Origin of the sequence: Sulfuricurvum sp. (genome assembly GCF_028688295.1) — a bacterium.
Classification (GTDB): Bacteria; Campylobacterota; Campylobacteria; order Campylobacterales; family Sulfurimonadaceae; genus Sulfuricurvum.
Genome location: NZ_JAQTYM010000007.1, coordinates 1 through 50,499, shown reverse-complemented (window position 1 = coordinate 50,499; position 50,499 = coordinate 1). Strand labels below are relative to the sequence as shown.

The window sequence follows — 50,499 nt, the reverse complement described above, 5'->3', positions numbered from 1 at the left end:
CTTCCTCGTATCAGTATCTTTAGAAACTCTATCGATACCGATTATTTCCCCTACATGAACGCATTGGCAATCGATGAGAGCATCGACACTGCCCATTATGCTATTCCCGAGGGGATAGAAATACTCGATCTCAACAACCCCGATCATGTGATCGAGTGGATTTTAGCTCACGCAAAGGTTATGGAATGAATGTTATTTTAGAAGCGATCCAAAAAAGTGCTATTCGTATTAAAAATGCGATTGATGTCAAAGATATCGGCTACTCCCAAGAGCAAAATAGCTCAGGCGAAACTCAACTCCAACTCGATATCCAAAGCGATTTGATTATCGAGGAAGAACTTAGCCAAGTTCCTGGTGTTCACACTATCGCCAGTGAAGAGAAAGAAGAGCCGATGGTGCTCAATGAAAGCGGTCATTATTTCATCGCATTTGATCCACTGGATGGTTCATCGCTTGTGGATGTCAACCTCAGTGTCGGTTCGATCTTCGGTATCTATGAGGGGGCTTTTACCCCGAGTAAAATGGTAGCTTCATGTTACGTCGTATATGGTCCACGTGTTGAGCTCGTATTTGCTGATGAGAAACAGGTATCCCTCTATCTCCTCCAAAACGGTGAGTTTGAGTTTGTAAAACACATTACCCTCAACGAACAAGGAAAAATCATGGCTCCGGGCGGTACGCAACAGTACTGGGCGCCGTACCATAAAGCGATGATCGATAGCTTCTTTACCCGTGGCTATCGCCTCCGTTACTCAGGCGGTATGGTTCCAGACCTACACCAAATCCTCCTCAAAGGGGGCGGATTGTTCAGCTATCCGGGTGCCACCGATAAACCTGAGGGAAAACTACGTATGTTGTTTGAAGTATTCCCATTTGCCTTTATCTTTGAGCGAGCGGGCGGTAAAGCGGTTGACGGTACAGCACGCGTTCTCGAAAAAGAGCCGCGTCACGTCCATGATACCAGCCCATGTTTCTTTGGCTCAACAAATGAAATCAACGAGGTTATGAGTGTCTATGCAGGACAACAGTGAGTACGAATCACGATTGGATGAAACCATAAAAATTCTCCAAGAGTGTCAAGAAGAAAAAACCGTAACGAGCTGTTATGTGTGTGAAAAATGTATCGGATGTGAAATTCGTACCAAATACATCCGCGCCGTCTATGAGAGTATGTCCAAAGGTGAAACCGGCGGGTTTGATTTTTAATAAAACGATTGAATTTCTAAAGGATAAAAATGAAAAACTACATTACTACCCCTATTTATTACGTAAACGGTGAAGCCCATATCGGTCATGCCTATACGACCTTTATCGCCGATACCCTCGCACGTCATTCACGCTTGATCGGTAATGAGACCTATTTTCTCACCGGAACGGATGAACACGGTCAAAAGATCGAAGAAGCGGCTAAAAATCTCTCTAAACCGACACAACAATTTGCGGATGAGATCAGTGCGACGTTTCGTAATTTGTGGGATGATTTTGATGTTAGTTACGATCAATTTATTCGTACTACGGATGAAACCCATAAAAAAGGGGTTCAAGCCGCATTTGCCAAAATGTATGATAACGGCGATATCTACAAAGATTTTTATGAGGGTAACTACTGCGTAAGCTGTGAGACCTTTTTCCCTGAGTCTCAGCTCATGGACGGAGGATGTTGTCCTGATTGTGGCAGAGCGACCACTATCCTCAAAGAAGAGAGCTATTTTTTCCGTCTTTCCAAATATGAAAAACCATTATTAGAATATTATGAAGCACACCCTGAGTTTATCCTGCCGAAATCACGCCGTAACGAAGTCATCAGTTTTGTAAAGGGTGGATTGAATGATCTCTCTGTCACCCGTACCAGTTTTAGCTGGGGTGTACATTTACCGCAAGTCTTGAACGAACCAAAACACGTTATGTACGTATGGCTCGATGCTCTGATGAACTATGTCACGGCTCTCGGATACGGTTCCGACGAAGCAAAAATGGGATTTTGGCCGGCAACGACGCAATTGGTCGGTAAAGATATCCTCCGTTTCCATGCCATCTACTGGCCGGCATTTTTGATGAGTCTCGGATTGCCGTTACCAAAGCATATCGGTGCTCACGGTTGGTGGACACGCGATGGTGAGAAAATGTCAAAATCAAAAGGAAATGTCGTTGATCCTAGAGAAGTATCTAAACACTACGGTGTAGAAAATTTTCGCTATTTCATGATGCGTGAAGTTCCATTCGGACAAGATGGCGATTTCTCTCAGCGTGCATTGATCGACCGTATGAATTCTGATCTCTCCAACGATTTAGGCAACCTCCTCAACCGTATCATCGGAATGAGCGAGAAGTACTCTGATTTTGTTATCGACAGTGTTGATGTTGAAAAATATCACACTAAAGAGCTTCACGATGCACATGCCATCTTGGATTCACTCGAAACCTATTTGGGTGAGTTACAGCTTCACCGTTACCTCGAAGAGCTTTGGAAAGTGTTCAGTATCGGTAATAAAGCGATTGAAGAGCATGCGCCGTGGGTTAAAATCAAAGAGGGTCGTAATGATGAGGCACTCGCTACGGTTGCATTAATAGCTAATCTCTTGGCTAAAGCATCAGTGATGCTCAACTCTATCATGCCGAGTACCACTGCGAAAATCGCCGATGCACTCGGATTTGAGATCATCACCGAGAGTTATAATCATTTAGTCCTCAATAAAGGGCTGCTTAAGACCTTTACGATCAAAAAAATCCCCCCTCTTTTCCCTCGTGTTGATGAGCCGTTGATGCAAGAAGCTCCCAAAGCGATGATCGATGAAGCACCAAAAGCAGAACCAAAAGCAAAAATGGAAGATAAAAAAGAGACGACTGTATCTGAAGATGGATTAATCACCATCGATCAGTTTTTCCAAACGTCAATCAAAATCGGAACGGTTCTCGATGCCGAAGAGGTTCCGAAAAGCTCAAAACTCCTCAAACTCAAAGTTGACCTCGGGGAAGAGACTCCGCGCCAAATCGTCGCCGGAATTCGCGAATACTACAGCGCAGAATCGTTGATTAATACCCAAGTATGTGTTGTTGCAAATCTCAAGCCGGCAAAACTGATGGGACTTTTGTCTGAGGGGATGATACTGGCTGCTAAAGATGCAGACGGATTGTGCCTCGTTCGTCCTGAAAAACCGCGTCTTAGTGGAAGTTCGGTTGGATGAGACTTGAAAATATCCTCGCACTGAGCAAAGGTTCTCTTTTAGGAGATCCTTCGGTCAGTATCTTTGAAAGTGTCGTCTTTGATCCTTCCAAAGTGAAGCGAGGCTCTTTCTTTGTCGCTTATTCTCCTGAAGATATCGCCGAAGCACTTCAGAATGGTGCTTATGGTGTAATGTTCGACAAACCGACGCAGATCAGTGATAGTGAAGTGGCATGGATTAAAGTTGAAAATATCGATAGTGCCCTCAAAAAATTGCTCCGCTTTTATCTCCTAGAGAAAGAGCTTCAGGTTTTTGCTTGTGATCCTATCACACTTAGTCTCTCTCGTATGATTTCTACCCCTGCTAATTTTTGTAATGTTGAGGGAACAATGCAAGAGATCTGGGAAAAACTTTGGCCGTTAGAGAAAAAATCGATTGTTTTGTTTTCCCCTACCCTCACCGATTCGGATATTTTTATTGAACATTCTCAGCTGATTCGTGCTCAGGAAAAAACAATTACCATTATCGAACAAACCCTTTTTGAGACCTCATTTATCCATAATGATACGTTTTATGAACGACAAATGCTCTCGCCGTTTTTCATCCCGTATTTAGAACATCTTCTTTTCTTTTTTACTTTTTTGCGGATCCCTTTTCAGATTCGTGGTTTTGGTAAAATGGCCCATTTTATCCCCGTATTTACAAACTCACGTTTAGAGAGCAAAGAGTTCGGCAGCAGTGATCGGGTTGTCATCTTCGAACCGCTTCTTGAGCTTATTGATGAGCAGATTGATTTTTTAGATGCTCAGGCTTCTTGGGCAAAGATCATCTATCTGGTTCCCGAATCGATGCGTTCCTCACTCACTATCGGTGTCGAAAATATCTTTTTTTATCGCTATAGCGAAGAAGTGTTGAGTATTTTGCAATCTAAAGTATTCCATTTCGCACTTGTAGGGGGTGTGGACAAAGGGATTCTCAACCCCTCACGCTCTTCCATGAAACAACTTGAACTCGATTTTTAGGAGATTTAATGAACCGACGTACTTTTATCACCACAGGTGCTACGGCTTCCGCTGCATTACTGTTGAATGGTTGTAACGAAAATAATCGTCAAGCGATCGACTATTCCAAACACCCCTCACAACTCACAGAAACAGCAGATACTACCTCTGGCAAAAAACAAAAAAAAGTGACTCTTCGGTTGGCAACTAGCTGGCCTGCATCATTTCCGATAATGGGAACCGGGGTAGAACATTTTGCCGAGCGGGTTAAAGCGGCAAGCGGTGGGAGCCTCATCATTAAAATCTATCCCAAAGAGACCCTTGTCCCTGCTCTAGCGGTTTTCGATGCGGCAAGTACCGGCGAAATCGATATATTTCACTCAGGTCCTTATTACTGGAAAGGGAAAAATAGTGCATTTGCTCTCTTTAGCGGCACACCGTTTGGTCTTACGTCTGAGGAGATAAACTCATGGATGCTTTTTGGAGGGGGGATGGAGTTTTGGCGTGAAATGTATGCTAAACACAATCTCTATCCCCTCTTAGGGGGTAATACCAATGTTCAAATGGGGGGATGGTTCCGAAAACCTATCCGTAGTCTCGCAGACCTCAAAGGTCTCAAGATGCGTGTTCCTGGTATCGGGGGCGAAGTCTTTTCCCGTTTGGGGGTCAATCCTGTCCTTCTTGCTGCTGGTGAGATTTATCCTGCATTGGAGCGTGGGATGATTGATGCGACCGAATGGGTCGGGCCCGCATTGGATTTAAAAATGGGATTTTACAAAGTCGCTAAATATTACTATTCAGGCTGGCACGAACCGGGATCGGTATTGGAACTGACCTTTAATAAAAAAGTGTGGGAATCACTCTCAAGCGAACACCAGGCAATTGTACAAATAGCCTCAGAAGAGATGAATTCAAGAATGTCATTAGAGTTTCATTCTAAAAATCTAGATGCGCTTCAAGAGATTCAAAAACTTGGAATTACGATTCAAAAATTTCCTGATGATGTAAATCGTGCGGCAAAAAAAGCATTGGAAGAGTATCTAAAAATCGAAAGTGTATCAAATCCTGATTTTAAAAAAATATATGAAAGTATGGAAAATTATTTGCAAAAATCACGTGCATGGAGCAATATCGGATTAGGGGCATTTCTTAACACCCGAGAGGTCTAATCTTTTTAAGCTCATTTCTAAGACTTTTTTCGTGAGGTAAATACATTCTCACCAAATCGTGAAATACTTTTGAGTGATTCATGTGACACAGATGGGCGAGTTCGTGTACAATAATATAATCAATTTGCTCATACGTGAGCTGCATCATCATCGTATTGAGAGTTACGATGCCTTCACTGCTACAGCTCCCCCATCGTCGTCTCATTTTTTTAAAACGTATCTCTTTAGGATGTAAATTCATCTTTCTTGCATAGTGTGCTACACGTGATGGAAGGGTTAAATGTGCCTCTTTTTTATAAAAAAGTGAGTAATATTTTTCAATATCAACACTGTTTTTAGCTTTTTCGAGTGTTTTGATAAGATGAGGAAATTGTGCCAGTGAAACACATTCTCCTCGAAAGCAGATTGTTTCTCCAAGCGTATGCTCCAGTTGTGTTCGAGACGCTATTACCGTAAGTTTAGATCGAATCCAGCTTTCTCTCTCTCGCAAAATTAAGCGTATACGCTTTTCATCTTTGATGGGAGTACGGACACACACCTCGCTGTTGTGGGTAATGGTAATATAGGTATTACGATTTCGAGGACGATAATGGATCGTTATCGGTGAATTTGATGCGTCAAACATAATCGATAGGGTCAACCGCTCCCGCACGCTCAAACCCACGCAGACGTAAGCGACAGCTGTCACATACACCACACGCCATCTCTTCACTTTGGTAACAGCTCCATGTAAGATGAAGCGGTGCACCCAGTCGAAGTGACTCATCAACAATTTGAGATTTTTGCAGGTGAACGAGCGGCATCTCTATCGTAATAGTGGTTGTCTCTTTTGTTCCCAAATTTGCCGCGTTTTGAAACGTCTCGATAAAGGCTTCCCGACAATCAGGATAACCGCTGCTGTCCTCTTCGACCACACCGATAGCGATAACCGAGCACCCCTCTTTTTCAGCTATAGCGGTAGCAATAGAGAGAAAGATTCCATTTCGAAATGGTACATAGGTGATGGGGACACCCGCTTCGATCCCACCTGTAGGGATATCGATACTATGATCAGTGAGCGCTGAGGCTCCGATGGTTTTAAAAAAATCGAGATCGATCTCGTATTTCTCACTTGCACCTAAATCCTCGCATATAGCACGAAAACAAGAGAGCTCTTTTGTCACGGTGCGCTGTCCGTAGTTAAAGTGCAATGCGACGATCTCATAGCCTCGTGAGCGCATGATATAGGCGACAAGGGTCGAATCCATCCCGCCGCTCATAATACAAAGTGCTTTTTTCGTTTTCATATTTACTACTTTTTCTTTTTTTAGTGTATAATTATGCTACAAATGTCTGAATAAGACCCCGGAGGAGTTTACTCCTCTGAACTCATTAATCCTATCACCTTCGTTTTTAATTCTTTGTAAGCTTCTTTATTTATTTTTCCGATTTTTCGATCCAAACGTTTTGCATCAAACATTTTTAATTGCGAAAGTATAGCAACACTTGTTACATCTTTGATAAAAGAGAAATGATAATAAAATTTTCCTTCTCGTAACGTGCTAGTGAGAGGTATTCCCCAAAATACACTGTTGTTAAACTTTTGGAAAATTAATACGGGGCGGACAAAATCTTCCCCTTTTCCATCTTGTTCATATCCGACATTTTCGCCTATATGAGCGTAAAAAATCTCACGGGTTTTAAAAAAAATCGCTTTTTTATCGTTAATCGTTATTTTTTTATTATTCCACTCACTAAAACGTTTCAAAAGTATCCTCTTATATAGAAAAAAAATGTAACACATATAGCGTTGTTACTCATGTGTGATCTCCTTTAAGATTGTAATTTCTTTGCTATAAATGTCATTCTCACTTGTTAGGTCCTGAAACCATCCTTTCATGCCATCACTATACGGATGTGATTCAGGGGATACCCCCTCTACTTTCACTGCGCAAAACTCTCCAAGCATCTGTCGAGTAAATTCTGCGCTAATATTATTCTGATATGTATCGATCATAGCATTAACCCTTTTACCCATACCGCGCGAGCGCATGTCGAGAAAAACAGGATTTTTACCGGAGAAATACCGATTACGGAGTGCGGCATAACGCTTGATCAGATCGCTTTCACATGAAAATCTCCGTGCTAATATTTTCATCCTCATTTGTTTTTCAAAAACCAATAAGAGAGCAGATTGGCGTATCGCCTCGATCTGAGGGGCTTTTTGGATCAATGGTTTCATATTGCTTTGCTGATAACGTTGTTCGAGACGTGTGAGCCACTGATCCATTTGATAATTACGTTTTACATATTTAGGAGTTGATACCAATGCAAGTGATACATCCTGCCATTGCTCATACGGCAGACTGTATTTTGCATGTAAATGTGAATATTCAATCATCGCCGGCATATCCATCCACGCCTCCCGTTCCCGGTTTTTATCGGCGAAGGGTTTAGTGTTGATTGTTTCGATAATGTTCCACAAATCATCCAATGCCGCTTTTTGAACAGGAGCGCTTTCACGTGACTCACGTTTGTTGCCTAGTCCAAGCTGTTCATGGAATTTGATGACATAGGGGTAATGAAACCATTCGTATCGCCATAGTGCGATTTCGGCATCGTCTAATGGGATATGGGGGGTTCCTACCGCATAAAGGATCTTTTTCATCCATTCGAACGATTGGTAAAAGGGATAGATCCAGTATTCATCGGGAGAACCCGCTAATGCGATCATTTTAGAATAGCCGTTTGCGACGGAGCCTACGGCATAACACGCTTTAGCTTGCGGGTATCGTCCCTCGTCGTTCATATAATCACCGCCGTATTCATACAATTTGGCAAACTGAAACAAGATAACCAAAACCAAGATTACTTTGTGTCGTTTACGAGCGAGAGAACTTTTGAAGAGTTCTATTTGTTTTTCACGATTCCACAACCGAGAAAACCGTATCTGAAAATCGCTCATTCCCGTTATCGTGCTTGTCTCATCGGTATGAGGGGTTTTTGAATAGAGATAGTGAATTATCTCAATAATCTGAAGCACAAAGAATGTGTACAACAGTACTATCATCATCAAGATGATGAACATAATCAAAGCTATTATATAAGTCATATCAGATTCTTATTTTAATTTAACACCATAAAACATATATTAAGATTGTACCAACTTCATCCTTGTGCTACAATGTCATTATGATAGAACTTGATAACCGAACCGACAAATCCTATAATTTTTCCCTTTTAGAGCAAATTGCTGATGCTTTAACCCAACAAGAGATTGAGTTAATCCTAACCGATAATACTGAAATAGCCGAAATAAACCAAGAATTTCGCAACATCGATAAAGCGACAGATGTCCTGAGCTTTCCTAATGATCCGTTTCCCGGTGCTCCACTTGGGAGTATTATTATTAGTGTCGATAAGGTAACAAGTGTAGCACGAGAGTTGGGGCACAGTGAAGATGATGAGATTGCCCTCCTCTTTATTCACGGCATCCTTCATCTACTCGGATTTGACCATGAAATCGATAACGGTGAAATGCGTCATAAAGAGGTTGAGCTGATTGAAAAATTCAATCTCCCTAAAAGTCTCATTGTTCGTACCTTAGAAGAATAAATTATTTTTTAATGTAGCCCAAATCATCTAGTTTATTATAGATGGATGAGATGATTCCTCCTGTAGCTTCACCTCCGTGTCCTCCATGTTCTACCAATACCGTCACGATAAACTGAGGATTATCCGCTGGTCCGTACGTGGTAAACCATGCATGAGAACGGCTAAAATAGTCCATAGAGTGTTCACTTTGACGCTGTTTAACATTTTGGGCAATCCCTGTTGTTTGTGCGGTTCCTGTTTTTCCCGCGATAGGAAAACGAGTAGATACAAACCCTTTTGCCGTTCCGCCAGGATCATTACAGACGCCACGCATAGCTTTTTGAATGATGGGGAGTTTTTCTTTTTCCGTTTGCGTCAAAATATCTATGGAATTGGGAGTATAAGGAGTGTCACCGATTTTTTTGGCAACATGAGGTATCGGTAATTTCCCCGTAGCCATAAGGGCTGTAAATTGTGCCATTTGCATCGGTGTAACCAAAAAATCTCCCTGACCGATAGAGGTATTGAGCGTTTCTCCCTGATACCACGGTTTGTTAAATTTTTCTCTCTTCCATGCGCGGCTTGGAACGGTACCGATGAATTCATTCGGAAGATCAATCCCCGTTTTTTTTCCTAATCCCATACGCATAAGATTGGTGCTCATTCGCTCAATCCCGACTTCTAATGAGCCTTTATAAAAATAGTCATCACAACTTTGGGTAATCGCTTTTGAAATTTCAGTTTGACCATGTCCTCTCCCCTTCCAACATCGAAAAGCACGATTGCCTAATTTCATCGAACCGCTGCATTGCACCGTAGAGTTTTCATTTAACATCCCTGATGTTACGTAGATAAGCCCCATTCCTGTTTTAATCGTAGATCCTGGGGGATAGAGTCCATTGATCATTTTGTTAGTAAAGGGAGCATCAACACTGCTCATCAATGTATTCCAATCTTTTGAACTGATCCCTGAGACGAAAGAGTTTAGATCATATTCAGGATAGCTTCCTGCGGCATAAATCGCACCGTGGATGTCCATGACAATAATGCTGCCTACCCGTTTTTGAAAAGATTGTGTAATAAAGTTTTGGAGTTGCATATCGATATTAAGAACCAAATTTCGATTTTCTTTGGTTGTAGTACGTCCTATCTCTTCGATTTCGACATTATGAGCATTGACTTTGATACGTCGTTCTCCTGCTACACCTTGCAAATAGTTGTTATAATATTTTTCAATACCGTTTTTTCCTACATGACCTAAAAGCTGTAATGCCGGATCTTTATCAATCTCTTTTTGATTTGCCTTGGCCACATAACCAATCAAATGCGATGCAATCGCTCCATAGGGATACAACCGTTTCGGCGAAGGAGATATCTTAATCGTATCACGTAAGTTCATCAAAGAATAGAGAGGAATAATAGTTTCGTGAGGGATAAAATCAACAACATCAATATAATTATGGTTGTAATATGAGTCGCTTTGTTTATAGATTTTTTTTATTTTTTTACTGTCCAAGGTTGGAATCATAGAAAGAAGATACGCTATCTCTTTGTCCAGCAAGGAGGTATCTTTTCCTTTTGTAAGATGGGGAGCCAAAGCGATTTTGAAGCCTAATTCATTAATTGCGATCGGTTCATTGGTACGATCAAGTATTTCTCCGCGCACCGGTGCTGAAAACTCTGTCTTAATACTGTTATTTTCTGAAAGCCCTTCGTAATATTCATTGGATTGAACAGCAAGATTAAAAACACGTACTAGTAATCCGATCCATACAATAATAAAAAGAGTCAATAAGATTTTAGTTTTCATACTATCGCCGCAATCACTAAAAATTCAATAATCATATAAAGTCCCATATGCCAATCTATTGAAGGCGATGGAAGTAAAAATATACCATTTGCGACCCAAATATAGATAAAGTACCCTGGATAAGCAAGAGCGACAAATATACCAACCATACAAATACGACATTGTATTAGCTGCTCTAATTTAGGGATTAGATAAAGAGAGAGGGTCGTAAAATACAAGATGCTACTGCCAAACCAAAACCCTTTTTCTGCTTCAAAAATCAAAAGCATAACCGAGACTAAGAGTAAACCAAAAAGATCATGTTTACTCAATGCATCGTAATAAGCATAAAAAAGGAGCGCTAAGAGTGGCGGCAGTAAAAGATACAAACTGCTTAAGCTGATGTAAACGATAAACAAACCAACTAAAAGAAGTCGGTTTATAATGTTTTGATAAGAGAAACTTCGTTGCATATCGGAAAGTGTTTACATTTAATACAATCAGCCCAAATTTTATGTTCAGGGATTGATTCTTTAGGAATTTCAATAAATCCTAAACGTTCAAAAAAGCGTTGTTGATAGGTAAGTGCCAGCACCTCTTTTAAACCTAATCGGCGTCCCTCTTCACACGCATTTTCAACTAAAGTAGTGCCGATATTTTGACCGCGATACGCCGTATCGATAATCATAGATCGAAGCTCAGCCAATGATGGAGAATGAATATGTAGTGCGACAAACCCAACAAGTTTGTCTTCATTCATTGCTAAAAAATACGATCGTATATTGGTGGCTATTTCATCATTACTCCGTGCTAATATAACTCCCGTTTCAACTTCAGGCTCAACAAGCATCTGCATAGCAGAAATATCGTTGAGGGTTGGCTTTTTGTAAGTGATGTTCATTCAATATCACTTTTTAGTATTCGGTATAGGTGCTCTACGATTTTATCAACCCCTCGACGTTTTGAGTTTGAAACCATAAGCGCCCCTGGGAAGCGATTTTTAAGCTCATTGAGCTCCTTTTGGTTCAACTTGTCGATTTTTGTAAATATAGTGACAATAGATTGATCGGGGGTACAAATTTCATTTAAGTAGTGATCAACCGAACGGTCAATCTCCAAATCTGGATGACGGCAATCGATGAGGTGAACGTAAATGCGGATTTGTTTTCGTTCAGAGATAAAATTTGTTAAATTACTTTCCCAATCCGTTTTAAGTGATTTAGCAACTTTTGCGTATCCGAACCCCGGTAAATCCACGAATTTTGCACTTAGACGTTCATTCGTTTCTCGATCGGCAAAAACAACATCAAAATAGTTGATCAGGCGTGTTTTCCCTGGAGTGGCAGAGACTTTTGCAAGCGATTTTCGTTGAGTCAAGGTATTTAGTAATGAACTTTTACCGGTATTTGAACGTGCCATAAAGGCAACTTCATTTTGGTACTCATTTTCCGGAGTAAGCCTAATATTTGGCGCTGAGGTCATAAAGGATGAATCAATAATTTCTATCATTTAGGGGTACTTTTGGATTTTTTATCTTGGATGGTAAAGGTCATAATAACAGGCTCATTGTTTGCACTCTCAGCCGAAGCATGCCCATGAATCGTATTAACTACAACTTTATCCCCTTTTACTCGACGATAATCATCCATACGAATCAAATCAACTTTTGTAAAAAATTGGTATTCGTTTTCATTGGGAAGAAAAATTGCCGTTTGAGATTTACCTTTGTATTTTTCATTCATTTCGGTAACAATGTAAAAAGAAACGTCACCCTCTGCCAAATATTTTGTCGGTTTGTTCTCTTTATCGGTATAGATGGTAACCTTGGTGGCATTAAGTTCATCTTTGCCTTTAGTCACTTTGACATTCCCGTTAAAAACTGAGACCCCTTGACGCTGATCCCCTTTGAAATTATCGGAGATCACTTTAAGTTCCTCAGACGAAGCCAAACAAACCATGACTGAAGATAAAATAAGTAAAAATCGTATCATAAAATTGTCCTATTTAAGTTGATAACGAACCTGTGCATTTTCAGCAGATACGGTATCGCGTTGGTTGTTATAGATGAGATTTGCCCCATCGATACGGTTTGATTTTTGGGTGATTACAAAATGATCGTTAACAGAAATTAAAGATTTTTTTGTCTCATACTTTGCATTATTGGATCGAAATTCTAATCCATCTTCACGGATATAATGGACATTCTCTTTGAGATCAATCACATCATTCCGGTATTCAACGTTACGTGAATGGATCGTTTGGAATAACTCTTTCGTATTATCGCTAAATTTCGCTGATGTTACCGTATAATATTCATCAAACTTTTTACCCTCTTTTCCTTCTAAAATATGATCAATCCCTTTTTTCGAAACTTCATAAAGGGTAAAGTCCATCAATTCGATTTTGGCAATCTCACCAGCGCTCTGTGAAGGAGGATAACTTGGGGTAAAATACCCATACATTCCTAATAATAACGCTAAAAGGGCAACAAAAAAGAGATTGATTGTCATTTAAAACCATTGATTTAAAAATTTTTCTTCTTCACCGTTACGACGAATCACTTTTTCAATCATTTCACGTACACACGCATCTCCACCGTTTCGCTCTAACACATCCGTAAAACTTTTCAAATATTCTGATCCATCTTGTGGGGTATAGGCTTGAGCTACCCATTGAAGCAGTTTATAGTCGTTCAAATCATCTCCGATAGCCGCCACTTCATGTGATTTTATACCGAGTTGCGCACATAATTCTTCAGCTACAGCACGTTTGTCTTTAACTCCTTGGTACAAATGGGCGATATCAAGCTCTTTAGCGCGATGTTCGACAATCGAAGAGTTACGTCCGGTAATAATAGCGGCAATATGTCCCATCTTTACCCATGCTTTAATAGCAAAGCCATCTTTTACGTTAAAATTTTTGAGTTCCAACCCATCGGCAGTGTAGGTAATCTTTCCGTCACTCATACACCCATCAACATCCAGAATAAGGAGTTTAATCATAAAACACCTTTGGTACTCGGCACGCCGGCACGTTCGTTTTTAGCCAACGCACGTCGAAGTGCAACAGCCAGAGACTTAAATGCTGCTTCTATGATGTGGTGCTTGTTTTTTCCGCGTACCATGATAATATGTGCCGTAATTCCAGCATTAAACGTAAGGGCACGAAAAAACTCTTCGGACAATTCCGATTCAAACGTCCCTATTTTCCCAGATACCGGAACATCATACACTAAAAACGGTCGGTTACTCAAATCCAAATCGCACGTCACTGCCGCTTCATCCATCACAATGGTGGCACTTCCGAATCGTTCTACTTTTTCAATAGGATAAATCGCTTCACGTAAAGCTTGACCTAAAACAATCCCTATATCCTCTACACTGTGATGATCATCAATGTGGACATCGCCATCACACGTTACTGTTAAATCAATCTGAGCATGCTTTGCAAAACTCTCTAGCATATGATCCAAAAAGCCCACTTTGGTCGAAATCGTACTTTTGCCTTCTCCGAAAAGTTGCAGTGACAAGTCGATATCGGTCTCTTTGGTTTGTCGTTTTTTGTGGATCATTTTATTCCCTTATGATAAAAGAGCCTTGAAAATGGCCCTGTGATATAAAATCTCTCGCTTCAGCTTCGCTTTTGAAGCCACCCAGCCAAACACGAAATAATCGTTTGTTATTATACTCTGTATCTTTAATAATTGCCGAATAGCCGTTGTAAGAAGCATACTTTTGTTTCGTACTTAATGCACCTTCGAATCGTTCAAACGAGCCTATTTGAACAAAAAAAGCATTTAGTACCGATTCCCTAGGACCTTTGGCCAAACTCGCCATATCAATGGTACGCATTGCACTTGGTTCAAAGCCCAGAACTTCAAGTGTGACCGGTGCAGTCCCTTTTTTATCGAGACCGATTTTCTGTGCGGCAACATAAGAAAGGTCGATAATGCGGCTTTCGACAAATGGGCCACGATCGTTGATACGAACAATGGTTTGTTGATTATTTTCCACATTAGTCACACGTACCACTGTATTCATCGGTAAAGTTTTATGCGCAGCGGTCATAGCATACATATCGTATCCCTCACCGTTACTGGTCGCTTTGCCGTGAAAATCATTACCATACCAACTGGCTCTGCCGCTAAAACTATCTCCAATACGTACCACTGTAGGATAATACTCTTTTCCAAATACTGAATAAGGACGCATTGTTGCGTGAAGTTCACCGTTTTTTTTGTACACATTTGATGGTGCAGATGCAAGTTGTTGTGAGGGATATTTTTGTGATGTTTTTGTTGGCTGGTAGGAATAGGAACCACTTTTTGTGGTACATCCACCGAGAATGATCGTCGTAATAATCAACAATGTTTTAATCATCAATGTTTATCTCCTCGCCTTCTTTCAATGTATTGGTTAAAAATGGATTTTTTAGTTTTATTTGATCAAGAGAAATATTATACAATTGTGCTACTGAAACAAGGGTTTCACCCGATTTAACGGTATGTAAACCACTCTTTTTTAAAAAGGGCTTATTAATAGGGATTTTAATCCGTCGATTTAGATTTTTACCCTCTTTTTCACCGATCATATTTTCCATCATAATAGATGCTTTTGGAACATTGTAACGACGAGAGAGCTGTTCAAGTGTTTCACCCGATTTGGCACGATGCATGACAAAATATCCGCTTAGCTTTTTGGTTCTAAATTTATGACGAAAATCATCCAATTTATCCTTTGGGATATACACCGGATAAGCTTGTTCGTTTGGAGGAATAATTCCTTTTTTTAGATGAGTATTAAGTCGAACAAGATTTTTTTTAGGCATCTCTAAAACTGCCGCAATACGGTCGATATCTTCTCCTTCCGGTAAATAAATGGTTATTAAGGGATTTTCTTGTGATGTATTCAATAAGAGATCGTATTGGATTTGGGATAAAAAAAGCTCATCCGTTGCCAACAAAGAGAGAGCAACAATTTTACGTATGTAGTTACGACTCTCGTTGGGGAGCAAACCTCTCTTTGGATCAGTCAAAATGTGAATATCATCCGTTCCCGCTTTTCGGATCGCTTTAGCGAGTCTGCCATCTCCACAGTTGTAGGCGATAAGCGCCAAATACCATTTACCAAATTTCTTTTTCAATGTACTCAAATAAGCGATTGCAGCGCGTGTTGATTTGACGTGATCTCGTCGCTCATCAACATACTGATTAATCTGAAGCCCGTGTAATTTTCCTGTCCTCTCCATAAACTGCCACAATCCTGCTGCACCTCTAGAAGATGATGATTCTACTCTTAGCTGTGATTCAACTAAAGCTACAAATATAAATTCACTCGGTAAATCTGATTGCGCGATAAGCGAAGAGAGCATTGGGATAAAAACATCAGCATTTTCAGATGAGTCTGCAAACCCGTTCAGCGTACATTCACGTTTTTTTTCTGCATACATATCGTGTAAATAGGGATCTTTGAGATAAGAGGGAGGAATATCGAGGTGATTTAATACTTCAATTTTTTTTCGATCATTCAGATCGAATCCTATGGAATAAGCATAAAAGGGGAGAAGTAAGATAAATACTAATAGCTGCCTCATATCCTCTCCATTGCACTATCCTAAACCAAATAGATTTTTAGCATTTCGGGTTGTCAAGGACTCGATAGACTCTACACTCATCCCTAACAATTCCCCCATTTTATCAGCGACAAAACGGGTATAAGAGGGTTCATTGCGGCTACCACGGTGAGGATGTGGAGTGAGATAAGGACCATCTGTTTCAATGAGCAATTTATCGTGTGGGATTTTCGGTAAAACATTGACCAACTTTTTGGCATTTTGGAAGGTAACAACACCCCCAATACCGAAATAAAATCCCTCATTAGCTAAGGAAAGAAGTTCATCATCGGCATTGTAGCAATGAAGCACTCCCCCAACTTCACCGGCACCCTCTTCTAAAAGGATCATTTTCGAATCGTGCGAAGCATCACGAATATGGACAATCAGAGGTTTTTTGACCGCTTTAGCGAAGCGGATATGTTTACGAAACACGTCATCCTGACGTTTTTTCTCGATTGTTTTTTCCTCGTCTGACCCCTCCAGACGAAAATAATCGAGTCCACACTCACCGATAGCGACACATTTAGGATGAGCGGCATACGTTTCAAAATCAACACTATCGATATGCTCCATATCATAGGGATGAACCCCCACCGCAAAATAGACATCATCGTAGTTTTCACAAATTTCAATCGCTCGCGCTAACGTAGCGGGATGAGCGCCTGGGATGATAAACGCTTCCACCCCTGCTTCTCGTGCACGATTCATCATCAGATCAAAATCTTCACGGTAACGTTCATCATCCAAATGGACATGAGTATCTATAATCATCTCTTAACCTCGAATCCGTTCAAATAAATCTCGGGCGAACCCACGTGCCTCATCACTGACACTCTCACCGCTGATGATGCGGGCAATCTCTTCGATTCTCTCTTCATCATTTAGCTCACGAACACGGCTCTCATCATCTTTATAGATTAAAAAGTGCTGTTGCCCCATCGAAGTGAGTTGAGGCTGATGAGAGATAACAAAAATTTGATAGTGGGTAGAGAGATGTCGAAGTACTTTCGCAACGCTCATCGACTCCTCACCGCTGAGATTCGCATCGATTTCATCGAGCATAAGGACTCCGCCGTTTTCTTGCATACTCTCAACTCCCAGTGCCAATAGCGCAAGACGGAGACGATTAAACTCCCCCGAGCTGAGTTTATCCAATCTGGTTCCCGCTAGACCCAAAATCACTTTATCCTCACCGCTAAAGCTCAGCGGTATAGATTCAAGATGGAGAGTTGCTTCTCGTAAATAGAGCATCCCTAAATATTCATTTAGTTTTTCCAATGTCCCTTTGAGCACCCCTTGACGGTTTTGTGAGAGCTCTTTTGCAGAAACTTCCAGCGATCCTTTAAGGAGTGCTATTTGTTTGACAAGATCATCTTTGGAGTGTTCTATCGTCTCATAGGATTCGAGTTCCAGTGCTTTTTGCTCACGATACGCAAGTGCCTCTTCCACCCCTCCATAACGCCGTTTCAACTCCGAAATCTGCTCTATACGATCTAAAATCGATTCAACCGATACCTCTTCAAGCTCTTCGAGACGCTCAGAGGCACTTTCGAAAATACTTCGAAGTTCATTCATCGCATCATCGAAAAATGCGCTATCTACTTCTAATAATCCTAACGCAGAGCTGACCGAAGATTCATACCCAAAGATTGATTGTGCTTCTGCAATAGCATTCTCGATTTTTTCTTTTTTGGAGAGCTGCTTTTTAATGAGGTTTAACTCTTCATCTTCTCCGATTCTAGGCTTTATCGCATCGATTTTGTTGATCTCATACAGAGCGAATTCTTTAAGTTCAGAGAGATTTTTCTCTTTCTCTTCAATCTCTTTGAGCTGGTCAGAAAGAGCTTTGAATTGACTATATTTCTCTTGATGTGCCTGTAATACTTGGAGATGATTTGGTGTGTGTGCACTTAGTCGCTCATCCAAAAGGTTGAGCAATGCCGAGGGTTCAAAGTCACTGTAGTCTTTTAGGCTCAAATGGCGAAGGTGCTTAGAACTGATCGATTCCATCGACGACTTTGAGGTGCTTTGGTTGTTGATAAAATAGCGGGTTTTCTCTTTTTTGACATGACGAAAAATATTGATAGATTCGTTTTGTAGCCCGTATCGATCTTCATCGATACGCCATGCTACACTCGATTCACATATCTGTGCGTCAACATTTTCCAACCCCACCGAAGCCAAAATAGAGCGCATTAATATAGACTTTCCGCTTCCACTGGGTCCGGTAAAAACAACCAGCCCCGGATGGAACTCCATCTCTGCCTCTTTAAAGGTTAAAAATTCTTTGAGATAAAACCTCTCGATCATTAATTCCCCCACCCCATTTTTTCTTTAAGGACTTCAAAATAGTTGAATTCTTTACGATGAATCAGATGGGCAACACCGCTGGCGAGTTTGATATTGACCGTGTCTTTGTGACTTATTTTGACAAGATCTTGACCATCTATAATGACCAAAGCACTGGCATCGGGAGTTTTCATCTCTATCTCAAAATGTCCTGGGAATACCATGGGACGCTGTGTCAGTGAATGAGGGCATATCGGAGTTAGCGCAAATACCTGTGAAAGGGGGAAAAGAACCGGTCCTCCTGCAGAGAGATTATAGGCAGTTGAACCTGTAGGTGTGGATACGACGACACCATCACCAAAATAGGTGTTAAAACTTTGTCCATCAACATAGGTCTCGATATGGATCATTTTTGCGATAGAGGGACGCGTGAGGACAATATCGTTAAATGCAAATACCTCATTGACCCCTTTGGAATTGTGAATCGTTGCTTGCAAAATAGAACGCTTGTCGATACGGTATTCACCATTCAACATCTTATCCACAAACGATTCGAGTTCCGCGAAATCAAGATCAGCGAGAAAGCCGAGTTTTCCCGCATGAATCCCTAATACAGGGAGCTGATAATGATAGGATCGGCGAACGGCTGAAATGAGGGTTCCATCACCACCGATGGTTACGAGAAAATCGCTATTTTCACACATCATCTCAAAAGGTTGTCCCATAACATCAATCATACCGCCGCTGATGTTATCGATGATCACTTCGATACCGCGTGATTCAAATATCCGCTTTGCTTCGAAAAACATTACTTTAAGTTCAGGAGTAGAAGGGCGAAGGATCATACCGACACGTTTAATATTAGTTAATTTCAAGCCTCATCCCTCTTTTTTATTTTCAATTATAACGAACTTAATGGTAATGGCACAATATTATGACCGTATGAAATATTCCAATGCAATTCCCTCACGTAATCCATCATCGATGATGATCGCTTCTTCCCATTGGGCAGCATCATAAATAGCGGTAACCATCAAAATTCCGGCAATGATAAGGTTTTCACGCCCTACCCCTACATAGGTACATCTGTGAGCACTATCCATCGCTAAAAGTTCGTCATACACACGATAACACTCTCCTAGTTTCAAATGAAACCCGTTCACTTTTTCAGGCTCATAATGATCATAGTCCATACCCAGTACATAAGCTGAAATGGTTGTCGGAGTCCCTGAGCTAAGTATCAAAGGGGAGTTAGAAGAGAGGTGGGGGAGTGATTCATTTATTTTATTTTTGAATAACTCTATTTTACCCTCTAAAGCAATCAGTGAATCGGCACTTTCACTCACCGTTACTATCCCCATATTTATGCTTACCGATTCTATCTCATTATTGCTAAACGATATTAGCTCAGTAGAACCGCCGCCAATATCGACCAATACAAACGATTCTGGGTTTATATTGAGTTGTTTTAATCGATATCTGACCGCCATCAGGGTCAAAAAAGCCTCTTTTTCAGCATCAATAACCGTGAAATGTATCGCTGTTTTTATTTCGATTTCTCTCAAAATTTCTGTAGCATTAAGTGCAAGCCGCATAGCTGCGGTAGCATAAGCTACTACCGTATGAGAAGAAAAATCGAGAATATTTTGTGCTTCATCGATAGCACCCAGAATCCGCTCTAATGCATTCATCCCTATACACTGTGTGGTATGTAAAGCCTCAGCGGTTTTTACAATTTTCTCAAAGCTTTTTCCCCATATATTACCATCAAATTCGATAAACCGAATGGTATTTGAACCTAAATCAATAGCAATCATGAGAGAGCAATATCAGCAATACGTATCGATGGGGTCCAAGCTTCATGCGAACCTTGACGAAGTGCATCAATATCAAGAGTGCTCGAATATCGCGCTTTAAAATAATCATATATAGTCAATATTCCCTCGTCTATTCCAAAGATTCCGACATATTGTCGAATCCCCTGCTCTAGTAGAGTTTGAGACTCTTTATTTTTTAGTTTTTGTTCCAATTGAACGCAATACGCTTGCGCTACCACTCCTGCCATTGCCGTGTATTTATCGGTAATACCAAAGTAAGGTTCAAAAACATTAAGTGTCTCTGAGGCTAACCCTTTTGCCGCTAAACGCTGCGCTTGATCCACTAGTATGTTCCATTGGCGTTCCAATACTTGTGCTTCTGGAGTCTCATAGAGCAAAGGGTATGAACTGAGATACGAAAATGCATTAGGAAGATTGCTGGACGCTATCGCATCATAGAAAAGGTGTTTGACACGAATAGTATCAGCCATCTCTTGTGCTTCAGCGGTATAATCGGGAAAGTTGATCAAAATTTCACACGATTTTCGAGCCGTCGCATAATCACCTTGCATGTAAGCTTTTTGAGCCTGAATGTAGAGTTTATCGGCATAATCCATGATCGCGTTGTATTCCGCGAACTCTTTTAAAAACGGATGCATTTTGATGAGATCAAAAAACTTCACAAAATCTCGACTTGCTATCACTTTTTTTAGATATTCATACATCCGTCGTTGATCGAAAAGCTGTTGGATCAGTACCGTTTTTTCCGAAATACCCCGATAAGGAGCAAGAAGAGTTTTCGCCTGTTCATCGCCATTCGGGGTTAAAATCAATTCTTGCACTTTCAAAAAGAGTTTTTTCCAGCGCAATTCCATTTTTCGATACGGCTCAGAATCTTTAAATGCCGGAAATTGTTTTACCATTGAATACGCCAACGGAAAACGCCCCTCTTCCACATATTTTTGAAATTGTGAATATTTCTCATACGCACGCATAATTTGAGTAATAAACGCATTTTTTTTAGGAATTCCAGAAAACATATCTAGCAATTCTTTGGCTTGATGGCGTTCATTTTTTTCCAGATGGTGTCGTGCTTTATTTAAGGTATCCGCCCATATACGCTCTGCTAATTCATAAGGTTTTGAGTAGAGAATCATAGGGTTTTCTTCAAGCACATCATAAAATGCTTTATAGCTTCTCTCACGCAATAACTGCATATGAGCATCTTCGTTTCCTAAGAGTGAATAAATCCGAACATTTCCTTCTAGAGTTCCTATGGCTAAACGAAATCCATCAGGTATAAAAGCGATGGTCGTGATCGATTCTGACTCTTTAATGTAACGTTGTTTTATCAGTTCAAAGGTCTGTAAATCGTATAAGCCGACATAACCTAGTTTAGTAGCAACAAAAGCAAATTTTTTATCCACACTTACCGTCATTGTTGTTACATCATCATTCATTTTTTGCAAACGCTTGATAATCTTGCCATTACGCATATCCCAGACGATCAGAACCCCCTCTTTGTCAACGGAAAGGAGTTTTGCTTCGGGTAAAAACTGTATCTTAATAATCGCACCGGTATGGCCCCGTAATTTCAACGGATGCTTCATCGTTGCCATATTGAGAAGGTTGATGGTTCGATCATAACTCCCCGTAGCGATCCACTGTCCGTTATCATTAAAAGCAACGGTTGAAATAAAATCGGCATGTGGAGGCATAGCAAAAGCTAAACGAGCGGTTTTAAGTACCCAAGCAAAAGCTTTTCCATCTTGACCACACGTGACACAGTATCTGCCGTTTGGATCCAATCCGACACTCTCTATCTCACCTTGGTGGCGTCCTACTTTATATAAAAGTTCTTTTTTAGGTACATTAAAGACAGCCGCTTTATTGCTTGAGGGTATCATCGTTATGGAGAGTTCCCCATCGGGAGTCATATCAACATGAGATCCTATAATCCGCTCATGCGATATGTTACTTTTAAATCCACCTACGACACTATACGTTGACAAATCAATGATTCGAAGCGCATTTTGGGCATCGATGATCCCAAGCTGGTTGTTGTTTAGGGTTTTAAGAAAAAGGATGGGAGCTTTTATATTAAATAATTTTAATGGTTCCATCTCTTCTCCTTTACTTTAGTGCTCTTCACTGCTTAAGTAGCGGTGCTCTTTTAGTAAGGCACGAATTTGTGACTGGTGATCTTCCCCTTTTGTCTCCAAATGAATCATCACATTCGCATCTCCATAGGCCAGCGTCGTCGAGGTTCGATCGTAAGCGATATGGACGATATTAGCATTCAACCCTTGAAGCATTTCGGTGAGTTGCATCAACGCACCCGGTTTGTCCACCAAAGTGACGGTCAGTTTCATTTTGCGACCTGATTTAATAAGCCCTTTTTCGATAATAATCGACAGGAGTGTGACATCGGCATTCCCTCCACTGAGGACAATAGCAACTTTTTTCCCTTTTAAATCATTTAATTTATCGTGCAAAACAGCTGCAACACCCACTGCACCAGCACCTTCTACTACCAGTTTTTGGCGCTCTAATAAAAATAAAATCGCATTGGCGATCTCTTCATCATCGACACTGACAATACGATCAACGCTTTCAAGAATATGTTTAAGGGTGATTTCTGATGTATCACGTACTGCGATTCCATCCGCGATTGTACGGACTGATGTAGTGTCAATGGCTTTTTTGGCTTCAAAAGACTCCTTCATCGCAGGTGCACCTACCGCACTCACACCGATTACCTCTGTTTTAGGAGAGAGGGCTTTAATTGCTGAAGCCATGCCTGAAATCAAGCCACCACCACCTACAGGAATTACGATTGCATCTAAATCATTCATCGCTTCAATCATTTCGATAGCAATAGTCCCCTGTCCTGCCATAACAGCTTCATCGGCAAACGGATGGACAAAAACCATCCCATGTTCATTACCATACTTCGACGCATATCCATACGCTTCATCATAATTACTGCCCGCCAAAATGACCTCAGCACCATAGTAGCGGACACCGTTTATTTTTGTCAGCGGAGTTGATTCTGGCATAACTATCAATGCTTTTATTCCAAACATCTGCGCTGCCATAGCAACACCCTGCGCATGATTACCTGCACTCGCGGCAATAACACCGCAAGAGCGTTCTTGTGCAGAAAGAGTCGCTATTTTGTTATAAGCACCTCGTATTTTAAAAGCACCAGTTACCTGAAGGTTCTCTTTTTTAAGATAAATTTCCATGCCGCTCTCTTCACTTAATCGTGGAGCGTAGGCAAAAGGCGTTTTGACTACCGTATCGCGTATACGTTCATGTGCTTTGTAGATTGTTTCTAAATCGATCAATTCTTCCCTTTATACGTGGATAAGTCGATGTTCGACCATACTGCAATGATTTTGAACCACTCGCATTCCATGTAGTTTTGCTTTTTCTGCCGCTTCGTTATTAACGATCCCTTTTTGGGCCCAAAACACTTTTACATCACCACGCTCAATGCATGCATCAGCAACCGCGTTCAGTGCGTCAGGTTTACGAAAGATATTAACCATATCAACGGTACCCGGAATTTCGAGGAGAGAACGGTATACTTTTTCGCCTAAAATTGTCTCTTCTTTGGGGTAAACAGGAATAATTGTGTAACCCGCATTTTTTAAATACTCCGCAACACGGTAGCTATCTTTGCTCGAATCAGGTGAGAGACCTAAGACGGCAATGGTTTTTACATCGTTTAAAATAGAGATAATCTCAACGCTAGATGCATTTACCGTAGGGAATTCACATTCCATAAAAGCTCCTCAAAATAGATAAAGTTTCTTATTATAGCTAAAATTTTTTACAGCCCTTTTTTGACTTCACCGATATAACGCTGTCTTGGACGTGCAATTTTCATTTCACGATCATTTTTAAGTTCAATCCATTGAGCTACCCATCCGACTGAGCGTCCAATTACAAAAATAATAGTAAACATTGATTTCGGGATTTTAAGGGCGGTCAGAATCAGTCCCGAATAAAAATCGATATTGGGATAAAGACGTCGCTGAATAAAATACTCATCATTCAAAGCAATGTTCTCTATCTTCTCGGCTATTTTAAGTAACTCGTTATTGACACCCAATTCATCTTTTAGTTGATCTAGAAGATGTTTCAGTATCCTTGCTCTGGGATCGAAGTTCTTGTAAACACGATGTCCGAACCCCATGAGTTTAAAATCATCGTTTGGATCTTTAGCACGGGCTATAAATTCGTCTACATTATCAACATTACCGATAAATTCCAGTTGAGCGATTACCGATTCATTCGCACCGCCATGTGCTCTTCCCCACAGCGCATTGATTCCGGCTGAAAGTGCAGCGTAAGGATGTGCACCGGTAGAAGCAACAGCGCGAACAGTTGAGGTTGAAGCATTTTGTTCGTGATCGGCATGGAGGGTAAAGATGGTATCGAGTGCCTTTATTTCAACATCACGAATTTCGAGATTTTCCCCAGGATAGGCGCGCATCATGTAAAGAAAATTTTCGGTAAAAGGGCGTTCTATATCAGGATAAATATAGGGTATCCCGAACATACGACGGTGCGTAAAGGCTGCTAAAGTAGGAATTTTTGCAATAATTCGCCGTGCCATTACCTGGGCTTCTTCATCATCATCAACATTAAGGTGTTCGAAATAAAAGGTTGAGAGTGCCGATACTGCAGAGGACATCATTGCCATCGGATGGGCTTTATCCGGAAATGCATCAAAAAGACGTTTTAACCCCTCATGAACAAAAGAGCGTTTACGCAGTTCAATATCGAACTCTGCTCGCTCCTTTTCATTCGGTAAGTGAGCATTTAAGATAAGATACGCGACATCAAGATAGCTTTTTTTCAGAGCAAGATCACTAATATCGTATCCGCGATAGGAGAGTTCACCTTTTTCACCATCAATGTAGGTAATACTTGAGCTGCAGCTAGCCGTAGAGGTGAACCCAGGATCATACGTAAACATCCCCGTATCATTATATAGAGTACGTACGTCAATCACATCCGGCCCGATTGTAGGATGTAAAATCGAAAAAGTATAGCTCGTGTTGGTTCGATTGTCAGTGAGGGTTACAGTGTCCATCGTCCGTCCTTCATTCTTCTCATAATGAGTAATATAGCATTATTTATTACAGTTTTGAAATTTTAAAAGAGTAAGAGGCTAAAAATTCCTCAGAAAACTTCCTGTTTTGTAATGGAAATAAAAGGTGTTATACAATGGTGAGAAAAAATGATTGAATCATGGTACTATATTTATACACATTAAAGGGAGAATTTCTGTGAGTTTAAAAAATCTCTATATTGGTTCATTGGAGTCGAATTCAGGATCGTTAATCGTCTCGCTAGGGATTATGGAACTGCTAAAAAGCCGTATTGATAAAGTTGCTTTTTTCCGCCCTGTTATTAACGATATTGGGCTACCGGACAACGATAGTGATTTCATGCTTAACTATTTTAATCTGAAACAAAACCCTATGAATTGCTATGGTTTTGGACTAAAGGAAATCGAATCTCTTCTCTCTGAAGGGAAAGAGTCACTCATCATTGAGACTCTAATCGAAAAATATTATGCCCTAGAGTGTGAATATGATTTTGTTTTGATTCAGGGAATGGATCAAGCCTCCTTTCCAAAAACCCTCTCCCATAATTTCAATCATCTCATCGCTAAAAATCTCCAAGCTCCTTACATCAGTGTAATCAATGCTAAAAACAAAACAGACGATCAATTACGCCATGAAATTGCGTTAGAAAAACTTTCACTTAAAAATGAACATGTTGAGCATCTCTCTATTTTTATCAATCGTTTAGAGAACAATGTATTTCACTATTTTCAAAATGAACCTCAAGATCAAACGATTCCTAGCTTTTTTATGCATGAAATCGAAGAACTCAATTCTCTGAGTGTTGGAGAGGTCGAAAAGGCCCTTGAGAGCGAACTGCTTTTTGGGAATGCAAAAGAGCTTGATCGGATTATTCGCCGTCCCAAGATTGCTGCGATGAACGTTGAGCACTTTTTGCCTCGACTTGAAGAGGGTGATCTCATCATCGTACCTGGGGATCGACTCGATATTATCTTAAGTGTATTAAATGCAAACTATTCCAAAGATTTTCCATCCATCGCAGGGATTGTTCTCACAGGAGGATTAATCCCTCCAAAACCGTTTATGGAACTTATACAGGGGATCAACTTTCTCAGTATCCCAATTTTAGCTACTCAACTCGATACGTATCGATGCGCACTATTTATTGATGGACTATCGCCCTCTTTTAATGCCAAGCATGTACGTAAAATTGCCCTTGCCATGGGTGAGTTTAAAAATGCCATCGATAGCAAACTGCTTCAAGAGCGGTTGCAAACTCTTCACAGTGATACTATCACCCCGGCCATGTTTGAGTACAGTCTCTACCACCGTGCCCATAAAGTACGGAAGCGTATTGTCTTACCGGAAAGCAGTGATGAGCGCATTTTACGTGCGGCTGAGATTCTATTACGGCGGGATGTCGTTGATTTGGTTTTGTTAGGAGTAGAAGAGGAGATCATGCACCAAGCCAATACCCTTAGTCTTGATCTCTCGAAAGCAATCATTATCGACCCTGCCGTATCACCACTAATGCAACCTTACATAGAAGAGCTTTATGAAATGCGTCGTGCCAAAGGGATGAGTATAAGTACAGCAATCGAAACGATGAGTCACACAACCTATTTTGCAACGATGATGGTCCATAAAGGAGATGCTGATGGAATGGTCTCCGGTGCGATTCATACGACGCAAGACACCATCCTCCCTGCCTTGCAAATCATCAAAACCATCCCTTCTATTTCACTTGTGTCGAGCCTCTTTTTTATGTGTTTGGATACTAAAGTGCTTGTCTATGCCGACTGTGCGGTAAATCAAGATCCTGATGCGGAACAGCTTGCTCAAATCGCTATTGCTTCTGCCCTAAGTGCTGCGTCATTTGGGATTGAGCCGCGCATCGCTATGCTGTCGTATTCAACTGGTACATCAGGGCATGGAGATGACGTTGAAAAAGTGCGTGAAGCGACCGCTATCGTCAAAGAGCGACGCCCCGACCTCCTCATCGAAGGACCGATCCAATACGACGCCGCGATCGATCCCGACGTTGCTAAAATCAAACTGCCGGGTTCACCCGTTGCGGGACAAGCGACGATTTTCATCTTTCCCGATCTTAACACCGGAAACAACACTTACAAAGCGGTACAACGCTCCTCAGGTGCCGTGGCTATCGGTCCGGTACTCCAAGGGTTGAAAAAACCGGTCAATGATCTCAGTCGCGGATGTGAAATTGCCGACATCGTCAATACCGTCCTAATCACCGCTATCCAAGCCCAAAGCGAGACCCTATGAGTATCCTCGTCATCAACGCCGGAAGCTCGTCGATCAAATACACTCTTTATCATTCCAAAACGCTAGAGAGGATCGATCACAATCTCATCGAAGAGATTCGAGATCACCACGAGGGGTTTGAAGTGATGCGCACCCAGCTGCTCATTCACGGTATCGACATTACCCAGATCAATGCCATCGGACACCGTGTCGTCCACGGAGGTGAGCGTTTTCATGAGCCGACCCTAATCGATGATGAGTTCCTAGCAGAAATCACCGCCCTCATCCCCCTCGCACCGCTCCATAACCCTGCCAATATCGAGGGGATCATCGCCGCACGTGCCATTGCTCCGAATGTTCCGAACTTCGCCATCTTCGACACGGCGTTTCACCAGAGTATGCCCCCGCAGGCTTTTCGCTATCCGCTGCCGCACGATCTCTATCATACGAACCATATTCGCCGTTACGGTTTTCACGGGACGTCACACTATTATGTCGCTACCCAAGCCGCACAGATACTCCAAAAACCGCTCGAAGAGCTCAATCTCATCACGTTTCATATCGGAAACGGAGTGAGTGCTTGTGCTATTGAGAAGGGGAAAAGTATCGATACCTCTATGGGGATGACACCGCTGGAAGGGCTGATGATGGGGACACGTTGCGGAAGTATCGACCCATCCATCATCGGATACCTGATGCGTGAAAAAGGGATGAATATCGATGAGATAGAGAGCATGCTGAATAAAAAAAGCGGTCTCTTTGCGATTGCCGGAACGAATGATCTACGTAGTGTCATCGACGCCAAAGATAGCGGAGATGAGAATGCCGCATTAGCGATCGATATGTTCGCCTATCGTCTAAAAAAACAACTCGGTGAGTATATGGCAATCTTGCGAGGTGTCAATGCTATCGTCTTTACCGGTGGGATCGGGGAGCACTCACCTCTGATCCATGAGATGGTGTGTAAGGGATTAGAGCATTTGGGAATCGGTTTGGATGAGGTGAAAAATCGCTCCAATGATATACAAATACAAAGTTCAACGAGTGCCGTAGCTGTCCTAGTTATCCCTACTGACGAAGAACGCCAAATCGCACTTTATGTTCAAAAATTTCTTTATTCTTAGCGACGATAATGCTGTAGCGCGTACATATAGGAGTTTCTCTCGTATGCTGATGGATTATCGGTATGGAGCAAGGAGATCGATCCTTTCATTTGTTCTATCGAATCATACTCGTATTTCTCCATCCATTCTGTCATATTAGTTAATATATTTTTGATTTCCCCCTCCCCTTTTATCAGCAATAGGGAAGCTAAAGCCGTCGCATCCGCTCCGCTCATCATCGCTTTTAGTACATCTTCTCCACTATGAATTCCCGTATTGGCACAGAGCGAACAAGAGAGTTTTTGATACAAAATTCCGCACCAGCGTAGTGTCTCACTGAGATTATAAGAGGTGGTGATGTTGGCTCGTTGTAATACGCTAAGGAGTTCCAAATCAACATCGACTAAGGTAGGATTATCAAAAATACTTAATCCTCTCGCTCCAGCTTCGACAAATCGTTTTGCCATATTGGCAGGATTGGAAAAATAAGCGTTCATTTTGACATTAATCGGCAATGATACCTCACGTGCAAGCATGGCTACCGTTTCAACATACATCTGCTCTACAACGCTTCCCTCTAAATCAATAGTGGTGGGGATATAGGTGATGTTGAGTTCAATGGCATCGGCTCCCGCTTGTTCAATCTTTTGTGCATATTTCACCCATCCTCCGGCGGATACGCCGTTTAGGCTGGCGATCAGAGGAACATCAACTGACTCTTTTATACGGTGTATCTCATGGAGATAATGGTCGGCTTGAAGATTATTAAAATCCACCTCACTTGGGAGATAGCTGATTGCTTCCGCATATGAATCGCTATTTATGTGTAAAAAATGGTCAATTTGATGGATATCATGGTTGATCTCCTCTTCAAAAAGTGAATGCATGATAACAGCCGCTATACCGTTATCTTCGAGCCTTTTAATGCTCTCTAGTGAAGCCGTAAGGGGGGATGCGCTGGCAATCAGTGGATTTTTAAGCAAAAATCCTAAAAACGTCGTAGAGAGATCCATTATTGTACCTCCTGTGCAGGTTCATAATACTCATGTAGATTTTTATAGCGTGCATAGAGCGATTGCGCCGTATGTGCCGCTGTCGTAAGAAACGATACCGCCGAGACGGCATTCATTTTTTCGGCCATTTTAAAGCGTGTTTCGCGGTACATGAAATCTTTAACATCGATTTTTGGTCCCTTATAATCGAGTGTCATCGGATTTTCTCCTGCTTTGATTTTATCGGGGTTAAACCTGAATATCGGCCATAAACCACTATCAACCGCTCTCTTTTGCTGATCAAATCCGTAGCGTAAATCGTATCCGTGGGCAACACAGTGTGAATAGGCGATAATGATAGAGGGACCATCGTAGCGCTCCGCTTCGACAAATGCTTTGTGCGTCGCGCTGTCGTTAGCCCCCATCGCGACTTTCGCGACATAGACATTTTCATAAGCGATGGCCATGGCGGCTAAATCTTTCGGCAATCCCGCTTTTCCCCCTGCGGCGAATTTTGCCACCGCTCCCGTCATCGTCGCTTTGGACTGCTGTCCTCCGGTGTTAGAGTAGACCTGTGTATCGAGTACGAGAATATTGACATTTTTCCCACTCGCAATTACATGATCAAGCCCCCCATAGCCGATATCATACGCCCAGCCATCGCCTCCCATAATCCAAACCGATTTTTTAACCAAATAATCAGCAAGTTCGATGAGGGTTTTGGCTTCATCATTCTCCAATTTCTCCAGAGCAATTTTGAGGGTTTCGACCCGCTTGCGTTGAGCATTGATCTGAGATTCTTCATGCTGATCGGCACCGAGTATCTCCTCCACCAAAGACTCATCGAGATGCGGTTTTAGAGATTCCAAAAGTCCGCGTGCACGATCGTTATGGGCATCGATAGCCAAACGAAATCCCAGTCCGAATTCGGCGTTATCTTCGAAGAGCGAATTAGACCATGCCGGTCCTCTCCCCTCGTCGTTTTTACGCCACGGTGTGGTAGGGAGGTTTCCACCATAGATGGAGCTGCACCCCGTAGCATTGGCGATCACCATCCGATCCCCGAAAAGCTGTGATGCGAGTTTCACATACGGTGTCTCACCGCATCCCGGACAGGCACCGCTAAACTCAAACAGCGGTTCAAGAAACTGTGACTCTTTGAGATTACTGTGATCGAGTTTCTCCCGATCCATTTTAGGGAGTGAGAGGAAAAATTCCCATTGCGTACTCCCCGATTCACGTATCGGAAGCTGCGGCACCATGTTGATCGCTTTGAGGTTGGTCTGAGATTTGTTTTTGGCGGGGCATACTTCGACACAGAGAGCACATCCCGTACAATCCTCTACTGCCACTGAGATGGAAAAAAGATCGTTTTCACCGAACTCTTTTCCCTTCGCTTTTTTGGCACTGAACCCTTCGGGGGCATTTTGGAGGAGAGATACATCAAAGATGTTAGAGCGAATGACCGAATGGGGACAAGCGCCAACACATTTGTTACATTGGATACAGGTATCAGCGTCCCAAAACGGGACTTCCTGTGCGATGTTACGTTTCTCATACTGTGTCGTCCCCGTAGGCCACGTACCATCATCGGGTATTTGCGAAACTCGCAACTCATCCCCTTTAAAAGCAGTAATTTGACCGATTACATCGTGAACAAAATCACTCATATCCCCTTTGAGTGTCTGTTGCAATTCTAAGGTAGAGTTGATCGAGGTGGGAACCTCAATCTCATAAAGATTTTCGAGGGTCGTATCAACCGCTTTGTAGTTCTCTTGGACGATCAGATCCCCTTTGGAACCGTAGCTCTTTTTGATGGAGCCTTTGATCTTTGCTATCGCCTCTTCTTTGGAAAGAATGCCGCTGATGGCAAAAAAGCAGGTCTGCATCACCGTGTTTATCCGTCGCCCCATATTGGAAGCTTGTGCTACTTTATACGCATCGATGGCATAAAATTTGAGCTTTTTAGCAATGATTTTCTCTTGCGTTACGCGAGGAAGTCGGTTCCATACCTCCTCTCTCTGAAAGGGAGTGTTGAGTAAAAATACCGCTCCCTCTTTAGCAATCTCTAGCAAATCAAGTTTTTCCAAAAATACCGCCTGATGAACCGCCACAAAATCGGCTTTTTGGATCAAATAACTCGAACGGATAGCCTTTTTGCCGAATCGTAGATGCGACGTTGTCATAGAACCCGATTTTTTCGAGTCGTAGACAAAATAGCCTTGCGCATAATGGTCTGTTTCGGTACCGATAATCTTGATCGTATTTTTATTAGCCCCTACTGTACCATCAGAACCGAGACCATAAAATACCGCCTGAAACTGATCGGGATTTTCAAGGATAAAATCATGGTCATACTCTAGCGACGTATGGGTGACATCATCATCAATGCCGATCGTAAAATGGTTTTTCATTTTCTCTTTGGAGAGCTCATCAAATATGGCGATAATCATAGCGGGGGTGAACTCTTTGGAGGATAATCCATACCGCCCACCGATAATACGAGGCATCTCAAACCCTAAAGAATCCGAGTTCTCGAACAATGTCGTCACCACGTCGTGATAGAGGGGCTCCCCTAAACTTCCCGGTTCTTTGGTACGATCCAATACGGCAATGGATTTGAGTGTTGAAGGCAAAGCGGCGATAAACGCCTCTGCTGCAAAAGGGAGCGCTAAGCGTACTTTTATCAGCCCTACTTTTTGACCTTGAGCATTTAAATATTCGACACTCTCCTCCAACGCTTCGGCACCCGAACCCATCATGACGATAATCCGCTGTGCATCCGCAGCTCCGACATAATCAAATAGACGATACGTTCGCCCAGTAAGTGTAGCGAAACGATCCATTTCATTTTGGAGGATTTCGGGCAATGCTAGATAATAGCGGTTGACACTCTCACGCCCCTGAAAATAGACATCGGGATTTTGGGCCGTACCTCGCAGAACTGGATGATCAGGGGTAAGAGCACGACGACGATGAGCACTCACCAAATCTTTATCAATCATAGCTTTGAGAACATCAACGCTTAATTGCTCAATTCGGTTCACCTCATGAGAGGTACGAAATCCGTCGAAAAAGTGAAGAAACGGTATACGTGAACGCAAGCTTGCGGCTTGGGAAATGAGGGCAAAATCGTGCGCTTCTTGAACCGAGTTGGAACACAAAAGGGCAAATCCGCTCTGCCGCACTCCCATAACATCTTGATGATCTCCGAAGATCGAAAGTCCCTGTGCCGCAAGCGAACGCGAGGCAACATGAAACACCGTCGAGGTGAGTTCTCCCGCAATTTTATACATATTAGGGATCATCAGTAACAACCCCTGTGATGCGGTAAAGGTAGTCGTGAGTGAACCTGCTTGTAACGCACCGTGAACTGCGCCGCTCGCTCCCCCTTCGCTTTGCATCTCGTATACTTCAGGGACGCTACCGAAAATATTTTTTTCTTTTTTAGAGCTATAAAGATCGCTAAATTCCCCCATTGCCGAAGAGGGTGTGATGGGATAAATGGCGATAACTTCATTGATTTTATGGGCAACGAGGGCAACAGCTTCATTTCCGTCAACGGTGATTGTAGTAGAATCATACATGTAATAGCTTCTCCTGAGTAGAGATTTTCATTCTACATTGTAGTATAAAATGGTTACATAGTACTACAAAATATTATAACCATCCACGATTACGAAAATAAAGAAGGGGAATAACCGCCGATACTATCATGAGTAGCAGTGACATCGGATATCCCATACTCCATCCGAGTTCCGGCATAAACTTAAAATTCATCCCATAAATACTGGCGATCAAGGTCGGTGGCATCAATGCAACACTGGCAACCGTAAAGAGTTTAATAATCTTGTTTTGTTCGATAGTAGTTTGTGCTAAAAAAAGATTTTGTAGATTGTCTAGTGTGTTGTCATCGATCGCGATAAATTCGATCAGGGAATTGATATCTTTCATCATGATAACAATGTCTTCTTTGATCGGTTTTGAAAGCTTGGGTGATTTTGCCATGGCAGTAAGAATCCGTCGTTTATCAAAAACCGATTGACGCACTTTTAGAGTGAACTCTTGTAATGTTGAGATTTTTCTGAGCAACTCGATGGAATGGCTCTCCCGCTCCCATAAGAGTTTTTTACGTATCTCATCGCTCTCACGGGAAGCATATTCGAGTAAATCAGCATCTTTATCGATACGGATATCAAAAATCTGCATAAAAATATCGTATCCGGAGGTAAGCTCTTTGGGATGTGAGAGGAGCATTTTACTCATCATATCAAATGTTTGAAGTTCACTGTCCCGCACACTAAAGAGAATATTGTCCTGTAATACAAAACTCACACTTTCATTATAATGCGATTTTGCACTCTCCACAAAAAAGAAAGAGACAAAAAAGTAAGAATTAATCTTGATTAACCTGCTATCTTCCCAATAACGGGAACTTTGTTCAATCTCCTCACGATCATGTTTTGTCGGCAATTCTAGGCCAAAAATATCTTCGATCTGTTTAATTTCCGTCGAACTTGCTTGCAATAAATCGATCCACATTATCTTCTCATGATCAATGGATAAAGCGATATCACCTAACTCCGATATCGTAAAATTCTCATGATCACGTGTATAAAATCGTACCATACGCTACTCTTTCCTTATTTGCGATCCAATTTTTCAAATCCGGGTAGGACTTTCCCCTCCAACAGCTCCAAACTGGCTCCGCCTCCGGTGGAGATAAAACTGAATTTCTCTTTTTCTCCTGCTTTTTCTACGGCATCGGCGGTATCTCCACCTCCAACGATACTAAATGCATAACTGTCCGCGATGATAGAGGCAAGCTTGTAGGTTCCTTTTGAAAACTGGCTGATTTCGTAAATCCCCATCGGCCCATTCCAAATAATCGTATTAGAAAGATCAATCGCTTCGGAAAACAGTTTAAGCGTTGCGGGGCCGATATCAACCGCATGAAAACCTTCTAACACATCTTGAACCGGTGTAATCTTGATATCGACAGGGTGCTCGATCGAATCGGTAGAAACTACATCCACAGGGAGATAGATTTTGACACCATGCGCTTTTGCCTCGGACAATACCTCCTTGGCAACCTCTACGTAATCATCTTCCACCAACGAAGCTCGCATATCATAACCAAGCGCTTTTAAAAAGGTATTACTCATCGCACCGCCGATGATTAATTTATCGATTTTAGGGATGACGGAGGTTAAAAGGGTGATTTTGGAAGAGATCTTAGAACCGCCAACCACCAAAGCGATAGGACGAATCGGTTTTTCAAGTGCTTTGGTAAACGCTTCTATCTCTCGCATCATTAAAAAACCGGCTACTTTTGTTTCGACATAATCAGCGATTCCATAAGTAGATGCATCTTTGCGGTGAGAAGTTCCGAATGCATCGTTGACATAGACATCACAGAGGTCTGCGAGCTTTTGGCAAAATGCCGGATCATTCTTTTTTTCACCCTCATAAAAACGGATATTTTCGAGGAGAAAAATACGCTCAATAGAGCAATGGGTATTTTCGGCTTTTAGTTCATCCAAATCATCGATAAACTCCACTTTTTTTTGAAGCAATCGTTCCAGACGTTTTTGGAGATGACGGAGCGTATAGCGCTCATCATAGCCCCCTTTTGGTCGCCCCAAATGACTTACGAGGGTAATAGAGCAAACATTATGATCAATGCAGTAATTGATTGTGGGAAGAGCCGCGCGTATACGGCTATCATCAGAGATTGTATATTGTGCATCCATAGGGACATTAAAATCAACACGGATCAAAACTCTTTTGCCAGTCAGATCAATATCTCTTAAACTCTTAACCCCGCCCATTGTGAATATATTGCTGATCATCTCGATTCTCTTTTTTTAGGATTCCGATATGATGACATAAATACCATTCATTGTGGTTACATTTGTAATCGTTCTGTCGGTACACACTCAGAACTTTTTTCAATTCAATTGTATCTCTACTTTTTATTTATATAAATCTATTTGGAAGTGAGGCTTTAGCCTCGCCAAAATGCGGGACTAAAGCCCCACCTCCGATTAGTTATAGGTATCACCTGACGCCTAAATTTCTGACGTAGCCAAGGGGTTTTACCCCTTGCCCCCCTTATTTAGTTTTGGCTTTTTGTCATGCTGAACTTGATTCAGCATCTTAGATTCCCTATCAAGCCCTAAAGGATTTCCTACGGTCATACAAAATGACGGGAAAAATTCTGCCTATCCACGTTTTATTTATTTTGTGTTATAATTTTGGTCTAATTTCCTTCGGGACTACTCTTGGGGCAACCCAAGGGGAACAACTCACAGCTTCATCAATTCTCTCAGTTTATTTTTCAGTTTCTCAAAATCTTCTTCGCTAATCGTACCGATCTTTCGTTCCAACCGTTTTGCTCATGTCCAATGTTATGACCCATCCGCATATAGTACACTTCGCGTTCTTTGAAAATCGGAGAGGTTAAAGTGTCCGTCTCTTTTTTAACGCTGTTCCATTCGTCGAAATGTTCATTCACACTTTCCCCTTATTTTAATTCAGACTGTTCACATTTTGCTTTTTTTTCATATTTTTCAAATAACTGATACACTTTTTCTTCTAAAGCGTTCTTATAGTATTTATTTATTTTGACTTCTAATTCGCGTTCCAAAGTAGTTCTAAGAACAATTTTTAATTTAGGTTTGAATAAACTATCAAACAGTGTTTGCTCTTTCACACACTGCTCTATAGCTGAATCCAAAAAACGAAAAATATCTTGTGAAAATTTTGTTTTCTCTTGATAGCCTACATCTTGGAGTGGAATTTCCCAAAATTGTCCAAAAGAGTTCCATCGTTTAATCCAAATACCAATAAAATCAATTCTTTTTAATGATTGTTCAGAAAGATTTATCACTTCAAAATTTAAAAAACATTCCGTTGGTTTTGAATTTACTGGAGATGGTGTACCAATAGCTTTAATCTTAAAATGGCGTTTATAATAAAATTCATACACTGCCCATCCAAATGCTGCAATTGTTGCACAATCAGAAGCTATTCCAAGACTATCTTTAAAATCATAAGCCACTAATTCCCCTCCACAATCCCAATCTCATCCTCACTCAAGCCATACAATATCATATTAATATCTTTGAATTGTTTTTTTAAAAAAAATGACAAATTATGTGCCTCACTGTTAAAGTGAGGAGATTATAGCAAAAGTTACTCGTTTCGTAAAACGGTCAATACGTCCACTTCAGAAGCTTTTTTCGCAGGATACCATGCAGAGAGCAAGACGATGACAAACGCACCGATAATAATAGAGAAGAAGTCGATAACACTAAGATCGAGTGGTAATGTCGAAGTAGGATAGACATCGGCAGGCAATGAAATGATTTCAAATGTTCCTAAAACCCACATCCCTAAAAACCCTAAAACCGCCCCCGTCGTAATCCCTAACACACCGATCACTACACCGAGAATCAAGAAGATTTTTTTGACCTCCCCTTTTGATGCCCCCAGTGAAATCAACAAAGCTATTTCACTACGGCGATTCATAACGGTCATCAGTAATGAGGAGATAATATTGATTGCGGCGATTAGAATAATAAGCATCAAGACAATAAAAAGAGACATCTTTTCCATTTTAAGGGCGGCAAAAAAGTTGGCGTTATCTTCCCACCATCCTCGAATACTTACACTATCAGGAAGGACGGCACTGAGTCGATGAATGTCTGCTTCGGGGTTAGCTGAATGGATATGAATACCGTCGTAAAGGTTTTCAGGTATTCCTAAAATCCTCTGAAGGGCGTCGATAGAGGTGTACGAAAATCCTTTGTCATACGCGCTAAGTCCTGAGTTAAACGTGGAAATGACCGAAAAACGTTTTATTTTCGGGGTTAGGGCTAAACCTCCCGGTTCCATTTGAGTGAAAATGTAGGTTAGTTTTTCACCGTCTTGAAGGACGAACTGCTCTTTAAGCGTTTGCCCTACCATCACTTCAAACCCCTCAGGGACACCGTTTTTCAATCCTTCTGCCAGTACGGCATTTACTTTTGCTTCTTCTTTAAAGTCAACACCAAAAAGATAGCCCCCCTCCATCTGATCGCCACTGCGTGAGAGGACGGCTGAGGTGATGTAGGGGCTAAATGCAAGTTCAGGAAAGTTTGAGCGTAATTCATCGACGAGTGCCGTATCGACAGTTCCGAAAAATTTGGGTTGGATGGTGAGGGGGTAGTTCATGACGGTCAGTTTCTTTTTAAACTCGTTGTCGAAACCATTCATCAATGCCATAGCGATGATGAGGACCATAACCCCTAGTGCGATTCCGGAGAATGCGAGAAGTGCAGAGAGAAAGATAAACGGCTGCTCTTTGTCAAAGCGCAAAAACCGTTTGACGAGAAAAGAGACAATATTCAAGAGGCAAATACCCCTTTTTTAGGTCCGCTTTTGCCGCAGCAATTTTTGTATTTCAAGCCGCTTCCACATGGGCAATCTTCATTTCTAGCAATTTTTTTCTCTTCTACCGGATTCTCTTGATGATTAAGAGACATTCTAAAAGCTTCTTGTTTTTTTTCAAGCTCCATTTGACGTGCAAACGCTTCAGCTTCTTCCTCTGCATTATCGACTCTAAAACGGATAATATGGAGCGTTTTAATAGTGTCGTACTTGATCGTTTCTACCAATTCGGCAAAAAGGTTATAGCTCTCTTTTTTATACTCAACCAACGGATCTTTTTGGTTGTAGGCACGAAGTCGGATACCGGTTTTCATGCTGTCCATTTGGTAGAGATGTTCACGCCACGCCGTATCAAGAGTTTTAAGATAAATTTCACGTTCGATATCATTACGGAGTTTCGCTTCCACCACAGACATCTTCGTATTGTATTCTTCGCTTAGATGTTCTATCATTTGTGTACGGATAGCATTAAACTCTTTTTCACTGAAGAGAGAAACATCGATATCGGCATTCAACTCTTCTTTCAACAATAAAACAAGACGCTCAAGATCAATCTCTTCTTCCGGTGTCCCTTCAAAAATAGCACAATTTAAGAGAACACGATTAATATACTCAACGCGAATTGCATCAATTTTTTCCCCAACGTTATACTCAGGATCGAGAAGTTCGCCACGGAAACGGTAGACTATTTTACGTTGCTCGTTCGCTACATCATCGTATTCAACGATATGTTTACGTCCTTCAAAATGCATATTTTCGACTTTTTTCTGCGCTTTTTCGACCGCACGTGTTACCATGGCAGACTCGATGTATTCACCGTCTTCAACACCTAAGCGTTCCATAATCGATTTGATTTTATCGGAACCGAAAATGCGGAGAAGATTATCTTCGAGTGAAAGATAAAACTGAGACGTTCCAGGGTCACCCTGACGACCGGCACGTCCGCGAAGCTGGTTGTCGATACGGCGATTTTCATGACGCTCAGTACCGAGGATGTAGAGACCGCCGAGTGCTTTGATCTCATCATCTACCTTGATATCAACACCACGACCTGCCATGTTCGTCGCGATGGTTATTGCACCTTTGGCTCCTGCATTTTTAATGATTTCACCCTCTTGTGCATGGTTTTTGGCGTTCAGCACGGTGTGTGGGATTTTTTCTGCTTTTAGGAGTTCATGCAATTTTTCCGATTTTTCAATGGAGGCGGTACCGATAAGCATCGGTTGCCCTTTTGCACTGAGCTCTTTAATTTTTTTGATAACGGCTTCAAATTTTTCTGATTCGGTTTTGTAGATCAAATCATTCAAATCCAATCGAACTACCGGAACATTCGTGGGGATCGAAATAACGTCGAGGTTGTAAATTTGAGAAAATTCGGTTGCTTCGGTTTGCGCCGTTCCGGTCATACCACCGATTTTGTGGTAAAGACGGAAATAGTTTTGATAGGTAATATCAGCGAGCGTTTGCGTCTCTTCTTTAATAATAACCCCCTCTTTTGCTTCCAAAGCCTGATGAAGTCCCTCTGAATAACGACGACCTTCAGACAAACGTCCTGTAAATTCATCTACGATTACTACTTGATCATCTTGTACAACGTAATCAACATCTCGTTCAAACACATTGTTGGCTTTGAGCGCTTGGTCGAGGTGGTGAGAGAGCGCCGAATTTTCAATACTGTAAAGGTTATCAACCCCAAAAAGTTTTTCGGCATGTTCAATACCCTCTTCGGTAATAAGGACTAAGCGATCTTTTTCATCAACACTGAAATGTTCGTCTCGAACAAGTGCTTTAGCAACGGCATCCGCACGCGTGTAATTTTCAAGTGTACGATTAGTAGGACCGGAAATAATCAAAGGGGTACGCGCTTCATCGATCAAAATAGAATCCACTTCATCAACAATTACATACGCATGTCCGCGTTGAACCATGTGCTCTTTTGAGTAGGTCATGTTATCGCGGAGGTAGTCAAAGCCAAATTCATTATTGGTACCGTAAGTGATATCACACGCATACTGTTCACGTTTGGAGGCAGGGTTGTAACCGGTTTCTACCAAAATACCTGTCGTATATCCTAAAAATGAATACAATTCAGACATCTGTGTACCATCACGAGAAGCGAGGTAATCATTGACCGTTACAACATGAACCCCTTTTCCATCCATCGCATTGAGAACAACCGGTAGCGTTGCTACTAAGGTCTTACCCTCACCTGTTTTCATCTCCGCAATACGTCCCTCATGCAAAACCATCCCACCGATCAGTTGAACATCAAAATGACGCATACCGAGGATACGTTTACTTGCTTCGCGGGTAATGGCAAATGAATCAACCAATACACTTTCCATTGTTTTTTCATTGTTTTGTACTGATAGTTTCAAAACGGCAAAAGCGCTTTGTAATGCTTCGTCGCTCATCGCGGCAAAGTGAGATTCACGAGCATTGATCTGTGTTACACGCTTGAGGTATTTTTTGATTTCATGATCGTTTTTGGTACCGAAAATTTTTCCGAAGAACGTTTGGAGCATTGAAAGCCTTCATTATGAACAGTATTTAAAAAGTCGCTGATTTTATCATAGGAAATATATAGTTTTGGTTAATATGGATTGGATACAATTCGTTTATCATTTAAAAAAGGACAATTTGTGCGTTTTATTCTCTTTTTCCTTCTCACCCTCACCTCTCTCATGGCCTCACCAATGGAGATCAATAGTTTTAACTCAAAGTTTGAGCAGACAATTACCGATGATAACGGAAAAACAATCCGCTATACCGGAGAATTATGGGCCGCAAAACCACAAAATGCACTCTGGATCTACCAAAAACCGATTAAAAAAAGTGTGTATGTTAATGCTCAAAAAATCACCGTTATCGAACCATCCATCGAACAAGTAACCCTACGAAATCTCGATGGAGAAATCGATTTTCTCCAGATTGTTCAACACGCCAAAAAAGTTGACGATCATAAGTATATCGCAACTGTAAAAGGGGAAAAATATACGATAATATTTCGTGATAATTTACTGACCTCCATCAGCTATACCGATGGATTTGACAATAAAGTACTGATTAAATTTACAAATCCATCACAAAATAAACCGATCGAAACCTCAAAGTTTAAACCAAATATTCCTGATGACTACGACGTCATCAAAGGGTAAAGGAGCTAAGGCAAATTAAGCTTTAGCACCATTTAATCCTTATATTTTCTCCTCCTCCTAACACAATTAAAATTTTCTGTTTAATTAGACAACCATACTTCATGTTCTAAATAATGACAATACTTGCTACACATAATTAAATTACACCAATAATAAACATCTAAAAATTGTATTTATTTATTAATATTTTAATATAAAAGTTTTTGTAAAGAATAAAACGATAAGATGTCACTTCAAAAATAACATTAATTCATATTGTATGACAATAAATAGTGTACTGGAGCTGTTTTGTATAGCATAATTCTTACCCCAATATCTGAAGAGTCACCTTGTGGTATTGATACAAAATACGATGATATATTTCTATCTATCGAAGCAGAGATCGATAAAGCCAATAGTTTAGTGGAAGGATCGATTACTAATTGGCGGCTTGTGAGTGAACTGAGCGAGCATCTCCTCTGCGAACGTAGCAAAGATATTAAAATAGCATCATGGTGGGCATTTGCACAATTTAAGCTCAATGGGTTTGACGCTCTTGAAAGCGCACTCCATACCCTGAACTCGATGATGCTTGATTTCGCTCAAGCACTCTTCCCTCTCTCAAACCGTGTCAAATTCAATGCGCTGCAATGGTTTGAAACGATTTTAACTCCTCATCTAACGCATGATCGTAATTTGGCGATTCCACATCATCAATCTGAGCTTTTTTTAGAGCTGTTCAAATCATTTCAATCTGCTGTTAAAACGACGACAGAGAGCGAGACTCTTTTATTTAAAGAGGTGATTAGACTCCTAGAAGAGGATAAAAAAGCTCGTGAAGAGAGTGCTAAAAAATCAATAGCCCCTACTCCCTCTAGTGAGGGATCTTCCAATGAAATATCAACCGATGCCGATGCGATCAAGATGCTCAACACCATCAAAAAAAATACCGAGATGCTCAGCCGATACTGGAGAAACAAAGAGATAAGCGATCTTCGCTCCATCCGATTGACCCGTATGATCTGTTGGCTGGAAATTGATGGTCTGCCTGAGTCTCAAAATGGGAAAACCATGTTGAATCCTCCGAGTTTTGAGCGTATCGAAGAGGCGGAAAATTGTGTAAATGCTGGAAATACAGCCGAAGCTTTTGAGATCTTAGAAAGCATCCTTTTACGCTCTCCGTTTTGGCTTGAGGGACATTTCAAAGTCTATAAACTGTTGGAATCAGCGCAACACACACAAGCTGCACTGGAAGTCAAAAATATGCTCATCAGTTTTATCCGTTCCAATGAAAAGATAAGCGAGCTTAGTTTTCGAGACGGTACACCGTTCGTTCCATCCGAACTCAAATCGTGGATGAATGAAACTATTTCAACGGAGGGTTCAAACACCCTCAGTGGGGGTGAAAAAGAGAATGAAAAATACGAGTATGTAAGAGAGAGTAGCTTCGCACTTTTGAAAAAAAAGGACACGGTAGGGGCGATGGATCTTTTACAACGCTCATTTCGAAACGGAGCCGATAAAGAAGAGCAGTTTAAATGGCGTCTTTTACATGCAGAGATTGCGATAGAAGCACTAAAGCCGCAAATGGCAATCGCATTGATAGAAGAGCTCGAAAAAGATATTTCTCATTTTCGACTCGAAGAGTGGCAACCAGACCTCGCAGCACAAGTCTACAAACTGTTACTCAATTCGTTCAACCGCACTCAGTTGGATCATTCGAGATTAGAGAGTGCTTACCAAGGGCTTTGCCGAGTCAATACGGCTGAAGCTGTCGACATCAAATTTTAAAAGGAGTCATCATGAATAAACAGTCCGAATCACCGAAAGAGAGAATTAACGTCACCTATAAACCGGCGACAGGAGATCAATCTGAAGAGATCGAAATACCGTACAAAATCACGGTTTTGGGAGAATTTAACCCTAACGAAGAGAAAAAACCGGTTGAACAAAAAAAGGTGATCAAAGTCAACAAACAAAATTTTAATGACGTTCTGAAAAATCAGAATTTATCATTGGAATTTACAGTACCCAATCGTATGGCGGATGAAGCAAGCGATATGACGATCAATCTAACCATCGAAAGCATGAAAGATTTTTCACCTGAAAACATCGTTGAAAACGTTGCTGAAATGAAAAAGTTAATGCAGCTTCGCCAATCACTGATTGCGTTAAAAGGGCCTCTCGGCAATGTACCGGCATTTCGTAAAGCGATTGAAAATGCTATTTCTGATGAAGCAGAACGTCAAAAACTTCTCGATGAATTAACATCAACACACTAAAGGATAGAGACGAATGACAACCCAATTAAGCGAACAATCATTTAACCCGGAATTTAGCGGCAATCTTTTAGACAACATCATTGCAGAGACCAATCTTACTCGCGAAGATGAGACCTACAGTGTTGTCAAAAACGGTGTCGGTGCCCTGATCCAAGAACTATTAAAAGCAGGTAACTCTGAAGAAAAAGTAAACAAATCGATTGTTGATCGTATGATCGCACAAATCGATGCAAAAATCAGTGCTCAAATGGACGCTATTTTACATCACGATAAGTTTCAAGCACTCGAATCAAAATGGCGCGGACTCTATATGCTCGTAGAGCGTACCGATTTTAGAAGCAACATCTTGATGGAGATCATCAACGTTTCCAAAGAGGAACTCTTAGATGATTTCGAAGAGTGCCTCGATATTACACAATCAGGTTTGTACAAACATATCTACAGCGCCGGTTACGGACAATTCGGAGGAGAACCTGTCGGAACGATTATCGCCGATTACCAACTATCCCCTTCGAATGTAGATATCAAATTTCTCAACAAAGTAGCATCAATTGCGGCGATGAGTCATGCTCCGTTTATCGCAGCGGCAGGACCGAAATTTTTCGGACTAGAGAGTTTTGAAGGATTACCCGATTTAAAAGATCTCCAAGATGTTATGGGTTCACCCCAATTCGCAGGATGGAGAGGGTTTAGAGAAACCAATGAAGACGCACGTTATGTCGGTTTGACACTTCCGCGCTTTTTATTGCGTGCTCCGTATGATCCAGAAAACAATCCGATTGCAAAATTTGTTTACAAAGAGAACGTATCTGATAACCACGAATCGTATCTTTGGGGTAACACCGTGTACGCCTTTGCAAGCGCACTGACCAACAGCTTTGCCCAATACCGCTGGTGTACCAATATCATCGGTCCTAGCAGCGGTGGTGCAATTACCGATCTTCCGGTTCATGCGTTTGAGAGTATGGGGGATGTCGAGATGAAAATCCCGACCGAAGTGTTAGTCTCCGATCGCCGCGAATATGAGCTTTCTGAGCAAGGATTCATCCCTCTAACCATGCGTAAAGGGAGTAATAATGCGGCATTTTTCGCTGCCAATTCAGCGCAAGCGCCAAAACTGTTTGCCAATACCCCTGAGGGTAAAGAGGCGGAACTCAATTATAAATTGGGGACTCAGCTTCCGTATCTTTATGCGATTACCCGTATGTCACATTACATCAAAGTATTGCAGCGTGAACATATCGGAACATGGCGCGAGCGCTCCGATTTGGAACGTGAGCTAAACCGCTGGGTTAAACAATACATCGCCGATCAAGAGAACCCAAGTGCTGAAATTCGTAGTAAACGACCGTTTAAAAAAGCACAGATTCTCGTCGAAGATGTCGAAGGAAATCCGGGCTGGTATCGAGTAAAAATGTCGTTGCGTCCACATTTCAAATACATGGGTGCAAGCTTCGAGCTCTCCCTCGTCGGAAAATTGGACAAGGAATAAAAAATGGCGTACAGAGGGAGTTTGTTTGAGAGGTTATCATCCTCTGCGATGCATGTAAAAGCATCCAATGATGAAGAGGCGATGTACCAATCCATCGCCAATAACCTTTCACGAATTTTTTCTACCAACGCAGGGTCGGCTGAGACGGTTCACGACTATGGCAGACCCGATTTGAACAACATGCATCAAAGTCAAAAAGAGTCGATCGAAACGGTCGAAAAAAGTGCCGAAATCTGTATCCGAAAATATGAACCACGTCTCTATAACGCCCGTGTCGGGATCTCTCGTGAACGACTCGATGTTAATGAGATGAATGTTTATATCGAAGGGTATCTCAGACTCAACAGAGTTCAAAAGAAAGTGACGTTTAAAGCAAATTTATTAGGAAATGGCGCGATTAAGGTTTTAAAAGATGACAATTAACGACTACTATCTTCATGAGCTCGGCTCATTACGAAAACTGGGGGAAGAGTTTGCCCTGCGCAATCCCGGTTTATCTCCTTATCTCGCAAAAGAGGGGCAAGACCCCGATGTTGAACGGATGCTTGAGGGATTTGCTTTTTTAACAGGACGCTTACGTCAGCAGCTTGATGAAGAACTCCCTGAAGTATCACACAACCTAGCGCAGCTCTTATGGCCGAACTATATTCGTCCGATTCCGTCGTATTCTATCATCGCGTATGAACCTTTACGCGATCAAAGCATCCCTCATGTCGTTCCGCGTCAAAGTGAAGTGTTAAGCACCCCGACACGCGATGGGGTGCAGTATAAATTTCGTACCTGCTACGATACGGTAGTTCATCCGATCGAAATCCATCAAAGCAAATATATCGTACACGGCAGTAAAAGCCAACTCGAACTTGATTTTATGATGAGTTGCAAAGGGTCGTTAGAGTTATGTGAAATGGATAATTTGCGGATCTATCTCAACGGCTCAAAATTCATCGCAAAAGAGCTTTATCTCTATCTCATGCAATACACCGAAACCATAGAGGTAGAGGTACTCGACTATCAAGAAGAGGTATTGCGTACCGTTCACCTACCAACACGTTCGATCACTCCGGTCGGGTTCAAAAGCGATGAACGGATGCTCCCCTATTCTCAAAATATTTTTGATGGCTATGTGGTCCTCCAAGAGTATTTTGCGTATGAGCAAAAGTTTCTATTTCTCGATATTAACAATCTAGACAAACTCTTTGGAATCGAAAAAGAGATATTAGAGAAAAGCCGCCACTTTAGAGTGCGCTTTTACTTTTCAAAACGGCTTGGTTCTGCCCAGACGTTGAGTAAAGAGAACTTTGCTCTTTATTGCACTCCGATCATCAATCTCTTTGAAGTCGATGCTATTCCGATTCGTAAAACCCCTCTCGAAGAAGAGTATTTGTTAAGTGCTTCAGAGTTTGATCGTGAAGAGAGCGAAGTCTTTTTGGTAGATAGTGTCCGAGGATGGATACCGAGTAAAAACTGCTATGAAGATTTTTTGCCGTTTGAATCGTTCGATTATGGGGATCATGATGAATATTACTCGGTACGGGTTCGCCTCTCTGATAATTCTGAGAGAACCTACAGTTATATTCGCTTTGCCTCTGCAGATGGGTTGTTTGAACACAACGATTATGCCAATGCAACCGTTTCGGTAAAACTATTGTGTACGAATCGATCCCTCCCCTCTACCTTACCGTTGGGAGAGATTTGTATCTCTGACCCCCATTCGACTGTCTCACATTTGAAATTTAAAAACATCACTATACCGACTGAGAGCTACCCTCCTCCCATCGGTAACGATTTTTTATGGAGAATTATCTCTAATATGTCATTGAACCACCTCTCGCTAACCGATGTCAAAATTTTGGGTGCCATCTTAAGTACCTATGACTTTTTAGGGGCGCATGACATGAAAGTCAAGAAAAAGAATGAGCTGATGATTAAAGGGCTCCTCTCTATTTCCCACCAAAAAACGGAGATGATCTATCAAGGGTTCCCGATACGCGGTATTCAAACCTTTTTAGAGATCGATGTATCCAAATTCACCGGTATCGGTGAAGCCTATCTTTTTTGCAGTATATTAAACGACTTTTTCGCCCTCTACTGCAACATAAACTCCTTCCATAAACTGGAAGTGAAAATGATCGATCATGATACTTTCAAATGGGCTCCAAAAATGGGCTATCAACCTCTACTGTGAGTGCATCGATGAGTACAGAAGAGATTAATATTGCCCTCAAAGAGATCGTTGCGCGCGCAACACTCCCGCAGGCTATCCGTATATCGATGCAGTATTTGCGTGAGTATTACCCAAAACTGAGCAGTGATGAGCTCTATCACAAAATCTACTTTCGTGCCAATCCAAGTCTAGCATTCCAAAAATCGGATCTCTCGGCTGCGGTATTGAAACGAAACAGCGAGGGGATGTTTATCGAACTTACCCTCAACTTTTTGGCTGTTTTCGGGAGTTCATCCCCGCTCCCATCCCACTACAGTGAGATGATTCTCCAAAGTTCCGATAGCGATAATGTCCTCCGTGATTATTTGGATATATACAATCATCATCTCCAAAAATTGGTCTATCCGATCTGGATGAAGTATCGCTATTACATCCATTATCAGCACGATTTGAAAGATACCTTTTCTAAATACATGCTATCTCTTTTAGGTCTGTACCACGAACATAATACAAAAACGTCACGCTTGAATCTCCAAAAGCTGATGCCATATCTCGGGATTTTGAGCATGCGTCAAAAATCATCAGGGATGCTTTTGCCTATCTTAAAACATTATCTCTCCCATGAAGCGATAGAGATCGAGCAGTGTATTACCCACACGATTGCGATCCCCTCATGGCAGCATTGCAATCTGGGGAGTGCCAATTGTACACTCGGGAGCGATTTCCTCGCCGGAGAATCGATCAAAAGTAAAAACAACAAGTTTCGGATTGTTTTAAAATCGGCGCAGTGGGAGGATTTGATCGCTTACAGTGTTCATGGCACGAAAATGGACAAAGTAAACGATCTCATCGATTTTATGCTCCAAGAGCCGCTTATATACGATGTTGCATTACACGTACAAAACGATCAAATCATCCCATGTGAACTCTCAAATCCACAGTGTGGTTACCTAGGGATCAACAGCGTCATAGGGACACCCCAAGAAAATCTAGAAGTGCTATTTACTTATCAAGGAGACAAATGAAACTCGATCTTAAAAAACTGGTGGAAACACTGGATCTTAACTCTAAACAAACCCTTCAAAATGCGGCACAACGATGTATCGCACGCGGCGGCGGAGAAATTCTGATTGAAGATTTATTATTTGTATTGCTGGAAAACGAGTACAGCGTATTTAATGCCCTCTTAAAACAATATACTATTGCTTCGGAGCATATGCTCAAAGTACTGCAAAGCGGTGTCAAAACACAACAAAGCGAAAGCAGCAGTCCTGTGTTTTCACCCTCTCTTGTACAGTGGTTAGAAGATGCCTATATGTTCGCCAAACTGGAGATGGAGCTAGGGGAGATCACCGAAGCGGCATTGTTAATCTCCATGCTTCAAAACAGCATTAAATACTCCAATACTGCCTATTTTAAAGTACTTGAAAAAATCGATGCTGCCGAGGCGAGTTCACTAATCCAAGGCTTGGTTAAAGAGGCATCCATCGTTAAAAATCCACCCACCTCCAAAAAAGCCCAAACCACCTCCGAAGAAGATCTCGAAAAGTTCACAACCGATGTAACCGAGTTAGCACGTGAGGGGAAAATCGATCCAGTACTCTGTCGAGACGATGAAATCCGACAAGCCATCGATATTTTGTTACGACGCCGTAAAAACAACCCGATTTTAGTGGGTGAAGCGGGGGTCGGTAAAACGGCGGTGGTAGAGGGATTGGCTCTCAAAATTATCAACGAAGAGGTTCCGGTACAACTTCATGGTGCGAAATTGCTCTCGCTTGATTTAGGGGCGATGCAAGCGGGTGCTAGTGTCAAAGGGGAGTTTGAACGACGCCTGCAAGGGGTAATCAATGCGATCCGCTCCAGTACTCAATTTATCATTTTATTTATTGATGAGTCTCATACCCTGATCGGTGCAGGTGGAAACGAAGGGGGAAGCGACGCTGCTAATCTGCTTAAACCGGCTCTCGCTCGTGGTGAATTGCGCACTATCGCCGCAACAACATGGCTGGAATATCGTAAATATTTTGAAAAAGATGCCGCCCTCTCACGCCGATTTCAAAAAATCAACCTCCTAGAACCGAGTATCGAGGATGCGACCACTATTTTACGCGGTATTGCCCATAAATACGAAGAGGTTCACGGAGTCTATATCGAAGATGCCGCACTACAAGCCGCAGCGTCCCTCTCAGCGCGTTATATCACCGGCAGACAGTTACCGGATAAAGCGATCGATGTACTCGATACTGCATGTGCTAATGTCAAAATCAGTAAAACAAACCGCCCCTATAGCATTCAAAAAATTGAAACGGAACAATTACGACTCCAACAAGAATTAGAATCGCTCCGTCGTGACGAAGCAAATGGACTTAATGATTACAGTAAGCGGATAAAAGCGTTGAATTTCGAGTTGAAACAACGGGATAAGGAGCTAAAAAAAGCTGAAAATGAATACGATAAACAAAAAAAGCTAGTAGAAGAGATTATAAAACTACGCACTTTAGGGAAAAAAGATGCGGCTGCGAAAGAGCATCAACGCCTTTTAGCGATGCAAGAAGAGTGCCGCTATATCTATGACAATGTCACAGCAGAACAAATCGCCGAGGTTATCGCATCATGGACAGGGATTCCTCTGGGGAGTATGGTTCAAGAACAGGCTAAAAATGTGATGCTCTTGCAAGAGCGAATGAAAAATCGTGTTATCGGACAAGATCAGGCTATCTCTTATCTCAACACCTTTTTACAAATTGCAGCAGCAGGATTGAAAAATGAAAATGCCCCCTCAGGTGTCTTTTTACTCGTAGGTCCAAGCGGTGTCGGCAAAACTGAAACCGCCAGAGCCGTAGCCGATCTGCTCTATGGCGGAGAGCAATTTTTAACCACGATCAATATGACCGAATTCCAAGAGAAACACACCGTTTCACGTCTGATCGGATCACCTCCGGGATATGTCGGATATGGAGACGGCGGTCAACTCACCGATCCTGTACGTATCAAACCTTATTCAGTGGTGTTACTCGATGAGATCGAAAAAGCACATCCTGATATTCTTAATCTCTTTTATCAGATTTTCGACAAAGGGATCGTCAACGACGGTGAAGGGCGTGCCAT

46 protein-coding genes and 1 pseudogene are annotated in these 50,499 nt (G+C 41.7%); 17 read left to right on the top strand and 30 right to left on the bottom strand.

What is annotated here, in order from left to right:
- The 6 genes and pseudogenes from PHR02_RS03235 to dctP form a co-directional block, all read left to right on the top strand.
- Positions 1–189, top strand: a pseudogene (locus PHR02_RS03235) (molybdopterin-guanine dinucleotide biosynthesis protein MobB); the annotation flags it as partial.
- Entirely contained in the window at positions 186–1,031 is an 846-nt protein-coding gene (locus PHR02_RS03230; protein WP_299988857.1) for a class 1 fructose-bisphosphatase, read from the top strand. The pseudogene PHR02_RS03235 and the gene PHR02_RS03230, both read left to right, overlap by 4 nt.
- Entirely contained in the window at positions 1,015–1,206 is a 192-nt protein-coding gene (locus PHR02_RS03225) for a hypothetical protein (RefSeq protein ID WP_299988854.1), read from the top strand. Before PHR02_RS03230 ends, PHR02_RS03225 begins: the two co-directional genes overlap by 17 nt.
- 29 nt (positions 1,207–1,235) lie before the next feature.
- Positions 1,236–3,185, top strand: a complete 1,950-nt coding sequence (metG, locus tag PHR02_RS03220; RefSeq protein ID WP_299988851.1) for a methionine--tRNA ligase — start codon at positions 1,236–1,238, stop codon at positions 3,183–3,185.
- Positions 3,182–4,186 (top strand): hypothetical protein, encoded by a 1,005-nt coding sequence (locus PHR02_RS03215; RefSeq protein ID WP_299988848.1) that lies wholly within the window; start codon positions 3,182–3,184, stop codon positions 4,184–4,186. Before metG ends, PHR02_RS03215 begins: the two co-directional genes overlap by 4 nt.
- Before the next feature lie 8 nt (positions 4,187–4,194).
- Positions 4,195–5,334, top strand: coding sequence for a TRAP transporter substrate-binding protein DctP (dctP, locus tag PHR02_RS03210; protein WP_299988846.1), 1,140 nt, complete (start codon positions 4,195–4,197; stop codon positions 5,332–5,334).
- On the opposite strand, the gene PHR02_RS03205 is transcribed toward dctP, so the two are convergent.
- The 4 genes from PHR02_RS03205 to PHR02_RS03190 form a co-directional block, all read right to left on the bottom strand.
- A complete protein-coding gene (locus PHR02_RS03205) occupies positions 5,315–5,959 on the bottom strand; it encodes a SprT family zinc-dependent metalloprotease (protein WP_299988843.1) in 645 nt (214 codons plus the stop codon). The genes dctP and PHR02_RS03205 overlap by 20 nt on opposite strands.
- The gene (queC, locus tag PHR02_RS03200; protein WP_299988841.1) at positions 5,952–6,620 is read right to left on the bottom strand and encodes a 7-cyano-7-deazaguanine synthase QueC; all 669 of its coding nucleotides are present in this window, start codon (positions 6,618–6,620) and stop codon (positions 5,952–5,954) included. Before queC ends, PHR02_RS03205 begins: the two co-directional genes overlap by 8 nt.
- A gap of 68 nt (positions 6,621–6,688) precedes the next feature.
- On the bottom strand, positions 6,689–7,081 hold the full coding sequence (locus PHR02_RS03195) for a type II toxin-antitoxin system PemK/MazF family toxin (RefSeq protein WP_299988838.1): 393 nt from the start codon (positions 7,079–7,081) through the stop codon (positions 6,689–6,691).
- A 45-nt stretch (positions 7,082–7,126) separates the two neighbouring features.
- Positions 7,127–8,356 carry a hypothetical protein gene (locus PHR02_RS03190; RefSeq protein ID WP_299988835.1) on the bottom strand — a complete coding sequence of 410 codons (1,230 nt, stop codon included), beginning with the start codon at positions 8,354–8,356 and terminating at the stop codon, positions 7,127–7,129.
- Between the two features lie 149 nt (positions 8,357–8,505).
- On the opposite strand from PHR02_RS03190, the gene ybeY reads away from it, so the two are divergent.
- On the top strand, positions 8,506–8,928 hold the full coding sequence (gene ybeY, locus PHR02_RS03185) for an rRNA maturation RNase YbeY (RefSeq protein ID WP_299988833.1): 423 nt from the start codon (positions 8,506–8,508) through the stop codon (positions 8,926–8,928).
- Between the two features lies 1 nt (position 8,929).
- Here the strand turns inward: ybeY and mrdA are convergent, their stop codons facing one another.
- The 18 genes from mrdA to PHR02_RS03095 are packed head-to-tail and all read right to left on the bottom strand — an operon-like array spanning position 8,930 to position 25,522.
- Positions 8,930–10,717, bottom strand: a complete 1,788-nt coding sequence (gene mrdA / locus PHR02_RS03180; protein ID WP_299988830.1) for a penicillin-binding protein 2 — start codon at positions 10,715–10,717, stop codon at positions 8,930–8,932.
- Positions 10,714–11,169, bottom strand: a complete 456-nt coding sequence (locus PHR02_RS03175) for a hypothetical protein (protein WP_299988826.1) — start codon at positions 11,167–11,169, stop codon at positions 10,714–10,716. Before PHR02_RS03175 ends, mrdA begins: the two co-directional genes overlap by 4 nt.
- Entirely contained in the window at positions 11,136–11,597 is a 462-nt protein-coding gene (locus PHR02_RS03170) for an N-acetyltransferase (protein ID WP_299988823.1), read from the bottom strand. The genes PHR02_RS03175 and PHR02_RS03170 overlap by 34 nt, the downstream gene beginning before the upstream one ends.
- Positions 11,594–12,205, bottom strand: a complete 612-nt coding sequence (gene yihA / locus PHR02_RS03165) for a ribosome biogenesis GTP-binding protein YihA/YsxC (RefSeq protein ID WP_299988820.1) — start codon at positions 12,203–12,205, stop codon at positions 11,594–11,596. Before yihA ends, PHR02_RS03170 begins: the two co-directional genes overlap by 4 nt.
- Positions 12,202–12,687, bottom strand: coding sequence for a lipopolysaccharide transport periplasmic protein LptA (lptA, locus tag PHR02_RS03160; RefSeq protein WP_299988817.1), 486 nt, complete (start codon positions 12,685–12,687; stop codon positions 12,202–12,204). The genes yihA and lptA overlap by 4 nt, the downstream gene beginning before the upstream one ends.
- A 9-nt stretch (positions 12,688–12,696) precedes the next feature.
- A complete protein-coding gene (locus PHR02_RS03155) occupies positions 12,697–13,206 on the bottom strand; it encodes a hypothetical protein (RefSeq protein ID WP_299988814.1) in 510 nt (169 codons plus the stop codon).
- Positions 13,207–13,698: an HAD hydrolase family protein gene (locus PHR02_RS03150; RefSeq protein ID WP_299988812.1), complete on the bottom strand. Its 492-nt coding sequence runs from the start codon at positions 13,696–13,698 to the stop codon at positions 13,207–13,209.
- Complete coding sequence (gene hisB, locus PHR02_RS03145) at positions 13,695–14,267, bottom strand: imidazoleglycerol-phosphate dehydratase HisB (RefSeq protein ID WP_299988809.1); 573 nt, start codon at positions 14,265–14,267, stop codon at positions 13,695–13,697. The genes PHR02_RS03150 and hisB overlap by 4 nt, the downstream gene beginning before the upstream one ends.
- A gap of 1 nt (position 14,268) precedes the next feature.
- Positions 14,269–15,075, bottom strand: coding sequence for a septal ring lytic transglycosylase RlpA family protein (locus tag PHR02_RS03140; protein WP_299988805.1), 807 nt, complete (start codon positions 15,073–15,075; stop codon positions 14,269–14,271).
- Positions 15,068–16,288, bottom strand: a complete 1,221-nt coding sequence (locus PHR02_RS03135) for a lytic transglycosylase domain-containing protein (protein ID WP_299988802.1) — start codon at positions 16,286–16,288, stop codon at positions 15,068–15,070. Before PHR02_RS03135 ends, PHR02_RS03140 begins: the two co-directional genes overlap by 8 nt.
- Before the next feature lie 15 nt (positions 16,289–16,303).
- Positions 16,304–17,080, bottom strand: coding sequence for a TatD family hydrolase (locus PHR02_RS03130; RefSeq protein WP_299988800.1), 777 nt, complete (start codon positions 17,078–17,080; stop codon positions 16,304–16,306).
- Positions 17,081–17,083: 3 nt separating this feature from the next.
- Positions 17,084–18,619, bottom strand: a complete 1,536-nt coding sequence (locus tag PHR02_RS03125) for an AAA family ATPase (protein WP_299988798.1) — start codon at positions 18,617–18,619, stop codon at positions 17,084–17,086.
- Positions 18,619–19,473: an NAD(+)/NADH kinase gene (locus PHR02_RS03120; RefSeq protein WP_299988796.1), complete on the bottom strand. Its 855-nt coding sequence runs from the start codon at positions 19,471–19,473 to the stop codon at positions 18,619–18,621. Before PHR02_RS03120 ends, PHR02_RS03125 begins: the two co-directional genes overlap by 1 nt.
- 57 nt (positions 19,474–19,530) lie before the next feature.
- A complete protein-coding gene (locus PHR02_RS03115) occupies positions 19,531–20,415 on the bottom strand; it encodes a phosphatase (RefSeq protein WP_299988793.1) in 885 nt (294 codons plus the stop codon).
- Positions 20,412–22,538, bottom strand: a complete 2,127-nt coding sequence (locus tag PHR02_RS03110; protein WP_299988790.1) for a hypothetical protein — start codon at positions 22,536–22,538, stop codon at positions 20,412–20,414. Before PHR02_RS03110 ends, PHR02_RS03115 begins: the two co-directional genes overlap by 4 nt.
- 15 nt (positions 22,539–22,553) lie before the next feature.
- The gene (gene ilvA, locus PHR02_RS03105; protein WP_299988787.1) at positions 22,554–23,765 is read right to left on the bottom strand and encodes a threonine ammonia-lyase; all 1,212 of its coding nucleotides are present in this window, start codon (positions 23,763–23,765) and stop codon (positions 22,554–22,556) included.
- A gap of 9 nt (positions 23,766–23,774) precedes the next feature.
- The gene (locus tag PHR02_RS03100) at positions 23,775–24,206 is read right to left on the bottom strand and encodes a CoA-binding protein (protein ID WP_299988784.1); all 432 of its coding nucleotides are present in this window, start codon (positions 24,204–24,206) and stop codon (positions 23,775–23,777) included.
- A gap of 47 nt (positions 24,207–24,253) precedes the next feature.
- Complete coding sequence (locus PHR02_RS03095) at positions 24,254–25,522, bottom strand: citrate synthase (protein ID WP_299988781.1); 1,269 nt, start codon at positions 25,520–25,522, stop codon at positions 24,254–24,256.
- Between the two features lie 196 nt (positions 25,523–25,718).
- Here PHR02_RS03095 and pta point away from each other — a divergent pair, with 196 nt between their 5' ends.
- Both pta and PHR02_RS03085 read left to right on the top strand, forming a co-directional pair.
- Entirely contained in the window at positions 25,719–27,806 is a 2,088-nt protein-coding gene (gene pta / locus PHR02_RS03090; RefSeq protein ID WP_299988778.1) for a phosphate acetyltransferase, read from the top strand.
- Positions 27,803–28,909, top strand: a complete 1,107-nt coding sequence (locus tag PHR02_RS03085) for an acetate kinase (RefSeq protein ID WP_299988775.1) — start codon at positions 27,803–27,805, stop codon at positions 28,907–28,909. The genes pta and PHR02_RS03085 overlap by 4 nt, the downstream gene beginning before the upstream one ends.
- On the opposite strand, the gene PHR02_RS03080 is transcribed toward PHR02_RS03085, so the two are convergent.
- From PHR02_RS03080 to secA, 8 genes are all read right to left on the bottom strand, one after another.
- Positions 28,906–29,901: a dihydroorotate dehydrogenase-like protein gene (locus PHR02_RS03080; RefSeq protein WP_299988772.1), complete on the bottom strand. Its 996-nt coding sequence runs from the start codon at positions 29,899–29,901 to the stop codon at positions 28,906–28,908. The genes PHR02_RS03085 and PHR02_RS03080 overlap by 4 nt on opposite strands.
- On the bottom strand, positions 29,901–33,467 hold the full coding sequence (gene nifJ / locus PHR02_RS03075; protein ID WP_299988769.1) for a pyruvate:ferredoxin (flavodoxin) oxidoreductase: 3,567 nt from the start codon (positions 33,465–33,467) through the stop codon (positions 29,901–29,903). The genes PHR02_RS03080 and nifJ overlap by 1 nt, the downstream gene beginning before the upstream one ends.
- 73 nt (positions 33,468–33,540) lie before the next feature.
- Complete coding sequence (gene corA, locus PHR02_RS03070) at positions 33,541–34,509, bottom strand: magnesium/cobalt transporter CorA (protein ID WP_299988766.1); 969 nt, start codon at positions 34,507–34,509, stop codon at positions 33,541–33,543.
- A gap of 14 nt (positions 34,510–34,523) precedes the next feature.
- The gene (locus PHR02_RS03065) at positions 34,524–35,732 is read right to left on the bottom strand and encodes a phosphoglycerate kinase (RefSeq protein WP_299988763.1); all 1,209 of its coding nucleotides are present in this window, start codon (positions 35,730–35,732) and stop codon (positions 34,524–34,526) included.
- Between the two features lie 488 nt (positions 35,733–36,220).
- Complete coding sequence (locus tag PHR02_RS03060) at positions 36,221–36,397, bottom strand: hypothetical protein (RefSeq protein ID WP_299988760.1); 177 nt, start codon at positions 36,395–36,397, stop codon at positions 36,221–36,223.
- Positions 36,398–36,406: 9 nt separating this feature from the next.
- Complete coding sequence (locus tag PHR02_RS03055; protein ID WP_299988757.1) at positions 36,407–36,943, bottom strand: hypothetical protein; 537 nt, start codon at positions 36,941–36,943, stop codon at positions 36,407–36,409.
- A gap of 134 nt (positions 36,944–37,077) precedes the next feature.
- Positions 37,078–38,274 (bottom strand): ABC transporter permease, encoded by a 1,197-nt coding sequence (locus PHR02_RS03050; protein WP_299988754.1) that lies wholly within the window; start codon positions 38,272–38,274, stop codon positions 37,078–37,080.
- Positions 38,271–40,838, bottom strand: coding sequence for a preprotein translocase subunit SecA (gene secA, locus PHR02_RS03045; RefSeq protein WP_299988752.1), 2,568 nt, complete (start codon positions 40,836–40,838; stop codon positions 38,271–38,273). The genes PHR02_RS03050 and secA overlap by 4 nt, the downstream gene beginning before the upstream one ends.
- A 117-nt stretch (positions 40,839–40,955) precedes the next feature.
- Here secA and lolA point away from each other — a divergent pair, with 117 nt between their 5' ends.
- The 8 genes from lolA to tssH form a co-directional block, all read left to right on the top strand.
- Positions 40,956–41,471: a LolA-like outer membrane lipoprotein chaperone gene (gene lolA / locus PHR02_RS03040; protein ID WP_299988749.1), complete on the top strand. Its 516-nt coding sequence runs from the start codon at positions 40,956–40,958 to the stop codon at positions 41,469–41,471.
- 288 nt (positions 41,472–41,759) lie between these two features.
- Positions 41,760–43,241 (top strand): type VI secretion system protein TssA, encoded by a 1,482-nt coding sequence (gene tssA / locus PHR02_RS03035; protein ID WP_299988746.1) that lies wholly within the window; start codon positions 41,760–41,762, stop codon positions 43,239–43,241.
- A gap of 11 nt (positions 43,242–43,252) precedes the next feature.
- A complete protein-coding gene (gene tssB / locus PHR02_RS03030) occupies positions 43,253–43,732 on the top strand; it encodes a type VI secretion system contractile sheath small subunit (protein WP_299988743.1) in 480 nt (159 codons plus the stop codon).
- A gap of 13 nt (positions 43,733–43,745) precedes the next feature.
- Positions 43,746–45,224 (top strand): type VI secretion system contractile sheath large subunit, encoded by a 1,479-nt coding sequence (gene tssC / locus PHR02_RS03025; protein ID WP_299988740.1) that lies wholly within the window; start codon positions 43,746–43,748, stop codon positions 45,222–45,224.
- A 3-nt stretch (positions 45,225–45,227) separates the two neighbouring features.
- The gene (tssE, locus tag PHR02_RS03020) at positions 45,228–45,647 is read left to right on the top strand and encodes a type VI secretion system baseplate subunit TssE (protein ID WP_299988737.1); all 420 of its coding nucleotides are present in this window, start codon (positions 45,228–45,230) and stop codon (positions 45,645–45,647) included.
- Entirely contained in the window at positions 45,637–47,409 is a 1,773-nt protein-coding gene (gene tssF, locus PHR02_RS03015; protein WP_299988734.1) for a type VI secretion system baseplate subunit TssF, read from the top strand. The genes tssE and tssF overlap by 11 nt, the downstream gene beginning before the upstream one ends.
- Positions 47,373–48,413, top strand: coding sequence for a type VI secretion system baseplate subunit TssG (gene tssG, locus PHR02_RS03010; RefSeq protein WP_299988731.1), 1,041 nt, complete (start codon positions 47,373–47,375; stop codon positions 48,411–48,413). Before tssF ends, tssG begins: the two co-directional genes overlap by 37 nt.
- The coding region (tssH, locus tag PHR02_RS03005; protein ID WP_299988728.1) for a type VI secretion system ATPase TssH at positions 48,410–50,499 on the top strand (2,090 nt) is incomplete at its 3' end. The genes tssG and tssH, both read left to right, overlap by 4 nt.

Bases quoted from the DNA above. Each gene is read 5' to 3' on its own strand.
- metG (WP_299988851.1), top strand. From the start codon at position 1,236: ATGAAAAACTACATTACTACCCCTATTTATTACGTAAACGGTGAAGCC.
- PHR02_RS03130 (WP_299988800.1), bottom strand. From the start codon at position 17,080: ATGATTATAGATACTCATGTCCATTTGGATGATGAACGTTACCGTGAA.
- PHR02_RS03140 (WP_299988805.1), bottom strand. From the start codon at position 15,075: ATGATTAAAACATTGTTGATTATTACGACGATCATTCTCGGTGGATGT.
- PHR02_RS03085 (WP_299988775.1), top strand. From the start codon at position 27,803: ATGAGTATCCTCGTCATCAACGCCGGAAGCTCGTCGATCAAATACACT.
- tssF (WP_299988734.1), top strand. From the start codon at position 45,637: ATGACAATTAACGACTACTATCTTCATGAGCTCGGCTCATTACGAAAA.
- queC (WP_299988841.1), bottom strand. From the start codon at position 6,620: ATGAAAACGAAAAAAGCACTTTGTATTATGAGCGGCGGGATGGATTCG.
- PHR02_RS03135 (WP_299988802.1), bottom strand. From the start codon at position 16,288: ATGAGGCAGCTATTAGTATTTATCTTACTTCTCCCCTTTTATGCTTAT.
- ybeY (WP_299988833.1), top strand. From the start codon at position 8,506: ATGATAGAACTTGATAACCGAACCGACAAATCCTATAATTTTTCCCTT.
- PHR02_RS03230 (WP_299988857.1), top strand. From the start codon at position 186: ATGAATGTTATTTTAGAAGCGATCCAAAAAAGTGCTATTCGTATTAAA.
- PHR02_RS03125 (WP_299988798.1), bottom strand. From the start codon at position 18,619: ATGATCGAGAGGTTTTATCTCAAAGAATTTTTAACCTTTAAAGAGGCA.
- nifJ (WP_299988769.1), bottom strand. From the start codon at position 33,467: ATGTATGATTCTACTACAATCACCGTTGACGGAAATGAAGCTGTTGCC.
- mrdA (WP_299988830.1), bottom strand. From the start codon at position 10,717: ATGAAAACTAAAATCTTATTGACTCTTTTTATTATTGTATGGATCGGA.
- PHR02_RS03110 (WP_299988790.1), bottom strand. From the start codon at position 22,538: ATGGAACCATTAAAATTATTTAATATAAAAGCTCCCATCCTTTTTCTT.
- tssG (WP_299988731.1), top strand. From the start codon at position 47,373: ATGGGCTCCAAAAATGGGCTATCAACCTCTACTGTGAGTGCATCGATG.
- corA (WP_299988766.1), bottom strand. From the start codon at position 34,509: ATGGTACGATTTTATACACGTGATCATGAGAATTTTACGATATCGGAG.
- dctP (WP_299988846.1), top strand. From the start codon at position 4,195: ATGAACCGACGTACTTTTATCACCACAGGTGCTACGGCTTCCGCTGCA.
- PHR02_RS03225 (WP_299988854.1), top strand. From the start codon at position 1,015: ATGCAGGACAACAGTGAGTACGAATCACGATTGGATGAAACCATAAAA.
- lptA (WP_299988817.1), bottom strand. From the start codon at position 12,687: ATGATACGATTTTTACTTATTTTATCTTCAGTCATGGTTTGTTTGGCT.
- PHR02_RS03215 (WP_299988848.1), top strand. From the start codon at position 3,182: ATGAGACTTGAAAATATCCTCGCACTGAGCAAAGGTTCTCTTTTAGGA.
- PHR02_RS03095 (WP_299988781.1), bottom strand. From the start codon at position 25,522: ATGGACACTGTAACCCTCACTGACAATCGAACCAACACGAGCTATACT.
- PHR02_RS03155 (WP_299988814.1), bottom strand. From the start codon at position 13,206: ATGACAATCAATCTCTTTTTTGTTGCCCTTTTAGCGTTATTATTAGGA.
- PHR02_RS03115 (WP_299988793.1), bottom strand. From the start codon at position 20,415: ATGATTGCTATTGATTTAGGTTCAAATACCATTCGGTTTATCGAATTT.
- PHR02_RS03170 (WP_299988823.1), bottom strand. From the start codon at position 11,597: ATGAACATCACTTACAAAAAGCCAACCCTCAACGATATTTCTGCTATG.
- PHR02_RS03080 (WP_299988772.1), bottom strand. From the start codon at position 29,901: ATGGATCTCTCTACGACGTTTTTAGGATTTTTGCTTAAAAATCCACTG.
- PHR02_RS03065 (WP_299988763.1), bottom strand. From the start codon at position 35,732: ATGATCAGCAATATATTCACAATGGGCGGGGTTAAGAGTTTAAGAGAT.
- yihA (WP_299988820.1), bottom strand. From the start codon at position 12,205: ATGATAGAAATTATTGATTCATCCTTTATGACCTCAGCGCCAAATATT.
- secA (WP_299988752.1), bottom strand. From the start codon at position 40,838: ATGCTCCAAACGTTCTTCGGAAAAATTTTCGGTACCAAAAACGATCAT.
- PHR02_RS03205 (WP_299988843.1), bottom strand. From the start codon at position 5,959: ATGTTTGACGCATCAAATTCACCGATAACGATCCATTATCGTCCTCGA.
- PHR02_RS03150 (WP_299988812.1), bottom strand. From the start codon at position 13,698: ATGATTAAACTCCTTATTCTGGATGTTGATGGGTGTATGAGTGACGGA.
- PHR02_RS03100 (WP_299988784.1), bottom strand. From the start codon at position 24,206: ATGGAATGTGAATTCCCTACGGTAAATGCATCTAGCGTTGAGATTATC.
- hisB (WP_299988809.1), bottom strand. From the start codon at position 14,267: ATGATCCACAAAAAACGACAAACCAAAGAGACCGATATCGACTTGTCA.
- tssB (WP_299988743.1), top strand. From the start codon at position 43,253: ATGAATAAACAGTCCGAATCACCGAAAGAGAGAATTAACGTCACCTAT.
- tssC (WP_299988740.1), top strand. From the start codon at position 43,746: ATGACAACCCAATTAAGCGAACAATCATTTAACCCGGAATTTAGCGGC.
- tssE (WP_299988737.1), top strand. From the start codon at position 45,228: ATGGCGTACAGAGGGAGTTTGTTTGAGAGGTTATCATCCTCTGCGATG.
- PHR02_RS03175 (WP_299988826.1), bottom strand. From the start codon at position 11,169: ATGCAACGAAGTTTCTCTTATCAAAACATTATAAACCGACTTCTTTTA.